General features: G+C 73.0%; 46 protein-coding genes (1 of these 46 running past the window's edge). 36 read left to right on the top strand and 10 right to left on the bottom strand.

What is annotated here, in order from left to right:
- Positions 1 to 91: 91 nt before the first annotated feature.
- On the bottom strand, positions 92 to 967 hold the full coding sequence (locus ASG23_RS14705) for a CHAD domain-containing protein (protein WP_056026417.1): 876 nt from the start codon (positions 965 to 967) through the stop codon (positions 92 to 94).
- Positions 968 to 1,081: 114 nt separating this feature from the next.
- On the opposite strand from ASG23_RS14705, the gene ASG23_RS14710 reads away from it, so the two are divergent.
- Complete coding sequence (locus tag ASG23_RS14710; protein WP_056026420.1) at positions 1,082 to 2,884, top strand: hypothetical protein; 1,803 nt, start codon at positions 1,082 to 1,084, stop codon at positions 2,882 to 2,884.
- Here ASG23_RS14710 and ASG23_RS14715 read toward each other — a convergent pair.
- Positions 2,871 to 3,086, bottom strand: a complete 216-nt coding sequence (locus tag ASG23_RS14715) for a hypothetical protein (RefSeq protein WP_157465687.1) — start codon at positions 3,084 to 3,086, stop codon at positions 2,871 to 2,873. The two genes, ASG23_RS14710 and ASG23_RS14715, sit on opposite strands and share 14 nt — an antisense overlap.
- Positions 3,087 to 3,143: 57 nt before the next feature.
- Between ASG23_RS14715 and ASG23_RS14720 the strand changes: the two genes are divergently transcribed.
- From ASG23_RS14720 to ASG23_RS14745, 6 genes are all read left to right on the top strand, one after another.
- Positions 3,144 to 3,581 carry a MarR family winged helix-turn-helix transcriptional regulator gene (locus ASG23_RS14720; RefSeq protein ID WP_056026426.1) on the top strand — a complete coding sequence of 146 codons (438 nt, stop codon included), beginning with the start codon at positions 3,144 to 3,146 and terminating at the stop codon, positions 3,579 to 3,581.
- Between the two features lie 75 nt (positions 3,582 to 3,656).
- Positions 3,657 to 4,433 (top strand): LLM class F420-dependent oxidoreductase, encoded by a 777-nt coding sequence (locus ASG23_RS14725; RefSeq protein WP_056026429.1) that lies wholly within the window; start codon positions 3,657 to 3,659, stop codon positions 4,431 to 4,433.
- 30 nt (positions 4,434 to 4,463) lie between these two features.
- A complete protein-coding gene (locus ASG23_RS14730) occupies positions 4,464 to 6,089 on the top strand; it encodes a metallophosphoesterase family protein (RefSeq protein ID WP_082516256.1) in 1,626 nt (541 codons plus the stop codon).
- Between the two features lie 82 nt (positions 6,090 to 6,171).
- Positions 6,172 to 7,746: a D-alanyl-D-alanine carboxypeptidase family protein gene (locus ASG23_RS14735; RefSeq protein WP_056026432.1), complete on the top strand. Its 1,575-nt coding sequence runs from the start codon at positions 6,172 to 6,174 to the stop codon at positions 7,744 to 7,746.
- Between the two features lie 24 nt (positions 7,747 to 7,770).
- Positions 7,771 to 8,448, top strand: a complete 678-nt coding sequence (locus ASG23_RS14740) for a metal-dependent transcriptional regulator (protein WP_056026435.1) — start codon at positions 7,771 to 7,773, stop codon at positions 8,446 to 8,448.
- 87 nt (positions 8,449 to 8,535) lie between these two features.
- Positions 8,536 to 9,768: an MFS transporter gene (locus ASG23_RS14745; RefSeq protein ID WP_056026438.1), complete on the top strand. Its 1,233-nt coding sequence runs from the start codon at positions 8,536 to 8,538 to the stop codon at positions 9,766 to 9,768.
- Here ASG23_RS14745 and ASG23_RS14750 read toward each other — a convergent pair.
- Positions 9,706 to 11,442: a helicase HerA-like domain-containing protein gene (locus tag ASG23_RS14750; RefSeq protein ID WP_056026441.1), complete on the bottom strand. Its 1,737-nt coding sequence runs from the start codon at positions 11,440 to 11,442 to the stop codon at positions 9,706 to 9,708. The genes ASG23_RS14745 and ASG23_RS14750 overlap by 63 nt on opposite strands.
- Before the next feature lie 78 nt (positions 11,443 to 11,520).
- Here ASG23_RS14750 and leuS point away from each other — a divergent pair, with 78 nt between their 5' ends.
- The 5 genes from leuS to holA all read left to right on the top strand — a co-directional run bounded on the left by leuS (position 11,521) and on the right by holA (position 19,478).
- A complete protein-coding gene (gene leuS / locus ASG23_RS14755; RefSeq protein ID WP_056026444.1) occupies positions 11,521 to 14,412 on the top strand; it encodes a leucine--tRNA ligase in 2,892 nt (963 codons plus the stop codon).
- Positions 14,413 to 14,417: 5 nt separating this feature from the next.
- Entirely contained in the window at positions 14,418 to 15,401 is a 984-nt protein-coding gene (locus tag ASG23_RS14760) for a DegV family protein (RefSeq protein ID WP_082516260.1), read from the top strand.
- Between the two features lie 555 nt (positions 15,402 to 15,956).
- A complete protein-coding gene (locus ASG23_RS14765; RefSeq protein ID WP_200941622.1) occupies positions 15,957 to 16,709 on the top strand; it encodes a ComEA family DNA-binding protein in 753 nt (250 codons plus the stop codon).
- A 68-nt stretch (positions 16,710 to 16,777) separates the two neighbouring features.
- Entirely contained in the window at positions 16,778 to 18,439 is a 1,662-nt protein-coding gene (locus ASG23_RS14770) for a ComEC/Rec2 family competence protein (protein WP_056026446.1), read from the top strand.
- A 19-nt stretch (positions 18,440 to 18,458) separates the two neighbouring features.
- Entirely contained in the window at positions 18,459 to 19,478 is a 1,020-nt protein-coding gene (gene holA, locus ASG23_RS14775) for a DNA polymerase III subunit delta (protein ID WP_056028354.1), read from the top strand.
- A gap of 9 nt (positions 19,479 to 19,487) precedes the next feature.
- On the opposite strand, the gene ASG23_RS14780 is transcribed toward holA, so the two are convergent.
- Positions 19,488 to 20,111 carry an EAL domain-containing protein gene (locus ASG23_RS14780; protein WP_235521136.1) on the bottom strand — a complete coding sequence of 208 codons (624 nt, stop codon included), beginning with the start codon at positions 20,109 to 20,111 and terminating at the stop codon, positions 19,488 to 19,490.
- Between the two features lie 89 nt (positions 20,112 to 20,200).
- Entirely contained in the window at positions 20,201 to 20,929 is a 729-nt protein-coding gene (locus ASG23_RS14785; protein WP_056026448.1) for an EAL and HDOD domain-containing protein, read from the bottom strand.
- A gap of 216 nt (positions 20,930 to 21,145) precedes the next feature.
- Here ASG23_RS14785 and ASG23_RS19970 point away from each other — a divergent pair, with 216 nt between their 5' ends.
- On the top strand, positions 21,146 to 21,289 hold the full coding sequence (locus tag ASG23_RS19970; RefSeq protein ID WP_157465689.1) for a hypothetical protein: 144 nt from the start codon (positions 21,146 to 21,148) through the stop codon (positions 21,287 to 21,289).
- Between the two features lie 88 nt (positions 21,290 to 21,377).
- Entirely contained in the window at positions 21,378 to 22,700 is a 1,323-nt protein-coding gene (locus ASG23_RS14790; protein ID WP_056026451.1) for a helix-turn-helix domain-containing protein, read from the top strand.
- Positions 22,701 to 22,885: 185 nt separating this feature from the next.
- Here ASG23_RS14790 and rpsT read toward each other — a convergent pair whose 3' ends face one another.
- Both rpsT and ASG23_RS14800 read right to left on the bottom strand, forming a co-directional pair.
- Complete coding sequence (gene rpsT / locus ASG23_RS14795; RefSeq protein WP_056026454.1) at positions 22,886 to 23,146, bottom strand: 30S ribosomal protein S20; 261 nt, start codon at positions 23,144 to 23,146, stop codon at positions 22,886 to 22,888.
- Positions 23,147 to 23,329: 183 nt separating this feature from the next.
- Positions 23,330 to 23,827 (bottom strand): type II toxin-antitoxin system PemK/MazF family toxin, encoded by a 498-nt coding sequence (locus ASG23_RS14800; RefSeq protein WP_082516333.1) that lies wholly within the window; start codon positions 23,825 to 23,827, stop codon positions 23,330 to 23,332.
- A gap of 122 nt (positions 23,828 to 23,949) precedes the next feature.
- On the opposite strand from ASG23_RS14800, the gene ASG23_RS14805 reads away from it, so the two are divergent.
- The 3 genes from ASG23_RS14805 to ASG23_RS14815 all read left to right on the top strand — a co-directional run bounded on the left by ASG23_RS14805 (position 23,950) and on the right by ASG23_RS14815 (position 27,416).
- Positions 23,950 to 25,551, top strand: coding sequence for a circularly permuted type 2 ATP-grasp protein (locus ASG23_RS14805; protein WP_056026457.1), 1,602 nt, complete (start codon positions 23,950 to 23,952; stop codon positions 25,549 to 25,551).
- On the top strand, positions 25,545 to 26,474 hold the full coding sequence (locus tag ASG23_RS14810) for an alpha-E domain-containing protein (protein ID WP_056026460.1): 930 nt from the start codon (positions 25,545 to 25,547) through the stop codon (positions 26,472 to 26,474). The genes ASG23_RS14805 and ASG23_RS14810 overlap by 7 nt, the downstream gene beginning before the upstream one ends.
- 102 nt (positions 26,475 to 26,576) lie before the next feature.
- Positions 26,577 to 27,416: a transglutaminase family protein gene (locus tag ASG23_RS14815; protein ID WP_056026465.1), complete on the top strand. Its 840-nt coding sequence runs from the start codon at positions 26,577 to 26,579 to the stop codon at positions 27,414 to 27,416.
- A gap of 3 nt (positions 27,417 to 27,419) precedes the next feature.
- Here ASG23_RS14815 and ASG23_RS14820 read toward each other — a convergent pair whose 3' ends face one another.
- On the bottom strand, positions 27,420 to 28,127 hold the full coding sequence (locus ASG23_RS14820; RefSeq protein ID WP_056026467.1) for a maleylpyruvate isomerase family mycothiol-dependent enzyme: 708 nt from the start codon (positions 28,125 to 28,127) through the stop codon (positions 27,420 to 27,422).
- A 112-nt stretch (positions 28,128 to 28,239) separates the two neighbouring features.
- Between ASG23_RS14820 and lepA the strand changes: the two genes are divergently transcribed.
- Together lepA and hemW are read left to right on the top strand one after the other, a co-directional pair.
- Positions 28,240 to 30,120, top strand: coding sequence for a translation elongation factor 4 (gene lepA, locus ASG23_RS14825; RefSeq protein ID WP_056026471.1), 1,881 nt, complete (start codon positions 28,240 to 28,242; stop codon positions 30,118 to 30,120).
- Positions 30,117 to 31,340: a radical SAM family heme chaperone HemW gene (hemW, locus tag ASG23_RS14830; protein ID WP_056026475.1), complete on the top strand. Its 1,224-nt coding sequence runs from the start codon at positions 30,117 to 30,119 to the stop codon at positions 31,338 to 31,340. The genes lepA and hemW overlap by 4 nt, the downstream gene beginning before the upstream one ends.
- A gap of 87 nt (positions 31,341 to 31,427) precedes the next feature.
- Here hemW and ASG23_RS14835 read toward each other — a convergent pair whose 3' ends face one another.
- Positions 31,428 to 31,808 carry a DUF4870 domain-containing protein gene (locus ASG23_RS14835; RefSeq protein WP_056026478.1) on the bottom strand — a complete coding sequence of 127 codons (381 nt, stop codon included), beginning with the start codon at positions 31,806 to 31,808 and terminating at the stop codon, positions 31,428 to 31,430.
- A 177-nt stretch (positions 31,809 to 31,985) separates the two neighbouring features.
- Between ASG23_RS14835 and ASG23_RS19975 the strand changes: the two genes are divergently transcribed.
- Positions 31,986 to 33,104 carry a hypothetical protein gene (locus ASG23_RS19975; protein ID WP_157465690.1) on the top strand — a complete coding sequence of 373 codons (1,119 nt, stop codon included), beginning with the start codon at positions 31,986 to 31,988 and terminating at the stop codon, positions 33,102 to 33,104.
- Between the two features lie 45 nt (positions 33,105 to 33,149).
- Here ASG23_RS19975 and ASG23_RS14845 read toward each other — a convergent pair whose 3' ends face one another.
- Positions 33,150 to 34,007, bottom strand: a complete 858-nt coding sequence (locus tag ASG23_RS14845; protein WP_056026483.1) for a DUF3097 domain-containing protein — start codon at positions 34,005 to 34,007, stop codon at positions 33,150 to 33,152.
- A gap of 178 nt (positions 34,008 to 34,185) precedes the next feature.
- On the opposite strand from ASG23_RS14845, the gene hrcA reads away from it, so the two are divergent.
- The 16 genes from hrcA to ASG23_RS14925 form a co-directional block, all read left to right on the top strand.
- Positions 34,186 to 35,208 carry a heat-inducible transcriptional repressor HrcA gene (hrcA, locus tag ASG23_RS14850; protein WP_056026485.1) on the top strand — a complete coding sequence of 341 codons (1,023 nt, stop codon included), beginning with the start codon at positions 34,186 to 34,188 and terminating at the stop codon, positions 35,206 to 35,208.
- Positions 35,209 to 35,308: 100 nt separating this feature from the next.
- Positions 35,309 to 36,436: a molecular chaperone DnaJ gene (gene dnaJ / locus ASG23_RS14855; protein ID WP_056026488.1), complete on the top strand. Its 1,128-nt coding sequence runs from the start codon at positions 35,309 to 35,311 to the stop codon at positions 36,434 to 36,436.
- Between the two features lie 31 nt (positions 36,437 to 36,467).
- Complete coding sequence (locus tag ASG23_RS14860; RefSeq protein ID WP_056026491.1) at positions 36,468 to 37,226, top strand: 16S rRNA (uracil(1498)-N(3))-methyltransferase; 759 nt, start codon at positions 36,468 to 36,470, stop codon at positions 37,224 to 37,226.
- A gap of 124 nt (positions 37,227 to 37,350) precedes the next feature.
- Complete coding sequence (locus ASG23_RS14865) at positions 37,351 to 38,349, top strand: PhoH family protein (protein WP_056026494.1); 999 nt, start codon at positions 37,351 to 37,353, stop codon at positions 38,347 to 38,349.
- 7 nt (positions 38,350 to 38,356) lie between these two features.
- On the top strand, positions 38,357 to 38,809 hold the full coding sequence (ybeY, locus tag ASG23_RS14870; RefSeq protein WP_056026497.1) for an rRNA maturation RNase YbeY: 453 nt from the start codon (positions 38,357 to 38,359) through the stop codon (positions 38,807 to 38,809).
- Positions 38,806 to 40,140: a hemolysin family protein gene (locus ASG23_RS14875; protein ID WP_056026500.1), complete on the top strand. Its 1,335-nt coding sequence runs from the start codon at positions 38,806 to 38,808 to the stop codon at positions 40,138 to 40,140. Before ybeY ends, ASG23_RS14875 begins: the two co-directional genes overlap by 4 nt.
- The gene (era, locus tag ASG23_RS14880) at positions 40,137 to 41,051 is read left to right on the top strand and encodes a GTPase Era (RefSeq protein WP_056026503.1); all 915 of its coding nucleotides are present in this window, start codon (positions 40,137 to 40,139) and stop codon (positions 41,049 to 41,051) included. Before ASG23_RS14875 ends, era begins: the two co-directional genes overlap by 4 nt.
- A 23-nt stretch (positions 41,052 to 41,074) precedes the next feature.
- Positions 41,075 to 42,643: an alpha/beta hydrolase family protein gene (locus tag ASG23_RS14885; protein ID WP_327019474.1), complete on the top strand. Its 1,569-nt coding sequence runs from the start codon at positions 41,075 to 41,077 to the stop codon at positions 42,641 to 42,643.
- A 113-nt stretch (positions 42,644 to 42,756) separates the two neighbouring features.
- A complete protein-coding gene (locus ASG23_RS14890; RefSeq protein WP_056026506.1) occupies positions 42,757 to 43,656 on the top strand; it encodes a PP2C family protein-serine/threonine phosphatase in 900 nt (299 codons plus the stop codon).
- A complete protein-coding gene (locus ASG23_RS14895) occupies positions 43,653 to 45,035 on the top strand; it encodes an FHA domain-containing protein (protein WP_056026510.1) in 1,383 nt (460 codons plus the stop codon). The genes ASG23_RS14890 and ASG23_RS14895 overlap by 4 nt, the downstream gene beginning before the upstream one ends.
- A complete protein-coding gene (locus tag ASG23_RS14900) occupies positions 45,032 to 46,600 on the top strand; it encodes a serine/threonine-protein kinase (RefSeq protein ID WP_056026513.1) in 1,569 nt (522 codons plus the stop codon). The genes ASG23_RS14895 and ASG23_RS14900 overlap by 4 nt, the downstream gene beginning before the upstream one ends.
- On the top strand, positions 46,597 to 52,689 hold the full coding sequence (locus tag ASG23_RS14905; protein ID WP_056028367.1) for a fibronectin type III domain-containing protein: 6,093 nt from the start codon (positions 46,597 to 46,599) through the stop codon (positions 52,687 to 52,689). The genes ASG23_RS14900 and ASG23_RS14905 overlap by 4 nt, the downstream gene beginning before the upstream one ends.
- A 52-nt stretch (positions 52,690 to 52,741) precedes the next feature.
- A complete protein-coding gene (locus tag ASG23_RS14910) occupies positions 52,742 to 53,698 on the top strand; it encodes an AAA family ATPase (RefSeq protein WP_056026515.1) in 957 nt (318 codons plus the stop codon).
- A 2-nt stretch (positions 53,699 to 53,700) separates the two neighbouring features.
- The gene (locus ASG23_RS14915) at positions 53,701 to 54,849 is read left to right on the top strand and encodes a DUF58 domain-containing protein (protein ID WP_056026518.1); all 1,149 of its coding nucleotides are present in this window, start codon (positions 53,701 to 53,703) and stop codon (positions 54,847 to 54,849) included.
- Positions 54,846 to 57,104: a transglutaminase-like domain-containing protein gene (locus tag ASG23_RS14920; RefSeq protein WP_056026521.1), complete on the top strand. Its 2,259-nt coding sequence runs from the start codon at positions 54,846 to 54,848 to the stop codon at positions 57,102 to 57,104. Before ASG23_RS14915 ends, ASG23_RS14920 begins: the two co-directional genes overlap by 4 nt.
- A protein-coding gene (locus ASG23_RS14925) for an RDD family protein (RefSeq protein WP_082516263.1) crosses the window boundary here: on the top strand, positions 57,101 to 57,671 show its 5' end (the start). The gene runs 587 nt beyond the window's last position; only the first 571 of its 1,158 coding nucleotides appear in the window; it begins with the start codon at positions 57,101 to 57,103; the stop codon falls past the right edge of the window. The genes ASG23_RS14920 and ASG23_RS14925 overlap by 4 nt, the downstream gene beginning before the upstream one ends.

Below are 57,671 nucleotides of genomic sequence, written 5' to 3' on the forward strand. Positions count from 1 at the left end.
GAACTAGACAGCTCCACTTCACAACCGGGGGCCTTCGTCTGTCAGACCGACTCACCGCCGAACGGCGGGACAACCTCCTTGGACATCACAACTAGCCCATCCAGCGGCGGTGCCCCTGCTCGGCCGCGCGTCGCAGTGGTCTCGCAGAGGCTTCCCGGGCTGCCTCCCCGGCCCTCTGCTCCAGGGCGTGCAGACGGCCGTACGTGAAGGTGCTCTCCCCGTCGAGGTCGGCCTGGTGGGCGAGCCGACGCAGCGTCTCCTGCCGGGTCACCGCGTCGTGCTGCGTCCCGAGCACCTCCTGCACGCGGTGCGCCCGCTTGGCGCTGCGGCGGGCGGGGCCGGGGACGGCAGCCGCGGCGACCTCGCTGGCGTACCGGGCGCGCCGTGCCGCCTTGCGCACCTCGTGCAGCGCCTCGTCGCGGTCGTCCTGCGTCGGCGCCTGCGCCGTGACGTCCAGCGCGCGGTCGAGTCGGTCCCACGCGCGTCGCGCACGTCGGGGCAGAACCTTCGTCGCCTTCCGGGACGCCCGGGGACCGCTGGGCAGGTCCTTGACCAGGGTCGCGACGAGGTCGTCGAACCGTGCCGACGCGAGCCAGGCGTCCACCCGGTCCTGGGCGAGCTGGCGGGCGGCGGTGCGGTCCTCGTCGATCCGCCGCTCGACCGGGCCGACGACGAGCGAGGGGTCCTCGTGCGCGAGCATGCGCCGGAGCGCGTGACCCTCGACGTAGGCGTCCCGGGCGGCCCCGAGCACGTGCCCGAGCTCGGCGAGCTCGGCGCGCACCGGAGCGGTGACCGCGCGGTCCAGCACGGGGCCGTACACGGACAGTGCTGCGCGCAGCCGTCGGGTGGCCACCCGGGCGTCGTGCACCGCGTCGTCGGCCCCGTCCCGCACGGCGGGGACGGCCGCGAGGAGGCGCTCGACGTGGGCCGTGACGTACGCCTGTACGACCTCGCCCGCGGATCCCATCTGTCGAGCCTGGCACGCCGCCCGACCTCCCGCGCGGCGCACCTGACCGTGTTCGCAACGCACAGCGACCGCGAGCAGGTGAGCGCCGCACTGCTCCGCCCGCGGGACCCTCGTATGCTGGCGGTCGTCCGCGACCTGGAGGTAGGAGCCGTGCCGAGAGGTCGACGACGCGCGCTGGTCGCAGCCCTGGTGCTCGCGCTCACGCTCGCGGGATGCACGGCCGACGACGGGCAGGTCGAGCCCACCGCGACGACGAGCACGCCTCTCCCGTCCCCGTCACCGACCCCCACACCCGTCTCCGCGCAGGTCGGCGCCCCTGCCGAGGTCGCGACGGTCCTGCCCGCGGCGACCGCGCAGGATGCTGCGCTCGAGGCGTCCCGTGCGGTCTTCGTGCGCGCCCCGGTGGTGGTCGTCGCGCCTGTCGACGATGTCGCCGCCCAGCTCACCGCCGCGTCGGCGGCCGTGGCGCTCGGAGCTCCGGTCCTGCTGACGGCCCCAGCGGCAGACGCTGCTCCCCTCCTCGCCGAGCTGGCCCGGCTCGACACCGAGGCCGTGCTCGCGGTCGGGGCGGCCACCCTGACGCCGCCGGGTTCGGTGACCGTCGTGCCTGTCCCCGCCGGTGCGGGCGCGGACGTCCTGCGGACGACGACCGGGGCACGGTTCGGGGCGCCGACCGAGGTGCCCACCGGCCAGGAGACCGCGACCGTGCGCGCGCTCGCGGGGCCGCGACCGCCCGTGCTCGTGGTCCCCGGCTCGCTGCCCACCCCGAGCCCTACTCCTGCTCCTACCCGCACTGCTCGGCCGTCTGCGGCTCAGTCACGGACGCCGACCGCGACGCCGGTGGCGGTGCTCCCGTCGACCCGCCCGCCGGCGGCGGTCACCGCCACCGTCGCGCTCACCGGGGTCGGGGTGGACCCGCTCGCCGCGCTCGCGACCCTGCGGGCCGCCGGGGTGCCCGTGCTGGACGCCCCGGGTGGCGACCCGCGCGCCACGACACCCGGGGTCCAGGCGATCGCGGCGGCCGCGCCGGAGCACACGATCGCGCTCGGAGCGGCGTTCGGGCCGGCGGACCAGCTCGCCCGCCGCGTGGCTGCCGCGTCGACCGGGGTGCTCCTGGGCGGTGGTGGGCAGCTCGTGTTCCCGCAGGTCCCGGGTGTTCCGGGCAAGAAGTACGTCGCGCTCTACGGCACCCCGGGCTCCGCGGCGCTCGGGGTGCTCGGGGAGCAGGACGTGCCCGCGACGCTCGCTCGCGCCGACGCGACCGCGGCTCCGTACCGGACCCTCACCGCGGACGTCGTCGTACCCGCGGTGGAGATCATCGCGACGATCGCGTCAGCCGGACCGGGCGACGACGGCAACTACTCCACCGAGCGTCCCGTCGAGGAGCTGCGACCCCTGGTGGAGGCCGCCGGTGCCGCGGGCATGGCGGTCGTCCTCGACCTGCAGCCCGGTCGCACCGACTTCCTCACGCAGGCGCAGCGGTACGCCGACCTCCTCGCGCTCCCGTACGTCGGGCTCGCCCTCGACCCGGAGTGGCGCCTGGCCCCCGACCAGGTGCACCTGCGGCAGATCGGTTCCGTCGGCATCGACGAGGTCAACGGCGTCGCGGCGTGGCTCGCGGACTTCACTGCCCAGCGCGCGCTGCCGCAGAAGATGCTGGTCCTGCACCAGTTCGCGGGCCGGATGATCCAGGACCGCCCCCGGCTCGACACGTCACACGACGAGCTGGCGATCGTGATCCACGTCGACGGCCAGGGCTCGCAGCCGGGCAAGGCGGGGACCTGGAACGGGCTGCGCACGGACGCGCCGCCCGTGCACTGGGGGTGGAAGAACTTCTACGACCAGGACGTCCCCATGCTGGACCCGACGCAGACGTACCAAGTGCAGCCGGTGCCGGACCTGGTCACCTACCAGTAGTACTGGCACCTGTTCCGCGTTCCACCAGGAACGTCCGGCCGGAGGCGTCGACCACCCGGTCGAACTGGTGCTGGAGGTCGGTGTCGCGGGCCACCTCGTCGTCGGTCAGCACCTTGCGCGGGCCGCGGATGTTGCCCACCTGCGCGGGTCCCAGGTAGGTCAGCCACCACTCGGTCATGTCACGTCGCCGCTTCTTCGGCACGAGTGCTCCTTCGTAGTTCGTGCCCTAACTATATGCCCACGACGTAAGATCGGACGCATGGACGATCCGCTCGCCGTCGAGGCCCAGGTCTGCCTGACCATGTCCGCCGCTGCGCGCAGCCTCGTCGCGTTCTACCGCCCGCTCCTCGAGCCGCTCGGGCTGACGCACCCGCAGTACCTCGCGATGCTCGCCCTGTGGCAGTACGGCCGGCTCTCGCTCAAGGACCTCGCCGCCCTGCTCCATCTGGAACCCGCCACGGCGTCGCCGCTGGTCAAGCGGCTGGAGGCGATGGGGCTCGTCCGGCGGGAGCGAGCCGCCGACGATGAGCGCGCGCTCGACATCGTCGTGACGGAGGCCGGCCGGGCCCTTCGCGCCTCAGCGGTCGGGATCCCCGCCGCCATGGTCGACGGCCTGGGGCTGACGCCCGAGCAGATCGAGCAGATCCGGGCCGCCGCGGAGCTGCTGATCGCGGCGACCGCACCATCCCCGGCCTGATCGGGACGCAGCCTCCGCGCTGACGAGGTCCCGATCGATCCGCGAGGCTGCTCCGGCGTCCGTAGGCTCGACTCCATGACGCATCCCATCCGCATCGGAGTCCAGCTCCAGCCCCAGCACGCCGACTACACCCAGATCCGCGACGCGGTGCGCCGCGCCGAGGACCTCGGGGTCGACATCATCTTCAACTGGGACCACTTCTTCCCGCTGACGGGCGACCCGGACGGCAAGCACTTCGAGTGCTGGACGATGCTCGGCGCGTGGGCGGAGCAGACCAGCCGCGTGCAGATCGGTGCGCTCGTAACCTGCAACTCGTACCGGAACCCCGAGCTGCTGGCGGACATGGCCCGCACGGTCGACCACATCAGCGGCGGTCGCCTGATCCTCGGCATCGGCGCGGGCTGGTTCGAGAAGGACTACGACCAGTTCGGCTACGAGTTCGGCACAGCGGGCTCGCGGATCGCGGACCTGGCGCAGGCGATGCCCCGGATCAAGGCCCGCTGGGCGGCGTCCAACCCGGTGCCGACCCGAGAGATCCCCGTGATGATCGGTGGCGGCGGCGAACGCAAGACGCTGCGGGTCGTCGCCGAGCACGCCGACCTGTGGCACTCGTTCGGTGACGTCGACACGCTGGTCCGCAAGAGCGCGATCCTCGACGAGCACGGCGCCGCAGTCGGTCGGGACACCGCCGCGCTGGTCGAGCGGTCCATCGGCGTCGGGCGGCCGCCGAGCGAGGTCGCCGACGCGCTCGTCGCCGCCGGCGTGACGCTCTTCACGGTGGGCACCGGCGGGCCGCACTACGACCTGTCGCTGGCGGCGCAGTGGGTGGCCTGGCGCGACGCGCAGGCCTGACCTGGCCGTTCGCGCATAGGCTCGGGGGCGATGAGCGACCCGAGCAGCCCCGAGGAGCGCGCCGAGCGCCGGTGGTGGCCGCGGGTCCTCCTGCTGGTCGCCGCCGCGCTCGTCGCGCTCACCTTCGGGATCACCACGGCGTCCGTCGAGAGCAGCCTCGGCCCGCACGAGGCGCGGTACGACGTCACCACCGACGACACCGTGACCATCGACCTCGGCCCGCTCGGCACGCTGCAGATCGACTCGCCGCTGCCGTTGACGCTCGGCGTGCGGGTGACGGTGCAGGAGATCCCGGCGTCGGTCACCGAGCTCGACCAGGCGCGCACCCTGGATGCCCTGAGCGGCGACCTGCAGAGCTACCTGCAGTTCTTCTCCGGTCCGGAGGCGACGATCCAGGACGTGGCGCGGGCGCTCGCCGTCGACGCGCTCACGCGGACCGCGCTGGCCCTCGCGGTGCTGGTCGGCGGGTGGTACCTGGTCCGGTTCCTGGTCGGTGCAGCACGCCGGGCGGAGCTGTACGACCGGGTGCGCCCGCACCTGCGGTCGGTCGTCGTGGGGGTCGTCGTCGTCGCGCTCGTCGGCACCGTCCTGACGTCGAGCCTCGGGCGGCGTGATCGACCGTCGGAGTCGCAGCAGGCCTCGTCCGTGTTCGACGGGACCCCGCTCGAAGGGGCTCGGGTGACGGGCAGGCTCGGCGGTGTCATCGACACCTACGGCGGGCAGGTCGTCGCGGAGCTGCGCAAGAGCGAGAAGTTCTACGCCGAGGCGAACGCGTCGCTGCAGGTCGCGTGGGACGAGCGCCAGGCGCTGCTGACCGCCGGCCCGGAGCCGTCGGGGACCGGCGGCCCGACGCCGAGCGCGACCACGCTCGTCGACGAGGCGAACCTGGTGACCGTCGTCGTCGTCTCCGACCTGCACTGCAACGTCGGCATGGCACCCCTGATCCGCACGGTCGTCGAGGGTTCCGACGCCGACCTCGTCCTCGACGCCGGCGACACGACGATCAACGGCACCTCGGTCGAGCAGTACTGCGTCACCACCTTCGCGCGCGCGGTGCCCGACGGCGTGGAGCTGGTGACGTCGCCGGGCAACCACGACTCCGCAGAGACGACGAGGAACTACGCGCGCGCAGGTGCGACCGTGCTGGACGGCTCCGTCGTCGAGGCGGGCGGCCTGCGGATCCTGGGCGACGGCGACCCGAACGAGACACGGGTCGGGGCCGGTGGCACCGCCCAGGCGGGCTCGGAGTCCGCGGCCGAGGAGGGGGAACGCCTTGCCGAGGTCGCGTGCGACGACGCCGACGGAGTCGATCTGCTCCTCATCCACACCCCCTCCATCGGCCAGCAGGCTCTGGACGACGGCTGCGTGCCCGCGCAGATCTCGGGGCACCTGCACCGCCGGTACGGGCCGGAACGGGTGGACCGCAGTGTGCGGTACATCAGCTCCAGCACGTCCGGTGCGACCCTCGGTCAGCCGACCGTCGGACCGCTGAACGGCGTCGCCGAGATGACCGTGCTCCGCTGGGACCCGAAGCGACGGCTCTTCGTCGACTACCAGCTGGTCCAGGTGCGTCCGGACGCGACCGCCACCGTCTCGCCCCGCCTGCAGTGGCCCGCCGCTCCCGCACCCGCAGCCGTCGGACCTTCACCCGTGTGATCTGGGCCGCGCTGACCTAGGGTGGAAGTGCGTTCCGATCTGCACCGTTTGTCAGGTCGGTCGTGTGAGGGGTGGTGGGTAGGTGGCCTGGGCTGCCGCGTCGGTGAACGGTCGACGGCGGGACGCGCTGATGCGTGCCGCCAGGCGTGCCGCGATGATCTGCGCGTGCGTCCTGCTCGGCTCCCTCATGCTCGCCCCGCCGGCGTCCGCTGCGCCCGGCGAGGGGGAGCTGCGCCCCGGTGAGTCGCTGCGGTCGGGTGAGGGGCTCGTCTCGCCGGACGGGACACAGACCCTGGTCGTCCAGCCCGACGGGGTGCTCGCGCTGTTCGGCGCCGAACCCGATCCTCGGTGGGTGTCCGGTGCTGCGGTGCCCGGTTCGACCCTGGTCGTCGCAGACAGTGGCGACGTCGCGCTGACCGCCCCCGACGGCACCGTCAGCTGGCGTCCCGACACGTCGGCGACCATCGGGTCGCGGCTCGTCCTCCAGGACGACGGCAACCTCGTGGTGCTCGACCCCCAGGGCTCGCAGGTCTGGGAGTCCGGCACCGCCGTCCGGCCGTCGATCCTCCCGTCGGGCGGCGTCCTGGAGCCCGGTGACACGCTGTCCTCGCCCGACGGACGCCAGACGCTCCTCGTGCTCGACGACGGCGACGTGGCCCTGCTCGGCCCGGACGCGGCGACGCGGTGGTCGACCGGCACCGACGTGCCGGGCGCGCGCCTCACGCTGCACGAGGACGGCAACCTCGTCGTCACCGACCCGGACGGAAACTGGGTGTGGCGCAGCCGGACGGCCGGCCACCCGGGCTCGTCGCTGGTGCTGCAGGATGACGGCGACCTCGTCCTGTACGACGCCGTCGGGGCAGAGGTATGGAGCACCGGGACCGTGGTCGGACCGTCCTCGCTGGTCAGCGGCACGCCGATCGCCGCCGGTCAGCAGCTCAGCTCGCCGGACGGGCACCTGCACCTGCGGCTGGGAGCCGACGGGCTCGCCCTCGCCTACGACGACACCGTCGTGTGGACCGCGGATGCGCCCGGCGCTGCGAGCCTCGCCCAGCAGGACGACGGCAACGTGGTGCTCACCGGTGCGGACGGTGCCGTGCTGTGGGCGAGCAACACGGCGGGCAACCCCGGGGCGTCGCTCCAGCTCGAGGAAGGCGCGCTGCTGCTGCGCGCGACGACCGGCCAGGAGCTCTGGCGGGTCGACGTGCCGGTCGACCTAGTGGCGCGCGACCAGGTCGCGACGGAGTGCGAGGACGTGACCGCACCGGTCCCGCAGGGCGACACGGTGGTGACCACGCTGGGGGTGCGTGTCCACCCGTGCCTCGCCGACGCGCTCGACGCGCTGATGACCGCGGCCGGAAACGACGGCATCGACCTGCGCGCCTGGGGCTGGCGCAGCTCCGAGCAGCAGATCGCGCTGCGCGCCGCCAACTGCAGCCCGTCCGCGAGCGACCCCACGGTCGTCTGGTGCCGCCCGCAGACCGCTCCGCCCGGCACGTCCCGTCACGAGCGCGGCCTCGCGCTCGACTTCACCGTCGCCGGATCGGTCCTCCGCGCGGGGTCACCCGCGTACGTGTGGCTCACCGAGCACGCGGCCGACTACGGCCTGGAGAACCTGCCGGGCGAGCCGTGGCACTGGAGCGTCGACGGCTGGTGAGGATGCTCGCCCTAGTCTGGACGTGTGAGCACGCCGACTACCCCTGAGCTGAGCGCCGTCACGCAGGACTATCTCAAGGTCGTGTGGTCGGCCCGTGAGTGGTCGGAGCAGCCGGTCACCACCAAGATGCTGGCCACCCGCCTCGGCGTGGGCGCGTCCACCGTGTCGGAGACCGTCCGACGGCTTGCCGACAGCGGTCTGGTCACGCACGAGCCCTACGGCGCCGTCGAGCTCACGGCCGACGGCGAGCGGCACGCGCTCGCGGTCGTGCGCCGTCACCGGTTGATCGAGACCTTCCTCGTGGAGATGCTCGGGTACGGGTGGGACGAGGTCCACGACGAGGCCGAGGTGCTCGAGCACGCGGTCTCCGACCTGTTCGTCGAGCGTCTGTCCGCCCGGCTCGGTCACCCGACCCGGGACCCGCACGGCGACCCGATCCCCGGTTCTGATGGCTCCCTCGACATCCCGGCGGCCAGCGTGCTGTGGGACGTGGCGCCGGGGGAGTGGGCCGTCGCGCGGATCTCCGACGCGGACCCGGGCCTGCTGCGCTACCTGGAGTCGGTCGACCTGGTGCTCGACGCACCGGTCACCGTGGTCGAGCGCCGGACCGTCGCCGGGGTGATCTCGGTGCGCGTCGCCGGTGCCACGGTCGACCTCGGCGAGGTGGCGGCGCGCGCCATCTGGCTGGTCCCCGTCGCCTGACACCCCGTACGCTGGGCGCCATCCACCGGAGCTGACGACGGCGCACTCCGCATCACGATCGAATCGATTCGTCCCGGAGGGCCCTCGTTGGTCACGCTGTCGCCCGCGCGCTCACGCGCCGCGCTGTTCGCCCTCGCCCTCGGCGGGTTCGGCATCGGCACCACCGAGTTCGCGACGATGGGGCTGCTGCCCGAGATCGCCCACGACCTCGACGTCTCGATCCCCGTCGCCGGGCACGCCATCACCGCCTATGCGCTCGGCGTCGTCGTCGGCGCCCCGACGCTCGCGGCCCTGGGCGCCCGCCTCGACCGGCGCCGACTCCTGCTGCTGCTGATGGTCGCGTTCACGGTGGGCAACGTGCTGTCCGCGTTCGCGCCGAGCATGGGCTGGCTCGTGCTCGCGCGGTTCCTCGCCGGACTTCCGCACGGGGCGTTCTTCGGGGTCGGCGCGGTCATGGGCACGGCCGTCGTGGGACCCGAGCGGCGCGGGCGTGCCGTGGCCGCGATGATGGCCGGCCTGACCGTCGCCTGCGCGGTCGGTGTCCCCCTGTCGACGATCGTGGGTCAGGCCGTCGGCTGGCGCTGGGCGTTCGTCGGCGTCGGTGTGCTCGGCCTGATCACCCTCGCGGCCCTGCACGCGTGGACCCCGTCGTTGCCGTCTCCTCCTGGCACCACCGTCCGCACCGAGCTCGCCGCCCTGCGCAACCGTCGCCTCTGGATCGCGTTCGGCGCCGGCGCGGTCGGTTTCGGCGGCATGTTCGCCGTCTACTCCTACGTCAAGCCGCTGCTCACCGACGTGACCGGCCTGGGCATCGGGCTGGTGCCGTTGGTGCTCGCGCTGTACGGGATCGGCATGACGATCGGGACGGTGGTCGGCGGCCGGCTCGCGGACAGGTCGGTGCTCGGCACGGTGATCGGCAGCATGGTCGCGACCATCGTCGTGCTCGTCGCGATCGCGCTGGTCGGGGCGTACCCGGTGCCCGCCGTGCTCGCGCTCGTGCTGCTCGGTGTCACGTCGCAGGTGCTGGGGCTCTCGCTCCAGACACGGCTCATGGACGTCTCGCCCGCCGCGCCGTCGCTCGGTGCGGCGCTGTGCCACTCCGCGCTCAACCTGGGCAACGCGGCGGGCGCGTTCGCCGGTGGGCTGGTCATCGCCGCCGGGTTCGGGTACCTCGCACCCGCCTGGGTAGGCGCCGGGCTGACCGCGATCGGGCTGGTCGTCGTGCTCGCCTTCGGACGCGATCCTGCCCCGGTCCTGTCACCGCCGACGGGTCCCGAAGATCGTGCGCGTGATCTCACGCCCGAGCTGAGTGCCCGCTGACCGCAGCAGGCTGTCCAGCGGGCTCGTCCGGCTGGTCGAGCGGCGTGGGGCGGACCGTCGCGCCTCCCGTGCTGCGTCGTCGGCCCTGTCCTGAGCCTCGTCGGCCTCCTGCTGCCTGCGCGCAGCCTCCTGCGACGCCGCAGCACGCACCGCGAGCAGCTCGTAGGCAGACTCCCGGTCCACCGCGACCGCGTACCGAGCGGACAGGGGTGATGCCGTCACGGCTGCGGCCATGTCAGCCGCGGGCATCGGCTCCATCGACGACTGCGGGGCCCGCAACCGGGTCCACGCGACGGGGGTCGGCGTTCCCCGCTCCGACTGGACCGTCACCACCGCCTCGCCGGTCCCCAGCGACTGGAGCAGCTGCTCGAGGTCGTACGGGGAGGTCGGGAATGTCCGGGAGGCCGCCCGCAGCGCCTTCGCGTCGTCCGGGGTGAATGCGCGCAACGCGTGCTGGACGCGGTTTCCCAGCTGGGCCAGCACGTCGCCGGGCACGTCCTTGGGGCTCTGCGTGACGAAGAAGACCCCGACCCCCTTGGACCGGATGAGCCGGACCGTCTGGGTCACCTGCGTGAGGAAGTCGCCCGACGCGCCTGTGAACAGCAGGTGCGCCTCGTCGAAGAAGAACACGAGCCGCGGCTTGTCGGGGTCGCCCACCTCGGGGAGCACCTGGAACAGCTCGGCAAGCAGCCACATGAGGAACGTCGAGAACAGCGCCGGCCGGTCCTGCACCGCGGGCAGCTCGAGCGCGCTGATCACCCCGCGGCCGTCGGACGTGGTCCGCACCAGCTCGGAGACGTCGAACGCCGGCTCGCCGAAGAACGCGTCGGCCCCCTGAGCCTGCAACGCCACGATCTCGCGCAGGATCACGCCCGCGGTCGCCGCCGACAGCCCACCGATGCCCTTGAGCAGCGGCTTGCCCTCGTCGCTGACCAGGTACGCGATCGTCGCCTGCAGGTCCTTGAGGTCCAGCAGCGCCAGGCCCTGCGTGTCCGCCCAGTGCATGATCAGGCCCAGGCTCGACTCCTGGGTGGCGTTCAGCCCGAGCACCTTGGCCAGGAGCAGCGGGCCGAAGTCCGTGACGGTCGTCCGCACCGGCGACCCTTCGCCGAGCCCGCCGAGGCTGAGGAACTCCACCGGCGACGCGGTCGCCACCCACTCCTGCCCGAGGCTCGCGGTCCGGGCCAGCAGCTTCTCGCTCGACGTACCCGGGACGGCCAGTCCGGACAGGTCGCCCTTGATGTCGGCGACGAAGACCGGCACGCCCGCGGCCGACAGGCCCTCGGTCAGCACCTGGAGCGTCTTGGTCTTGCCCGTCCCGGTCGCGCCCGCCACCAGACCGTGGCGGTTCATCATGGCCAACGGGATCCCGACCGGGGCGCCGGGGATCGCGACGTCGTCCTCGACCAGGGCGCCGACCGGGAGCATCGGCCCGGTGAACGTGTAGCCGGCGACGATCTGCGCGGCGTGCTCCGACAGTGCCGGGGCCGTGGAGGCAGGCGCGGCCGGCGTGGAGCTCTGCGCTGCTGCCGCCTCAGCTGCGGCGAGCGCTGCGGCGGCCGCCTCTGCCCTGGCCTCCGCCGCCTCGGCAGCCGCCTGCGCGGCCGCGGCGCGCAGGGCGGCAAGGTCTGCGGAGGACCCGGCGGGGGCCGACGGCGGCGAGCTGTCCGACATGTCCGGAGCATACGACCGGGCGTCCGGTCGCACCCGGCCGCGTACGGCGCCCCGACGCGCGGTCGGTAAACTCGCCGGGTGACCTCGCAGGACGCCCCCACCGCCCCCACTGCCACCGACGACGTCCCGTTCCGGTACACGCCCGAGCTCGCACGGCAGATCGAGCTGCGCTGGCAGGACACGTGGGCGGACCGCGGCACCTTCTTCGCAGCCAACCCCACGGGCGACCTCACCGACGGCGAGGGGCGGCACGCCGACCCCGCGCGGCCGGCGTTCTTCGTGATGGACATGTTCCCGTACCCCTCCGGCGCGGGCCTGCACGTGGGTCACCCCCTCGGGTACATCGCCACGGACGTCGTCGGCCGGTTCCGCCGCATGCAGGGCGACAACGTGCTGCACGCGCTCGGCTTCGACGCGTTCGGCCTGCCCGCCGAGCAGTTCGCGGTGCAGACGGGCCAGCACCCGCGCACCACCACCGAGGCGAACATCGAGATCATGCAGCGCCAGCTGCGTCGGCTGGGGCTGGCGCACGACCCGCGCCGCACGTTCGCGACGATCGATCCGGCCTACATCCGCTGGACGCAGTGGATCTTCCTGCAGATCTTCGACTCCTGGTACGACGAGACGGCGCCCCGTCCCGACGGCGGCGTGGGCCGGGCGCGCCCGATCGCGGAGCTGGTGGCCGAGTACGACTCCGGCGTTCGCGGCGACGAGTGGGCGAGCCTGGACCCGGTCGAGCGTCGGCGTGTCCTGGACACGCACCGGCTCGCGTACGTGTCCGAGACCCCCGTGAACTGGTGCCCGGGCCTGGGCACGGTGCTGGCCAACGAGGAGGTCACCGCCGACGGCCGCTCGGAGCGCGGCAACTTCCCGGTGTTCCAGCGCAGCCTGCGTCAGTGGAACATGCGCATCACGGCCTACGCCGACCGGCTGACCGACGACCTGGAGCACATCGACTGGCCCGAGAAGGTCAAGGCGATGCAGCGCAACTGGATCGGTCGTTCGTCGGGAGCGCGCGTCCGGTTCGCCGTGCAGGGCGGTGACCAGGTCGAGGTGTTCACCACGCGCCCCGACACCCTGTTCGGTGCCACGTTCGTCGTCGTCGCCCCCGAGCACCCCTTGCTCGACCAGGTGCCCACGGCGTGGCCGGACGGCACCAAGGACCTGTGGACCGGCGGGCACCGCACACCGGTCGACGCCGTCGCGTCGTACCGCGCTGAGACCGCAGCGAAGACCGCCGTCGAGCGACAGGCGGACGCCGGTCGCAAGACGGGCGTGTTCACCGGGCACCTGGCGGCCAACCCCGTCAACGGCGACCTGCTGCCGGTGTTCACCGCCGACTACGTGCTCATGGGCTACGGGACCGGCGCGATCATGGCCGTCCCCGGCGGGGACGCGCGCGACTTCGCGTTCGCCGAGGCCTTCGACCTGCCGGTGATCTACACGATCGACGCTCCGGAGGGCACCGAGCCCGGCGCGCGCACGGGCGACGGAGTCGCGATCAACTCGGCGAACGACGAGATCAGCCTGGACGGCCTGGGTGTGGCCGACGCCAAGGCAGCGATCACCGACTGGCTGTCGGCCAAGGGCGTCGGCGAGGGCGTCATCAACTACCGCCTGCGCGACTGGCTGTTCAGCCGCCAGCGCTACTGGGGCGAGCCGTTCCCGATCGTCTACGACGAGCACGACCTGCCCCTTGCCGTCCCGCAGTCCGCGCTGCCGGTGAACCTGCCCGAGGTACCGGACTACTCGCCGCGCACGTTCGCCGCCGACGACGCCCACTCCACCCCGGAGCCGCCCCTGGGCCGCAACGAGGACTGGGTGAACGTCACGCTCGACCTGGGGGACGGCCCGAAGCAGTACCGCCGGGACACCAACACCATGCCCAACTGGGCGGGCTCGTGCTGGTACTACCTGCGCTACCTGGACCCGACGAACGACACCCTGGTGGTGGATCCCGCGCTCGAGCAGTACTGGATGGGCCCCGGGCACGGCGAGCAGGAGCCGGGATCCGTGGGCGGTGTCGACCTGTACGTGGGCGGTGTCGAGCACGCCGTCCTGCACCTGCTGTACGCGCGCTTCTGGCACAAGGTCCTGTTCGACCTGGGCCACGTCTCCAGCGGCGAGCCGTTCCACAAGCTGTTCAACCAGGGCTACATCCAGGCGTACGCCTACACCGACGCCCGCGGCGTGCACGTGCCCGCCGACGAGGTCGTCGAGGACCCCACGTCCGAGACCGGCTTCCGCTGGGACGGCGAACCCGTCAACCGTGAGTACGGGAAGATGGGCAAGTCGCTGAAGAACATGGTGACGCCCGACGACATGTACGCCGAGTACGGCGCTGACACCCTCCGCGTCTACGAGATGTCGATGGGTCCGCTCGACCTGTCCCGCCCGTGGGAGACCCGGGCGGTCGTCGGGTCCCAGCGCTTCCTGCAGCGGCTCTGGCGCAACGTCGTCGACGAGGGCACCGGCGAGACTGTCGTGTCCGACGAGGCTCCGAGCACCGAGACGCTCAAGGTGCTGCACCGGGCGATCGCCGACACGACGGCGGACATGGCCGCGATGCGCGTGAACACCGCGATCTCGCGCCTGATCGTCCTGAACAACCACCTGACCACGTTGCCGACGGCGCCGCGCGCTGCCGTCGAGGCGCTCGTGCTGATGACCGCCCCGGTCGCACCGCACGTCGCCGAGGAGCTGTGGTCGCGGCTGGGCCACGAGAAATCGCTCGCGCACGAGCCGTTCCCGGTGGCGGACCCGGCGTACCTCGTCGAGGACACCGTGACCTGCATCTTCCAGGTGCAGGGCAAGGTCCGCGGCCGGGCCGAGGTGGCTCCCGCAATCTCCGAGGAGGACCTGCGCGCCCTCGCGCTGGCCGACCCCGGTGTGCTGCGCGCGCTCGACGACCGCGACGTCCGCACCGTGATCGTGCGGGCGCCGAAGCTCGTCAACGTCGTCCCGGCCTGACCCGCATGCCCTCACGGCGCCACGTCGACCAGCCGTCGGTCGCGATCGTCACCGACTCGACGGTGTCCCTCCCCGAGGGGGCCGCGGAGCGGTGGGGCATCGGCGTCGTCCCGCTGGATGTGGTGATCGACGGAGTGCGGCACGTCGAAGGCGTCGACCTGACGCCGGGCGACCTGCTCGCCGCACTGACCTCGGGCGCCAAGGTGTCGACGTCGCAGCCGCCGCCTGCTGCCTTCGCCGCGGCCTACGAGCGCGCTGCGGCGTCCGGTGCGGGGGAGATCGTCTCGATCCACCTGTCGGGTGACCTGTCGGGCACCGTCCGGGCGGCACGGCTCGCTGCCGAGGCATCGCCGGTCCCCGTCCACGTGGTCGACTCCCGGGCGGTCGCGATGGCGCTCGGGTTCGCGGTGCTGGACGCGGCACGCTTCTCGGTCGGTCCGCCGAGCGAGGCTGCCGTACCTGTGTCCGGACCGGTGTCCGGACCGGTGTCCGGACCGGTGGCCGTGGCGCGTGCGTGGTGGCACGCCCGTGGCCGCGTCGAGACCCGGCTGCCCTCCGGGGCCGAGGTCGCTGAGCGCGGCCGTGCGGTCGCCGGCTCGACCCGCGTCTGGTTCCTCGTCGACTCCCTCGACCACCTGCGCCGCGGTGGCCGGCTGAGCATCCCCGCGACCGCGATCGGCATCGTGCTCGGGCTGCGCCCGATCCTCACGCTCGACGACGGCGGGATCGAGCTCATCGAAAAGGTGCGCACGCGGCGCGCTGCTCGCGAGCGGCTGGTCGCCCTCGCGGTCGCCGAGATCGCGCAACGCCCCCACGCGCGCGCCGCCGTGCACCACCTCGGACAGCCCGAGCTCGCGGCGACGCTCGCGAGCGAGCTGGCGAGCGCGGTGGGGGACCGCCTCGACGAGACAGCCGTCTGCGAGTCCAGCGCGGTGCTCGCTGCGCACGCCGGTCCCGGGCTCCTCGCGATCGTGGTCGCCGACGCCTGACCGTCGCCGCGTTCCCGCGATCCGCCCACAGCCCGGCCCGACGGCGCCCTGCGCCCGACGGTCCACGTTCCGGCTCCTGGGGTCCTGCGCCGATCGTAGGTTCGCCGGGTGCTACGCCGTGATCGCGACCTCGTCCGGATCGCCCAGCACCGCCTGACCGCGCTCGTCGCCCCCCGCGCGCCCGGCGGTCCGCCGGGTCCTAAGCACGCGAGGACCGGGGTGCCCACCACTCCGCCGGGAGTCGGAGACTCGCCCGCTCCCGCTAGCGCCGGGGTGCCCACCACCCCGCCGGGAGTCGGCGACCCGACCGGTCCCGCACCCGTGTGGCCAGACGGTCCCTTCCTGGGCGGGCCCGATCCTGCGAACCACCCGGCAGTGGCTCACCGCAGCACCGACGCACCTGCGAGCCGGAGCGAGGCGCCGCAGGCTGAGACCGGCTGGATTCCGCGGCCGGCCCGCGTCCCGACGCCCCCTCGCGAGTTCGATTCCCCGTCCGCCCTTGTCGATGTCCCACCGGGCCTGGCACATGTCGAGACCTCGCAGTCGCTCGAGCCGATGACGCCCGAGCCGATGACGCCCGAGCCGATGACGCCCGAGCAGCACCGACCCCCTGTCGCGGCCCCACAGACCCTGACGACTGCGGCGCTCCAGATCGCCGCTGCCGGCTACGCCGCGGCCCACGGCGATCCGACCACCAGTGTGGCGGTGCCGCGCCGCCGGGTGCGATGGGCGGTCTCGTGGCGGCTCGCCGGGGCCGCGGGGGCTGTGGTTCTGCTGGTGGCCGGCGCGGTCGCGCTGCGTGCTGCGGCTGTCGCGCCCGGGCCTGCCGTGGTCCTGCCGACGCCGGCCCCGAGCAGCCCCGTCGCTCCCGCGTCCCCGACCGCGGTGGCAGGCGTCGTCGTCGACGTGGTCGGTGCCGTTGCCGCGCCCGGCGTCGTCCGGCTCGCGCAGGGATCGCGGGTGGTTGACGCCATCGCCGCGGCGGGTGGAACGACCGCGGACGCGCAGGTCAGCGCCCTCAACCTCGCGCGCATCCTTGTCGACGGCGAGCAGATCGCGGTGCCCAGGCCGGGGGAGCAAGCGGCGGGCGTCGATGCCGCGGTGTCCACCGGCGGGGACGACCTCGTGGACCTCAACACCGCCGACGCCGCGGCACTCGACGGGCTGCCCGGCATCGGTCCGGTGCTGGCCGACAGGATCGTGGCGCACCGGGAGGACGGACCCTTCACCACGGTCGACGAGCTCGCGGACGTCGCCGGGATCGGCCCGACGCTCCTCGAACGTCTGCGGGACCTGGTCCGGGTGTGAGCGGAATGCGAGCTCGTGCGCGACCTGGCCCGAATGAGGTGCCCACCCACGCACCCGCGGGAGCGGCAGTGCCACTGCGACCGTCCGAGCGACGTACTCCGGGCGAGACGACGCCCGCCGAGCCGGGGTCGGACGAGGACGCCGACCCGCCGATCACGGTCGACGTGCGACTGCTCCCGGCTGCCACGGTCGCGTGGCTCGCTGCGCTGCTCGTCGTGCGGGTGCCGTCGCGCGCCGCCCTGATCGTCGCTCTGGTGTGCGTGGTCTGTCTCGCCGTCGCCGTCGGGGTCCTCGCGGTAGGTCGTCGGTCGACGCGGCCCGACGGCGCAGTCGCGCAGGCGCTCGACGAGAGGCTCGGCGTGCGACGGTCGCCGTCGCGAGGCACGGTGAGCGCGGTCGGCCCGGTCGTCGTCCTCGCCCTCGCCGCGGCCGTGGCCGTGCTCGGTGCAGGCGCCGGCCAGACGGCTGCGCGCGACAAGGGTCTGCTCCCGGTGCTCGCTGCGGACGGTGCGGCGGGCCGGGTCGAGGGCGTCGTGGTCGGTGAGCCGACCGTGCTCCCGCCGGCGTGGCCGGGTGCGCCCGTGCGGGTCCGGACCTTGATCGCTGTCGACCGCGTTGCCGCTCGAGGCCGGGAGTCCGGCGCCACGGGTCGGGTGCTCGTGCTCGGCCCGTCCTCGTGGGCCGGCCTGCCGTCTGGTGCCCGGGTCGCCGTCGCCGGACGCCTGCGCGCGGGCGAGCTGGGCGGACGGACGGTCGCGGTCCTGCTGAGCGGTGGAGAGCCGGACGTGGTGTCAGCGCCGTCCGCGCCGGACGCGGCCGCAGAGCGGTTCCGGGACGGCGTGCGGGCGCTCGCGGCCACGCTCCCGGGCGACGCCGGAGCGCTGTTCGCGGGCGTCACCGTCGGTGACACGACCGCGATCCCCGACGAGCTCGGGGACGCCCTGCGAACCGCGGGACTGACCCACGTGACGGCGGTGTCGGGTGCGCACTTCTCGCTGGTCGCCGCCCTCGTGCTCGCTCTCACATCGGCCGTTCGCCTGCCCCGGCCCGCCAGGGCGGGCCTCACCGTCGCGGCGATGGCGGCGATGGTGCTCGTCGTGCACCCGTCGCCGAGCGTGCTGCGAGCCGCCGCGATGGGGCTCGTGGCCCTGCTCGGTGTGCTGCTCGGCCGCCCGCACCGTGCTCCCGCCGCGCTCGGGGCGACCGTCGTCCTGCTGCTCGTCGCGGACCCCTGGCTGGCCGGCGAGCTGGGCTTCGTGCTCTCGGTGCTCGCGACCGGCGCCCTGGTGCTCCTCGGCGGACCGCTCGCTGACCGCTGGGCCGGGGCGCTCGGGCGTCCGGTCGCGACCGCCATCGCCCTGCCGGTCGCCGCACAGCTGGTGTGCGCCCCGGTGATCCTGCTGCTCTCGCCCGCGGTGTCCCTCTACGCGGTCCCCGCGAACGTCCTGGCCGCCCCGGCCGTCACCCCCGCAACCGTGCTCGGCCTCGCAGCTGGTTGTGTCGCGCCGTGGTGGTCTGCCGGCGCCCAGGTGCTGGCGTTAGGCAGCGGCGCAGCCTGTTGGTGGATCGGTGCCGTCGGACGCGTGGCGGCCGCCGCGCCCGGCGCGCAGGTGGCGTGGCTTCCGGGGTGGATCGGGGCGACCGTGCTCGCGACCGCGGGACTGTGTGCGCTCAGGCTGCTCGTTGTCGTCGGCCGTGCGCGGGAGCCGCAGTCGGCTGGGCGTCAGTGACGTCTGGCAGGCTGTGCCCGTGCCTCCCGCGACCCGCCGTCCTGCCGCCCGCGCCAGCAAGGGCCCGGTCGGCGTCTCGTGGGAGGCGGTCGAGCTCGCGCCCGTCCTCCTGGTCAGCGGCGCCGAGGACCTGCTCGCAGACCGCGCTGTCGACCGGGTCGTCTCCCTCGCCCGCGCCGCGGACGCCGGCGTCGAGGTCACCCGGCTCGATGCCGCCGACTACTCGTCGGGCACTCTCGGCGTGGTCAGCAGCCCGTCCCTCTTCGCTGAGGACAAGGTCGTGGTGGTCGACGGGCTCGAGCGCGCCGGCGAGGAGCTGCTGGCTGATGTCACGGCGTACCTCGCGGCGCCTCCGACCGAGGTCGTGCTCGTCCTGCGGCACGCCGGCGGTCCACGGGGCAAGAAGCTGCTCGACGCGCTGCGGTCGGCGGGCGTGCCGACTGTGGCGTGCGACGTCGTGAAGTCCGACGGCGACAAGAGCGCCTTCGTCACCGCGGAGCTCCGACGGGCCGGGCGCCGCGCCGATGCGCAGGCCGTGCGCGCCCTGGTGGACGCCGTGGGCAGCGACCTGCGCGAGCTCGCCGCCTCCTGCGCGCAGATCGTCGCGGACACCACCGGGCTGATCGGGCCGGAGGTCGTCGAGCGCTACTACGGGGGGCGGATCGAGGCGACGGGCTTCCGTGTCGCCGACGCCGCCGTCGCCGGGCAGTCGGGGCAGGCCGTGGCACTGCTGCGGCATGCGCTCGCGACCGGCGTGGACCCGGTGCCCGTCGTCGCTGCCCTCGCCGCCAAGCTCCGGGTGCTGGCCAAGGTGGCGGCGGTGCGCGGCCGCGGGGCCGGGGCGGTCCGGGACCTGGGGCTCGCTCCGTGGCAGACGGACCGCGCCATGGCGGACCTGCGCCGGTGGACGCCCGAAGGGCTGGCAAGCGCTATCTCCGCAGTCGCGCAGGCAGACGCGGAGGTCAAGGGGGAGGGCCGTGATCCCCAGTTCGCGGTGGAGCGGGCAGTGCTGCGGGTCGCCGCCGCCGTCAAGGCCTGAGGATCGTGCCTACGCGCGCAGGGTGATCGCGGGACCGAGCACGTCCCCCTGCAGGAGGTCGAACCCCCAGCCGATGCACTCCTCGACCAGCAGGGAGTCGGAGACCCGCTCCGCGATCAGCCGGGCGCCGTGCTCGCGCGCAAGCTGCACGAGGGAGGAGCCCTGCCGGCGGACGTCTCGGCAGTCGATCTTCACGAAGTCGGCGTAGGGCATCATCGCGACCTGGTCCGGCTCCGCAGCGAAGTCGTCGATCGCGATGAGGTATCCGCGCAGCCGCAGTCGCTCCAGGCCGGCGATGACCGCGTCGTCCGCCGTGACGGACTCGACGATCTCGAGCACCAGACGTCCTGCGTGAGCGGGGAGCGGGCGGTCGTCGACCAGGAACGAGCGGGTGATGTTCACGAACGCAAAGGTCGTGGCCACGGGGGGACCGTCTCCGAAGAGGACCTCTAGCACCGACGCCGTGGCGACGTCCTGGCGGTCGGAGCGCCACCGGTCGACCTGCGCGGGAAGGCCGTCACGGGACCGGTAGAGGAACTCGTTGCCGAACAGGCGGCCGTCCGTCGTCCAGATGGGCTGGGACGCGATGGGGAGCCGCGAAGGGAGAGCGGGGGAGGCGACGGACGCGATCACGCTTGATGAGAGCGTCGCGGCGTGGCTTCATGACGCGGGTTCACCCGATCGGAGCAGCCGACTGTGACGGAGCACATCAGCGGATGGGGCTAGAGGCGGACGCGGCGAGCGCTTGCCCGGTCGAGCACGCCGGCGCGCTCGAGCAGGTTGCCCTGGAACAGCGTGAACCCGAGCTCCCGCGCGTGCTGGAGGGTGTCCGGCGACTCCACGTACTCGGCGACCAGCAGGGCGCCGTACGACCGGGCGAGGTGGACCACGGGCGACCCTTCGACGTCCAGGTCTCGCACGTCGATCTTCACGAAGTCCGCGTGAGGCAGGAGGCGACGCTGGTTCGGGCTGCTCACGAAGGCCGGCACTGCGACGCGGAACCCTTCCTCACGCAACCGGCGGATGCCTGAGAGCACTGCCGAGTCGACCGTGACGGCGTCGTTCACCTCGATCACGAGGCGGTCAGGGCGGCGTGGGATGGGCAGATCGCCCACGAGGTACGCGCGCGGGCACCGGACGAAGAGCAGCCTGCCGTTGGCGACGTTCTCGAGGTCGGCGCGGCCGAACGTGGCGCCGAGCACGTGAGCGGTCGCCCGCTCGTGCTGGTGGGAGCTCCACGACATCGCGCTCGCAGTGAGCTGGTCGGGGGACCGGAACGACAGCTGGTAGGCGAACGGGCGCCCATGCTCCGAGAAGATGCCCTGTCGCGCGACGAGCACCGGCTCGTGAGAGATCCGCTGCGCCCACTCCTGCCGAAGGGCAAGAGGGATGGCGTCCTCCACAGCGGCCGCGAGGTGCGCGAGCCGCCCGTCGGCGTCGTCGGGTGTCATGGGATCTATGACACCACATGTTCGCCGCTGTGAACCGCTCCGGGGCGGGTGGAATTCTGGCGTGTCGTCGAGGCCCCGTTGCGAGAGCTGCGTCGAACCGGGATCTTTCACCCATTCAGGGCCGGACCGGTGAGTAACGGGAGACACGGTGCGAGTCACAGGCCATCATGGGCACCACCCGCACGCCCGCACGACACAGAAGATGGAGCACTGCCCATGCCCAGAACGCTCAAGTCCGCCCTCGTCGCCCTCTCCGTGCTCGGGTTCCTGACCCTCGCGCCGAGCTCAGCCCTCGCCGACGGCGCGAGTGACACGGTGTTCTCCGGCGGAGCCAGCGGCTGCTGCCGCCTCATCAACTGACCTCCCGCGAAGCACAGCAGAGGCCGACAACACGCGGTCTCTGCGGGGGTGGTGCATCCGGGGGACGTCACACATACAATGACTGTTCATGACCACGATTGCTGACCGGGTGCGCGACGCTCGGCTCGCCGCAGGGTTGTCGCAGACCTCCCTCGCGGGCTCCGCGTTCTCGCCCAGCTACATCTCTCTGATCGAGGCGGGTCATCGTGAACCGACCGACTCCGCGCTCGCCGTGCTGGCTACACGCCTCGGCACGACCCTCGAGTACCTGAAGCACGGCGAAGACGGACCCAACGAGGCACGCACACGCCTCGAGATCGACTACGCCAAGCTCGACATGACGCAGGGCGACGCCGTCGGTGCGAGACGCAGGCTCGAGGCGCTGGACCTCGAGATCGTCTCGCCGTCGGTCCGCCTCGAGGCGCTGACCACGCTGGCGAACGCGTTCGAGGTCCTGGGTGACCTCGAGGCGTCGGTCGCGATCCTCGAGCCGCTGCTGGCGGACTCGCGGGCTCGCACGCACCACGTCGAGTCGGCCAAGCTGGCCAACGCGCTGGTGGCGTCCTACCTCGAGGCCGGCGACCTGCACCGCAGCGTCGAGGTCGGTGAGCGCACGCTCGACGAGCTCGAGGCGGCCGACCTCACCGGGACGGACGAGCACCTGCGTCTGGCGTCCACAGTGCTGTGGGCGTACGTCGAGCGTGGTGACCTCCTGTACGCGACCCATCGGGCCGCCGAGCTCGTGCGGCTCGCGGAGTCGCTGGGCAGTCCTCGAGGTCGGGGGAGCGTCTACTGGAACGCGGCGCTCGTCGCGGAGCAGCGACGCGACTACGAGCTCGCGCAGCGGTACACGGAACGGGCGCTCGGGCTCCTGTCCGAGGGCGAGGCTGACCGTGACCTGCCTCGTCTGCGGCTCAACTACGCGTGGCTGCTGCTGCGGTCCGACCCGGTGGACCCGCGGGGTGCGCTGGAGCAGATCGAGCGTGCGGCGCCCGGTCTCGCCGTCCTCGGCTCGGAGCTCGACCTGGCACGCGTCGACGTCGAGAGCTCTCGGGCGCACCTCCTGCTCGGTGACATCGACGCCGCAGAGCGGTTCGCCACGGCCGCGCTCGAGCGGCTGGGGGACCCGCCGCGTCTCGAGACTGCTTTCGCCCAGCTCTCCCGCGGCGACGCGCTGCACGCGCGTGGCGATGTCGTGGGTGCGGCGCGGGCCTACGAGTCGGCGGCGGACCTGCTCGGCATGATGTCGGCATCCCGGCACTCGGCGTCGGCGTGGCGCGACCTGGGAGACCGGTACGCCATGCACGGCGACAGCGCCGCAGCGGCGCAGGCGTACGACCGCGCGTTGCGCGAGGCAGGCTTCCGTCCCACGATCCCGCTCAGCTCCTGGGAGACCTGGTCGCTGATCTGATCGAGGTCGGAGAACAGCGAAGGCGTCACCCCGCAGGGGGGGTGACGCCTTCACTGTGTCTCACGCTCGACGAGGGCGACACACAGCGGAAGGCGCCACCCTCGGGTGACGCCTTCGCTGCTGCTCGTGCCGCTGATCGCGGCGACTGGCGGTCACGGCAGTGCCGTGACCCGCTCAGCGGATGATCAGAGTGCGCCGACCGACTTCGCCAGCGCCGACTTCTTGTTGGCGGCCTGGTTCTCGTGGATGACGCCCTTCGAGACGGCCTTGTCGAGCTTGCGCGACGCCTCGACGAGAGCCGTCGAGGCGGCGTCCTTGTCGCCACCGGCAACAGCCTCGCGGACGCGACGGATGTGCGTCTTGAGCTCGGACTTCACCGCCTTGTTGCGCAGGCGCGCCTTCTCGTTGGTGGTGATGCGCTTGATCTGGGACTTGATGTTGGCCACGTGTGGACTCTCTTGTGCGTTCGCCGAAGCGATCTGACAGGTCTAGAGGGCGCGCACAGCTCCGGGACATGGGCGTGGGGATACCCGCGGAGAGGAACTGGGCTTGTGCCCGCCGACCCGGGCGGACACGCGAATCACCATGTTAGCAGGCAGGGCGCCGATGGCCGAACCCCGTGATCCGTCTCACCAGCCGTGCGTGGCACGCAGCGCCGCGGCCACCTGGTCGAACAGCGCGCGCTCGACGATCGCGCCCTCGCGGCGGACGGCGGAGGGATGCAGCCGGAGCACGCGGTCCAGCCGCACCTCGCTGGGCCGCCGCCGGGAGTCCCACGCCCCGGAGCCGATGTCCATCCACACCCGACCTCGACGGGCCTCCAGAGCGGCATCGCGCGAGTGGTCCTTGCTGGTGAGCATCAGGCCGAGCAGGTCGTCGGCGTCGCGCCCGATGACCAGGACGGGCCGGTCCTTCCCCTGGCGCGGGTCGTCCTCGAACGGGACCCACGCCCAGACGATCTCGCCGGGGTCCGCGTCGCCGTCGAGCACCGGGGCGTACTGGAGCCGGACGGTGCCGAGGTGATCGGGCAGGGGCGCCGGCGCCGGACCCGGTCCGCGGGACGCGCCCGTCAGGCGGGCGACACCGTCGCGGACTGCTCGTCGAACGCGGGTCCAGCGCGAGCTCATCGTCACGGGGCCGACCGTACCGGGCGGGCGGGGTTCCAGGTGGGGCGCGTGGTCGGACAGGCCGACCCGCCGTGGTGCTCCACGTAACGCGGCGTTATCACCGGGCGGATACTGTCCGGATCATGGCCGACCTGTTCGACGACTATCCGACCGGACCGGCGTGGGACGAGATGATCGATCCCGACGGTGGTGGCTCCCGCACGGCGTACAAAGGGTTGCACCGCGCGCTCGCGCAGCTCAGCGCCGGAGAGCTGCGCGCGCGGGCCGAGACGCTCGCCCGCTCCTATCTCGCGCAAGGCGTGACGTTCGACTTCGCCGGCGAGGAGCGCCCGTTCCCTCTCGACGTCGTGCCTCGCGTGCTCGCGGGCGACGAGTGGGAGCACGTGGCACCCGGCGTGGCGCAGCGCGTCCGGGCGCTCGAGGCGTTCCTGGCTGACGTCTACGGCCCGCAGCGCGCGATCGCCGACGGGGTGATCCCACGCAGCGTCGTCGTCTCGTCGACCAACTTCTTGCGCGCCGCCCGCGGGATCGAGCCGCCGAACGGCGTCCGTGTGCACGTCTCGGGCATCGACCTGGTCCGGGACAGCCTGGGGGGCTGGCGTGTGCTCGAGGACAACGTGCGGGTGCCCAGCGGGGTCAGCTACGTGCTGTCCAACCGCCGGGCGATGGCCCAGACGTTCCCGGAGCTGTTCGCCGCGCTCCGGATCCGCCCGGTCGCCGACTACCCGCGGCGGCTCCTCGCCGCGCTGACCGCCGCGGCTCCGTCGGGCGTCGACGAGCCGACGGTGGTCGTGCTGACCCCCGGAGTGTTCAACAGCGCCTACTACGAGCACTCCCTGCTGGCCCGGATGATGGGGGTCGAGCTGGTCGAGGGGCGCGACCTGTTCTGCTCCGGCGGGCGGGTCTGGATGCGCACGACGGAGGGCCGGCGCCGGGTCGACGTCATCTACCGGCGGGTGGACGACGACTTCCTCGATCCCGTCGTGTTCCGCAACGACTCGTACCTGGGCAGCCCCGGGCTCATGACGTGCGCGCGCAACGGCACCGTCACGATCGCGAACGCGGTGGGCAACGGGGTGGCCGACGACAAGCTCGTCTACACCTACGTGCCCGACCTCATCCGGTACTACCTGAGCGAGCAGCCGATCCTGCGCAACGTCGACACGTGGCGCCTCGAGGAGCCGGACGCGCTCGAGGAGGTGCTGGACCGGCTGGACGAGCTCGTCGTCAAGCCCGTCGACGGCTCGGGCGGCAAGGGCCTGGTCGTCGGGCCCAAGGCGTCGCCGGCCGAGCTGGCGAAGCTCAAGGTGCGGCTCCGGGACGACCCGCGCGGGTGGATCGCGCAGCCCGTCGTGCAGCTGTCGACCGTGCCGACGCTCGTCGAGGACGGCCTACGGCCCCGGCACACCGACCTGCGACCGTTCGCGGTGAACGACGGCGAGTCCGTGTTCGTGCTCCCCGGCGGGCTCACCCGCGTGGCGCTCCCCGAGGGCGAGCTCGTCGTCAACTCGTCGCAGGGCGGCGGCTCCAAGGACACCTGGGTGCTCGGCGGGGCGGTGCCGCGCCGTGCCGTGCGGCACCAGTCGGACCTCCCGCAGGCCGTCGGGCAGGACTCGGCAGTCCCCATCGACTCCAACCCCAATGACGTGCGTGCCCAGGTGATGCAACAGCAGCAGGGCCGCACCCGCACCACCACAACTTCACACGGAGGTGACGCGTGCTGAGCCGGATCGCAGAGTCGTTGTTCTGGATCGGTCGCTACGTCGAGCGCGCGGACGACACGGCCCGTCTGCTCGACGTGCACGTGCAGATCCTGCTGGAGGACCCCTGGGCCGAGGAGGACCTGGCCTGCCGGTCGCTGCTGTCCGTGATGGACCGCGCGGCGCCACCCGTGCACGTCGAGGTCGGGCGTGAGTTCGTGCTCGACATGCTCGCGTACGACCGGTTCGCCCCGTCGTCCATCGCGGGATCGCTGGTCTCGGCGCGGGAGAACGCCCGCCGTGCACGCGAGATCATCTCGACCGAGCTGTGGGAGTGCCTCAACGCGACGTGGAACCAGCTGCCGTCGCACATGAGGCCCGCGCGTCCGCACGACTACTTCACGTGGGTGCGGGAACGCGCGGCCATCGTCGCGGGGATCATGGACTCGGCCACGTCGCGCGACGACACCTGGAACTTCATGGTCCTGGGCCGGTCGATCGAGCGTGCGGACATGACCGCGCGGCTGCTGACCACGCGAGCGCTCGCCGGCTCGGCGGGACCGAGCTGGACCACGCTGCTGCGGTCCTGCGGTGCCCACGAGGCCTTCCTGCGGATGTACCGGGGGGCCGCGTCCGACGAGCGGGCGGCCGGCTTCCTGCTGACCGACCGGCTGTTCCCACGGTCCATCGTCTTCGCGCTCAACCAGGCCGAGGCGTGCCTGGCGAACCTCGAGGGCGCGTCCGACCGTGCGGCCGTGGACGACGCACGGCGGCACATCGGCTACGTGCGCACCAACCTCGAGTACCGCCCGCTCATCGAGGTCCTCGACTCGCTGCCCAAGGAGATGGAGCGGGTGCAGCGCGCGTGCTCCGCGGCCTCGGACGCGATCCGCGGACGGTACTTCCCGAGCGCGTCGTCGACGAACTGGGTGGGAGAAGCACTGTGAGTGAGCCGGAGGGCGGGGTCGCCCGCAGGGTCGCGAACGAGGAGGCGCTGTGAGTGAGCCGGAGGGCGGGGTCGCCCGCAGGGTCGCGAACGAGGAGGAACTGTGAGCAGGCTTCGGGTCGTGCACACGTCGACGTTCCGGTACGGGAGCGCCGTGCTGGCGTCGTACAACGAGGCGCGGATGACGCCGCTGTCCCAGCAGGGGCAGACGGTGCTGGAGACGCGGATCGACGTGCAGCCGCACACCGGCTGGCACGAGTACCGCGACTACTGGGGGTCCGCCGTCTCGGCGTTCGAGGTGCTGACGCCACACGAGTCGATGGTGATCACCGCCGAGCACCTGGTCGAGGTCGCCGAGCGGGCGCCGCTGCGCACCCCGGCGAGCTGGGACACCCTACGTGGTGCGGAGCTGCGCGACCGGCTGGCGGAGTTCCTCTCGGACACGCCGACGACCGCGCCCCCCGAGGACGTGGTGGAGCTCGCGAAGCAGGTGGCGGGGGACCTCGAGCCCGCGGACGCTGCGCTCGCCGTCGCCACCGCGCTGCGCGACGAGATGGAGTACATCCCGGGCGTCACCACCGTGCACACCCCGGCCTCCGAGGCGTGGACCGCGCGGGCGGGTGTGTGCCAGGACATCGCGCACCTCGTGGCAGGGGCGCTGCGTGCCATCGGGATCCCGGCGCGGTACGTCTCCGGCTACCTGCACCCCGACTCCGATGCGCCCGTCGGGACGACCGTGCTCGGTGACTCGCACGCGTGGGTCGAGTGGTGGGTGGGCGAGTGGTGCGCGTACGACGTGACCAACCGCGTCGTCGCCGGCGACCACCACGTCGTCCTCGCCCGAGGGCGGTCGTACGACGACGTCCCGCCGCTGCGCGGGATCTACGCCGGTGCCGGCACGCAGGCTGCGGAGGTCCAGGTGCAGATCACGCGCGAGGCCTGAGGGTCAGGGCGTCAGCCGCCGTCCGAGCGCGTCGTCGAGCGCGGCGACCTCGCCCTCGACGGTGAGGCGCTCGTCGGCGCGCGTGGTACGCCCCCAGAGCAGCAGGGCGAGCGCTTCGGAGGGGCCCGACACCGTCGCGGACGGACGGGTCGACCCGCCGAGCAGCCAGGAGCGCCCGGTGTCGTCCGCGACCAGCCCGACCGGCGCGGGCAGCGGCTCCATGCGCCCCATCCGCTCCTGACGCGGCTGCATGAAGGTGACCACCTCGTCGACGGTGTCGGCCCAGATCCTCGGTTCGACGCTCAGGTCCAGCCCGCCCGCCACGCGCAGGTCCCACAGGTGCACCAGCGTCTCGTGGGTCTGTCGGCGGTGCCAGAACGAGGCCGGGCCGTTCTCGGCGAGCGTCCACGCCACCGCGTCAGGCCCGAGCTCCGTGAGGGTGTCCCGCAGCTCTGCGGCGCAGCCGGCGTAGAGCTCCTCGAGCACGAACGGACCGCGGCCCAGCGGCGTCTCCTGCCGGCGGCGCGCCTGCGCGGCCGCCCAGTGGTGGACGCGGGCCAGGTGCACGACGAGGTCCTTGACGCGCCAGCGGCCGCACCACGGCACGGGCGTGGTCGGGTCCACCAGCGGGATCGTGGCGAGGAAGTCGTGCTGCAGACCGCTGAGCACCGTGAGCAGGTCGGTCGGCGCATCGGCTCGGCCCGTCGTCATGGGACCATGGTGCGATAGACCACCGACAGCCGACCAGGCCGTCACCGGTCACCGTACGTCGGGAAGGCGCCAGCACCTGCGCCGCCCGACTCCGACGCCAGGAGCAGTCCGCTTGTCCCCGATCCCGAGTGCAGCCGCCTCGTCGCGCATCCACCCCGCGGCCACGGCGCCCGAGCTGCTGCGCAACTTCTGCATCATCGCGCACATCGACCACGGCAAGTCCACGCTGGCCGACCGCATGCTCCAGCTCACCGGTGTCGTCGACTCGCGGGCGATGCGCGCGCAGTACCTCGACCGGATGGACATCGAGCGCGAGCGCGGGATCACGATCAAGTCGCAGGCCGTGCGCATGCCGTGGGGCGTGGAGGACAAGGCGTTCGCGCTGAACATGATCGACACCCCGGGGCACGTCGACTTCACGTACGAGGTGTCCCGCTCGTTGGCCGCCTGCGAGGGTGCCGTGCTGCTGGTGGACGCCGCGCAGGGCATCGAGGCGCAGACGCTGGCCAACCTGTACCTGGCGCTCGAGAACGACCTGACGATCATCCCGGTGCTCAACAAGATCGACCTGCCGGCCGCGCAGCCCGAGAAGTACGCGGAGGAGCTGGCCAAGCTCATCGGCGGGGAGCCCGAGGACTGCCTGCGGGTGTCCGGCAAGACCGGCGCGGGCGTCGTGGAGCTGCTGGACAGGATCGTCGAGCTGGTCCCGCCGCCCACCGGAGACGCGAACGCCCCGGCGCGCGCGATGATCTTCGACTCCGTCTACGACACGTACCGCGGAGTCGTCACCTACGTCCGCGTCATCGACGGCAACCTGAACCCGCGCGAGAAGATCGTCATGATGTCGACGCGCGCGACCCACGAGCTGCTCGAGATCGGCGTCATCTCCCCGGAGCCCGTGCCGACCAAGGGGCTGGGCGTCGGCGAGGTGGGCTACCTCATCACGGGCGTGAAGGACGTGCGCCAGTCGAAGGTCGGCGACACGGTCACCAACGCGAGCAAGCCCGCCGCCGCGGCCCTGGGCGGGTACTCCGACCCCAAGCCGATGGTCTTCTCGGGCCTCTACCCGATCGACGGCACCGACTACCCGATCCTGCGCGACGCCCTCGACAAGCTGAAGCTCAACGACGCGGCGCTGAACTACGAGCCGGAGACGTCGGTCGCGCTCGGCTTCGGGTTCCGCGTGGGCTTCCTCGGTCTCCTGCACCTGGAGATCGTGCGCGAGCGCCTCGAGCGCGAGTTCGACCTCGACCTCATCTCGACCGCCCCGAACGTCGTCTACGAGGTCACGCTCGAGGACAAGACGGTGGTCACGGTGACCAACCCGAGCGAGTTCCCCGCCGGCAAGATCGGCGACGTGAACGAGCCGATGGTCAAGGCGACCATCCTGTCCCCGAGCGAGTTCATCGGCGCGATCATGGAGCTCTGCCAGACCAAGCGCGGCGAGCTGCAGGGCATGGACTACCTGTCCGAGGACCGCGTCGAGCTGCGGTACGTGCTGCCGATGGCGGAGATCGTGTTCGACTTCTTCGACCAGCTGAAGTCCAAGACGCGCGGGTACGCCAGCCTCGACTACGAGCGCATCGGCGACCAGGTGGCCGACCTGGTGAAGGTCGACATCCTGCTCCAGGGCGAGACGGTCGACGCGTTCAGCGCCATCGTGCACAAGGACAAGGCCTACGCGTACGGCGTCATGATGACCGCCAAGCTCAAGGACCTCATTCCGCGCCAGCAGTTCGAGGTGCCCATCCAGGCGGCCATCGGCGCCCGGATCATCGCGCGCGAGACCATCCGTGCCATCCGCAAGGACGTCCTGGCCAAGTGCTACGGCGGCGACATCACCCGCAAGCGCAAGCTCCTGGAGAAGCAGAAGGAGGGCAAGAAGCGCATGAAGACGATCGGTCGGGTCGACGTGCCGCAGGAGGCCTTCATCGCCGCGCTGTCCAGCGAGCCCGCGGGATCGGCCGGCGGCAAGGACGCGAAGAAGAAGTGAGTCCCGCCCTCCCTGAGGGTGACCAGGCGCCGGACGACGGCCGCCTGCCGGCCTCCGTCGTCGCGGGGGCCGACGCGCGTGCGTTCGGCGTCTACCTGCACGTGCCGTTCTGCACGGTCCGCTGTGGGTACTGCGACTTCAACACCTACACGGCCACCGAGCTGGGCGGCGGCGCGAGCCAGCACGCCTACGCCGACACTGCGCTGCGCGAGATCGAGCTGGCCGCGTCGGTCGTGGCTGACCTCCCGCGCCGTCCGGTGAGCACGGTCTTCGTCGGAGGCGGAACGCCCACGGTCCTCGCGGTGCCGGACCTCGCGCGGATGCTCGGCGGCGTCCGCGACGCGTGGGGGCTCGTCGATGACGTCGAGGTCACCACCGAGGCGAACCCCGACTCGGTCACGCCGGAGTCGCTCGCCGCTCTCGCCGACGCCGGATTCACGCGTGTCTCGTTCGGGATGCAGTCCGCGGTGCCGCACGTCCTGGCGACGCTCGACCGCACCCACGACCCCCGACGCATCCCGGACGTCGTGCGATGGGCTCGCGAGGCCGGCCTCGCGGTGTCCCTCGATCTCATCTACGGCACCCCGGGGGAGTCCCTCGACGACTGGCGCGCCAGCGTCGAGTCCGCCCTCGCGACGGGTGTCGACCACGTGTCCGCGTACGCGCTCGTGGTCGAGGCGGGCACACGGATGGCCGTCCAGGTGCGCCGGGGCGAGCTCGAGCTGCCCGACGGTGACGACCAGGCCGCGAAGTACGAGCTGGCCGACGACCTGTTCGAGGCCGCCGGGCTCGGGTGGTACGAGGTGAGCAACTGGGCGCGCACTCCCGCCGACGCGTGCCGGCACAACCTCAGCTACTGGCGGGGCGACGACTGGTGGGGGATCGGTCCGGGTGCGCACAGCCACGTCGGCGGCGTGCGCTGGTGGAACGTCAAGCACCCCCGCGCGTACGCCGACCGGCTGGACCGGGGACTGAGCCCCGCCGCCGGCCGGGAGACCGTCACGGGCGACGGGGCCGTGCTCGAGCGCCTCATGCTCGGCGTCCGGTTGGCTGCAGGGATGCCGCTCGACGACCTGCCGGCGGACTCCCGTCGGTCGGTGGCCGGCCTCGTCGCGGACGGGCTCGTCGACGGGCACGCGGCCACGGGCGGGCGGCGGATCGTCCTGACTCGTCGCGGTCGGCTGCTCGCCGACGCGGTCGTGCGGACGTTGGTCAGCTGACCGCTCCCCGGGTGGGTATGACCCGGCACAGCGAGCCGCAACCTGCTCGTCGCGACACAGGCCGCGTCATGGCCCGCCGGGGTGCGGTCAGCGCACGAGCTCGAGGCTGAACGGGTAGCGGTAGGGGCCGCCGCGCTGGACGGCGACGGCTGCCAGGACGCTCAGGACGAGGCTGATGATGCTCACGGCGATGAAGCCGAGCCGGCCGACGAAGCCGATGACGGGGATCGAGCGGACGATCGCGCAGGCGACGAGCCCGATCAGGACGGTCAGCTGGAAGTTCAGTGCGACCCGCGCCTCCTCGGCGGCCCCGCTCGCCTTCTCGCGGTTCACCAGCCAGATGACGAGTGCCGGCACCCAGCCGACGTAGAAGTACGCGAGGATCCCACCTAGGTGCGCAAGCATGCCCAGGGTCCGGGTCTGGTCCGCGCTGCTCGGCGGCGGGCTCTGCGGGTGCTCGTACGACATCGTGGCTGCTCCTCGTCCGGGCCGTCGACGTGACGGCAGGCGCAGCCTACCGACGGAGGAGGGGTCGCGTCGGCCATGGCGACGCACCTGTGATCCTGCCGTTCCTTGACACACGACCGCCGCCCCAGGTTCGCTGCTCCGTGGGCGATGACCGCCCTGCGACCAGGGAGGCCACGCATGAGCGAGAACCCCGGCGGTACGCCGCCGCCGCGCGACGACGACCCCGCGAAGCCGGTCACGCCGGGCGAAGCGCCCGACAGCGGTCCGACGGAGCCGCCGACCGCGCCGGACCCGGCCGAGCCGCCCTCGCCGGACGCACCACCCGTCCCGCCGGCTCCCACGGCGCCGCCCGCTCCTCCGCCGCCGCCTCCATATGGCCAGCCGCCCGCGGGGCCGCCGCCGACCCCCTCGTACGGGCAGCCGCCGGCCGGATCCCCCTACGGGCAGCCACCCGCCGGCTCATCGCCCTACGGCCAGCCCGCTCCGGGCGGCTACCCGCCGCCCGCTCCCGGCTACGGTCAGGCCCCTCCCGGCTACGGCCAGGCCCCTCCCGGCTACGGCCAGGCCCCTGGCGCCTACCCGCCGCCGGTCGGCGGCTACGGCCCGCCGGTGCAGGCGTCCCCGATCGGTGAGGCGTACTCCTACGGCTGGAAGAAGTTCACGCAGCACGGGGGCCTGTTCATCGGTGCCGCGCTCGTGTGGTTCGTCGCCGCTGCCATCGTCCTGCTCATCGTCGGGCTGGTCTTCGGCGGTTTCGGAGCACTCCTCGACCCCGACGGCGACGGGATGCGGTCGATCTTCAGCATCGCGCTCTCGTTCGGAGCCATCATCCTCTCTGCGGCGACCTTCCTGATCGGCTACCTGATCCAGGCGGCATTCATCCGCGCCGCGCTCGACGTGACCGAAGGCCGACAGCTCTCCTTCGGGGACTTCTTCACGTTCAGGGACCCGGGTCCGATCCTGCTCACCGCCCTGCTGCTCTCGGGGATCAACCTCGTCCTGAACATCGTCCCGGTGTTCGGCGGTCTGCTCTCCGTCGTGGCCGGCTTCCTGCTGCTGTTCACCTTCTGGTTCGTCATCGACAAGCACCTGAGCCCGGTCGACGCCATCAAGGCCAGCTACCAGCTCGTCACGGCGAACCTGTCGACGACGCTCCTGTTCTACCTGCTGACGGCGGTCGTCCTCGTCGCGGGTGCCCTCCTGTGCGGCATCGGGCTGCTCGTCGCGGTCCCCGTCGCGCTCCTCGCGACGGCGTTCCTGTTCAAGCGGCTGCTGGGCGACCCGATCGCGGCCTGATCCCGGGGTGGGGTGCCCGGTCGCGTCCTCGGCGGCCGGGCACCGTCACGCGGTGACGAAGTCGATGAGCTCCTCGACGCGGCCGAGCAGGCTCGGCTCGAGGTCGGCGTAGCTGCGCACCGAGCGCAGGATGCGCTGCCAGGCGCGGGCGACGTCCGCCTGCTCGTCGGCGGGCCAGCCGAGCTCGCGCAGGATCCCGCGCTTCCACTCGGTGCCACGCTCGATGACGGGCCACGCGTCGAGCCCGATCCGCTCGGGCCGGACGGCCTGCCACACGTCCACGTACGGGTGACCGAGCACCAGAACCGATCCGGCCGGTGTCCCGCGGACGGCCTCGGCGGCGATCCGGCTCTCCTTGGACCCGGTGACGAGGTGGTCCACGAGCACGCCGACGCGTCGCCCGGGGCCGGGTGCGAAGTCGCGGAGGGCGTCCTGCAGGTTGTCGACGCCGTCCAGCAGCTCGACGATGACGCCCTCGAGCCGCAGGTCGTCGCCCCAGACCTTCTCCACCAGCTCGGCGTCGTGCTTGCCCTCGACCCAGATCCGGCTGCCGCGGGCCACCCGTGCGCGGGCGTCGTGCACCGCGACCGATCCCGACGCGGTGCGGGTGGGCCGGGCGGGCGCCGGGGTGCGCCCGGGCGCGGTCAGAGCCACGGGTTCGCCGTCGAGCCAGAAACCACGGCCCAGCGGGAAGGTGCGGGTCCGGCCGCGCCGGTCCTCGAGCACCACCACGTGCTGGCCCCCGGACTTCTCGACGCGGACGACGGCGCCGACCCACCCGGTGGTGACCTCCTCGACGACGAGGCCGGTCTCGGCGGGCTGCGGGCGGCTGGTGCGGGTGGGTCGGTGGTGCGTCGAGGCGGAGCCTCCGAGCACGTCCGAGCCGTAGCGGTCGTCGTTCACCCGGGCAGCCTAGGGGCGCGGTCCACGGCAGGGCTCGAGGCGCGCGGCCGTCGCCCGCGTCGGCCGCGGCGCGCGGCGTAGCATTGGCACTCGTGCGCGGCGAGTGCCACCCCGCGACACAGGCAGACACGGGCCGGCCGCGGCCTGCCGGGCCGGCGAGGACGACGAGGGAGGCGACATGAGCGAGGACAGACGGCTGGACGTGCTGCGCGCGATCGTCGAGGACTACGTCGCCACCAAGGAACCGGTCGGGTCGCGCGCACTCGTCGAGCGGCACTCGCTCGGCGTCTCGCCCGCGACCATCCGCAACGACATGGCGGCGCTCGAGGAAGGCGGCTACATCGCGCAGCCGCACACGTCCGCGGGTCGCGTCCCGACGGACAAGGGCTACCGGCTGTTCGTCGACCAGCTCTCGACCGTCAAGCCGCTGTCCAGCCCGGAGCGTCGCGCCATCGGCACGTTCCTGGAGACCGCGCAGGACCTCGACGACGTCGTGGACCGCGCGGTCCGGCTCATCGCCCAGCTGACGCACCAGGTCGCGGTCGTGCAGTACCCCTCGCTGCGGCGCTCGGCGCTGCGGCACGTGGAGCTCGTGCCGGTCGGCATGCGGCACCTGCTCGTCGTGCTCATCACGGACACCGGGCGCGTCGAGCAGCGGACCCTCGAGCTCGGCGCCGACCTCGACGAGTCCGTCGTCGCTCGGCTGCGCACCCGGCTCAACGTCAGTGCCGCCGGTCGTCGCCTCTCCGAGCTGCCCTTGGCGCTCGGTGAGCTGGCCGAGGGCTTCGCCCCGGCGGACAAGACCCTGGTCAACGCGGTGGTCGCCGTCGTCGAGGAGACGCTCGCGCAGGAGAGCGAGGAGCGCGTCGTGCTCGCCGGCACGGCCAATCTCGCGCGGGTGGGCAGCTCGGACGTGCGGTCCATCGGCCCCGTCCTGGAGGCGCTCGAGGAGCAGGTCGTTCTCCTGCGCCTGTTCTCGGAGATGGCCGAGGACTCCGCGGCCGTGGCGGTCCGCATCGGCCGGGAGACCCAGCACGACGGGCTCATCGAGACGAGCTTCGTGACCACCGGCTACGGCGACGAGGGTGGCGGGTCGGTCGCGCGCATCGGCTCGATCGGCCCGCTGCGCATGGACTACCCCGGCACCATGTCCGCGGTCCGCGCGGTTGCCCGGTACCTGACCCGGATCCTGGCGCAATGACAGGTGCACCGGTCGTCGCGGCCCCTCCCAGAAACACCACCAGAAGCACCACCACCGCAATCACCACCTTGATCAACGCTGGAAGCGAGCCGAACCTCACGTGACCGACTACTACGAGATCCTCGGCGTGCCGCGCGACGCGAGCCCCGAGCAGATCAAGAAGGCGTACCGCAAGCTCGCGCGCGAGCACCACCCCGACGTGGCGGGGACGGACGCCGGTTCGGAGGACACGTTCAAGGACGTCTCCCGCGCCTACGACGTGCTGGGCAACCCCGAGAAGCGCCGCGCGTACGACCTGGGCGGCGACCCGTCGTCCCCGGGCGGCGGCATGGGCGGCGGGTTCGGTTTCCAGGACATCTTCGAGACGTTCTTCGGTGCCGCGACCGGCGCCGCCGCGCAGCGTGGCCCCATCCCGCGCGCGCGTCGTGGGCAGGACGCCCTCGTACGGCTCGACCTCGACCTCGCGGACGTGACGTTCGGCGTGCACAAGGACGTCCCGGTGGACACCGCGGTCGTCTGCCCGACCTGCAGCGGCTCGTGCTGCCGACCGGGCACGTCGCCGCGTACCTGCGAGGTGTGTGGCGGTCGCGGCTCCGTCCAGCGTGTCGCCCGGTCGTTCCTCGGCCAGGTCATGACGACGCAGCCGTGCGCGGCGTGCCACGGGTTCGGCACGGTCATCCCCGAGCCGTGCACCGAGTGCTCCGGCGAGGGCCGGGTGCGCTCGCGGCGCACCCTGAGCGTGGACGTGCCCGCCGGCGTCGACACGGGGACCCGGATCAAGCTCACCGGCCAGGGCGAGGTCGGCCCCGCCGGCGGCCCCGCGGGCGACGTCTACCTCGAGGTCCGCGAGCGCAAGCACGACACGTTCGTGCGCCGCGGTGACGACCTGCACGCCACGCTCGAGGTGCCCATGACGGCGGCGGCCCTCGGCACGGTGCTCATGCTCGACACGCTCGACGGCCCGCGCGAGGTCGACCTGCGGCCCGGCACTCAGCCGTCCCAGATCGTGTCGATCAAGGGGCTCGGCGTCGGCCACCTGCACGCCGCCGGCCGAGGCGACCTGCACGTCCACGTCGAGGTGCACGTCCCGACCGCGATGGACGACCAGCAGGCGGAGCTGCTGCGCCGGCTGGCCGCGCTGCGCGGCGAGGAGCGTCCGGAGGCGCGGCTGGCCGCGTCCAGCTCGGGCGTGTTCGCCAAGCTGCGCGACAAGCTCTCGGGTCGCTGAGCGTGACCGTGCCGACGGTGCCGACAGGGACATGAGCGCGCCCGTCTTCCTCGCCGAGCCCGGCACGCTCGACGGCGTCACCGAGGGTGCCACCTACCTCCTCGACGGCACCGAGGGCCGGCACGCGGGCGTGGTGCAGCGCCGCGGCCCCGGCGAGCGGGTCGATGTCGTCGACGGTGCCGGCGTGCGCCTGCTCGGGGTGGTCGGTGCGGTGTCGGTCGACGGTGTCCTCGTGCACGTGCAGGGACGGGTCGTGGAGCCGGCCCCCGCGGTCGCGCTGGTGCTCGTGCAGGCGCTGGCCAAGGGTGACCGGGACGAGATGGCGATCGAGGCCGCCACCGAGGTGGGCGTCGACGCGGTGGTGCCGTGGCAAGCGGAGCGGTCGATCGTGGTGTGGCGCGGCGAGCGTGCGGCCAAGAGCCGCGCACGCTGGCTGGGGACCGTGCGGGCGGCGGCCAAGCAGTCGCGCCGGGCACGGGTGCCGGCGGTCGAGGTCGCGCTGGACGCCCGAGGGCTGGTCGAGCGGGTCCGCGCCGTCGTGGCCGCGGGGGGCGCCGCGCTCGTGCTGCACGAGGACGCGAGCGAACCGCTCGCGTCGGCAGGCCTGCCCGAGGTGGGCGAGTGCCTGGTCGTCGTCGGTCCCGAGGGCGGGATCGGCGAGGGTGAGCTGGGCCGGCTCGTGGAGGCAGGGGCGCGTGCCGTGCGCCTCGGCCCGCACGTGCTGCGCACGTCGACCGCGGGGCCGGTCGCGCTCGCGATGCTGGCCGAGCGACTGGGCCGCTGGGCCTGATCCGCCGGTCCCCGGAAAGCCGTGGGGAATGCGGTGGGAGCCGCCTCGTAGACTGAGGACGTCTTTCCGTACCGGCACCTCGAACGCACACCGACCTAAGGAGCGCACGGCGCACGCCGAGCACATGGTTGAGTCCACTTCCACAGCGCGTAGCTCCGGTGCGCCCGCGCGCGTCGAGCACCGGATCAGCGTCCCCTCCGAGGTCTCGATGGTCGAGCTGCTCGGCCTGCGGGACGAGGTCCTGAGGACCATCGAGTCCGGGTTCACGGGCGTCGACATCCACGTCCGCGGCAACGAGGTGACCCTGGCCGGCCCGGTCGGGGACGTGGCGCTCGTGTCACGGCTCGTCGACGAGCTGGTCGAGATGGCGGCCGGCGGGACTCCGCTCACCGCCGAGGTGGTGACCCGCTCGGTCGCCATGCTGACCGCGGCGTCGAGCGCCCGGCCGGCGGACGTCCTGTCGTTCAACATCCTCACCGGCCGTGGTCGGACTATCCGCGCGAAGACGTCGGGGCAGAAGGACTACGTCGACGCGATCGAACGGCACACCGTGACGTTCGGCATCGGACCCGCCGGCACCGGCAAGACGTACCTCGCGATGGCCAAGGCCGTGCAGGCGCTCCAGGACCGCAAGGTGCACCGGATCGTGCTCACGCGGCCGGCGGTCGAGGCGGGGGAGCGGCTCGGGTTCCTGCCCGGCAGCCTCTCGGACAAGATCGACCCGTACCTGCGCCCGCTCTACGACGCGCTGCACGACATGGTCGACGCCGAGTCCATCCCGCGGCTCATGGAGGCGGGGACCATCGAGGTCGCACCGCTGGCGTACATGCGCGGCCGGACCCTGAACGACGCGTTCATCATCCTCGACGAGGCCCAGAACACGTCCGTCGAGCAGATGAAGATGTTCCTCACGCGGCTCGGCTTCGGTTCGAAGGTCGTCGTCACGGGGGACATCACGCAGGTGGACCTGCCGTCGTCGCAGACCTCGGGGCTGCGCGTGGTCGAGCAGATCCTGCAGGGCGTCGATGACGTCGCATTCTGCCGCCTGACGTCGTCGGACGTCGTCCGGCACCGACTGGTCAGCGAGATCATCGACGCGTACGCGCGCTGGGACAGGAGCTGAGGCGGCCGTGAGCGTCGAGGTGAACAACGAGTCCGGGTACGACGTCGACGAGGCGGAGTTCGCCGCGCTCGCGCGCTACGTGCTGGACGAGATGCACGTGCACCCGCAGACGGACCTGTCGATCCTGCTCGTCGGGACCGACGTGATGACGGACCTGCACGTCAAGTGGATGGACGAGCCGGGGCCCACCGACGTCCTGTCCTTCCCGATGGACGAGCTGCGCCCGGGACGCGAGGGCGACCTGACGCCCGCCGGCCTGCTCGGCGACGTCGTGCTCTGCCCTGAGGTCGCCGCGCAGCAGGCCCGCACCGCGGGTCACTCGACCGCCGAGGAGCTGCTGCTCCTGACTACCCACGGGATCCTGCACCTGCTCGGGTACGACCACGCCGAGCCGGAGGAGGAGAAGGAGATGTTCGCCCTCCAGCGCCGGCTGCTGCTGACGTTCCTGGCGTCCCGATGACGGACGTCCCCGTCGCGCTGCTCGTCCTGGTCGCAGCGCTCGGCATCCTCGCGGCCGCCGCGCTGTCCGCCGGCGAGGTGGCGGTCGTCCGGATCCCGCGGGCGGCGGTCGCCGAGCTGCTCGCCGAGGGGCACCCCGCCGCAGCCCGCGTCCGGGCCCTGACCGAGCACGACGCGCGGGTGGCGTCGGCGGCGGCGTTCGTGCGGCTGCTGGCCGAGATGACCGCGACGGTGTGCATCACGCTCGTGGTCGCGTCGGCGGACCTGCCCTGGTGGGCCGTGCTGCTCGTCGCGGTGACCGCCTGCGGGCTCGTGGCGTTCGTGCTGGTGCGGGCGAGCCCGCGCACGCTCGGCCGCAGGCACCCCGTCGCGGTGGTGACGCGGCTCTCCCGCGTGCTCGTGGCCGTGACCGCGGTCGCCGGTCGGCTGGGCGCCGCCGGGCGACCCGGGGCGGGGACTGCGGCCGAGGACGAGGACGAGCTGCGCGACATGGTGCAGCGGGTCAGCGAGTCGGAGGTCATCGAGGTCGAGGAGCGGGAGATGTTCCGGTCCGTCCTCGAGCTGGGCGACACGCTCACCCGCGAGGTCATGGTGCCGCGCACGGACATGGTGACCACGCACGAGGACACGACGCTGCGCAAGGCGCTCGCTCTGCTGCTGCGCTCCGGGTTCTCCCGGGTCCCGCTCGTCGGCGACTCCGTGGACGACCTGCGCGGCGTGCTCTACCTCAAGGACGTCGTCGGCCGGCTGCCCATCGCGCCGACCGGCCGGTCGGACCGCCGGGAGCAGGAGGCGATGCTTGACGCGCCGGCGTCGTCGCTCGCGCGGCCGGCGGTGTTCGTGCCGGAGTCGAAGCCGGTCGACGAGCTGCTGCGCGAGCTGCAGAGCGGCTCGTCGCACATGGCCATGGTGGTCGACGAGTACGGCGGCATCGCCGGCCTCGTGACCATCGAGGACGCCCTCGAGGAGATCGTCGGCGAGCTGACCGACGAGCACGACCCGACCGCACCGGTGGTGGAGGAGCTGGATCCGGGGGTCTTCCGGGTTCCCGCGCGACTCGGCCGGGACGAGCTGGGCGAGCTGTTCCACCTCGAGGTGGACGACGAGGACGTCGACACCGCGGGCGGCCTGCTGGCCAAGGCTCTCGGCAAGGTCCCGCTCCCGGGCTCCGCGGGCGACATCCACGGGCTGCACCTCGTCGCCGACCGGGTCGAGGGCCGGCGCCGCCGGCTCGCCACGGTGCTGGTCAGCGTGGTCGACAGCTCGGAACGACCGACGGACACCCCCACCCCGGGCCGCGCCCCGACCGACACCCACGGAGCCACCCGATGACCTTCCACTCCGGATTCGCCTGCTTCGTCGGGCGACCCAACGCCGGTAAGTCGACGCTGACCAACGCGCTCGTCGGCCAGAAGGTCGCCATCACCTCCGGGCGTCCGCAGACCACCCGGCACACCGTCCGCGGGATCGTGCATCGGCCCGACGCGCAGCTGATCCTCGTCGACACCCCCGGCCTGCACCGTCCCCGGACGCTGCTCGGGGAGCGCCTGAACGCGCTGGTCAAGGACACGCTCACCGAGGTCGACGTGGTCGGGTTCTGCCTGCCCGCGGACCAGCGGGTAGGGCCGGGGGACCGGTTCATCGCCGAGCAGATGACCGAGCTGGCGCGTGACGGCCGCGGGACGCCGGTGGTCGCCGTCGTCACCAAGGCGGACCTGGTGGGCAAGGGCAAGCTCGCGGAGCACCTCATGGCGGTGCAGGCGCTGGGCGAGTGGGCGGACATCGTGCCGGTCTCGGCCACCTCCGGGTACAACGTGGACGTGCTGGAGAACGTGCTGATCGGGCACCTGCCGGAGGGCACCGCCCTGTACGCCGACGGTGAGCTCACCGACGAGCCCGAGGCGGTCATGGTCGCGGAGCTGGTCCGCGAGGCCGCGCTCGAGGGTGTGCGCGACGAGCTGCCGCACTCGCTGGCCGTCGTCGTCGACGAGATCGTGGCCCGTGACGAGCCGGCCGCGAACGGCGTGCCCATGCTGGACGTGCGGGTGCACCTCTTCGTCGAGCGGGACAGCCAGAAGGCCATCATCATCGGCAAGGGCGGCGCGCGGCTGCGCGACGTGGGGAGCCAGGCGAGACGCGAGATCGAGGCGCTCCTCGGCGCGCGCGTGTACCTGGACCTGCACGTCAAGGTGGCCAAGGACTGGCAGCGCGACCCCAAGCAGCTCGGAAAGCTGGGCTTCTGACCATGCTGAGATCGGGTGGACGCGTGGTGTCACGCGCGGGCGCGGACGTGGACCGGCGCGTGGGCCGGTCCTACCGGGTTGCCGCGAGCACCGCGCTCGGGGTGCTGATCCTGGCGGTCCTCGGCGCCGTCACGGGACCGCAGTGGGACCCGGTCCCGCTGCTTGACCCGCTCGTCGTGGAGACGTCGTCGACCGCCATCGGCTCCGCCGCACCCGTGCCGGAGTACGACGTGCGCACGTCCGTCGTCTCGGTCCAGCTCGACGGTGCGACCGTCGACGCCCAGATCAGCGAACCCGTCGGGCTCGACGGCCCCAAGCCGGGAATCGTGTTCGTGCACGGCGCCGGCACCGGGCGCTACGACACGGCCTTCCTCGACCAGGCGCACGCGCTGGCGGCCTCCGGGATCGTGGCGATGGTGCCGAACAAGCGGCTCGACACGTACACCACCCGGCACCGCGACTACGTGGCGATGGCGGCGGACTACGAGGCCTCGGTCGAGGTGCTGCAGTCCTACCCCGGGGTGGACCCCGAGGCCGTCGGCATCTACGCCGAGAGCGAGGGCGGCTGGATCGCGCCGATCATGGGCGCCCGGGACCCGTCGATCGCGTTCGTCGTCCTGGTGTCCTCCCCGGTGGTGCCGCCGCGCGAGCAGGCTGCGTTCGCCGTCGACTCCTACCTGCGCAACACCGGCGTGCCGCACGGGGTGTTCCGGGCGATCCCTCGCGCCGTCGGCATGTCGCTCCCCGGCGGAGGGTTCGAGTACGCCGACTTCGACGTCACCCCGTACCAACGAGAGATGCGGCAGCCGGTCTTCGTCGTGTACGGCACGGGCGACGCCTCCATGCCCGTCATCCAGGGCGCCGAGCAGGTTGTCGATGACACCGCCGTCGCCGGGAACGATGACGTCACCGTCCGGTACTACGAAGGCGCCAACCACGGCATCCGCGTCGACGGGGACGTCGACGCCGCGTTCCTGCGCGACCTGTCCGGCTGGGTGCTCGGTCTGCCCGCCACCGGCGACGCTGCGCCCCGGATCGCCGGGGCGCAGCCGGTGCAGACGTACGTCGCGGAACCTGTCCCGCAGCCCCGGTGGTTCGGCGACGGCAACGTCGTCCTGACCCTCGCCATCGTCTCGGTGGCACTGATCCTGCTCGGGCCGTTGGCTGTCCTGTTCGCGCGCGGCGTCGAGGAGGCCACGGACCGGGTGCGGCGACGTCGGGGAGCTGTCGTGACCGTCGCCGGACCCCGGTTCGCGCGCGGGGTGCTGCCACGACTGGTCGCCCTCGGCGCCGGTGCGATCCTCACGGTGCTCGCACTCGTCTGGTACATCGTCGCGGTCGCGCGCCTCGCGCTCGACTACCAGCGCAACGACCTCGTCGTGCAGGGCGGCTGGGTCCTCGTCCGGGTGCTGGGCATCGCGGTCGTCGTCGTCGGGGTCCTGCTCCTGCGCCGCTGCCGTCGGATCCGTCTCTCCGGTGGCGTCCCGGCGCCCGGATTCGTGCGGACGTCCGTCCTGTGGGCGGGCGTCATAGGCTCCGTCGTGCTGCTGGTGATCCTGGCGTACTGGGGTGTCTTCCAGCTCGGGATCTGACGACGGATGACCACGCAGTGGTTCGCGTTGTGTACCAGGCGCTCACGTACGGCACGATGTGCGCCGATGATCTGAACGGTCCATCAGGACCGTTCTGAGGACGAGGGGGCCGCGTGCGCACGTCATGGGGCTCGGCGACCGATCGTGGCCTCGTCCGTGAGGTCAACGAGGACGCCCTTCTTGCCTACCCACCCGTCTTCCTGGTGGCGGACGGCATGGGCGGCCATGACGCGGGTGACCTCGCGAGCCGCATCGCCGTCGAGGAGTTCGCGCAGCTCGCGGGGCAGGCCGCAGCGACCGCCGACGACGTGCACGCCTGCTTCGACCGGACCGCCGCCCGGATCCGTGCCGAGTTCACCGGAGGGCGCCAGGGCGGCACGACCGTCGCCGGGGTCGCGGTGACCGAGCACGACGGCGGCTCCTACTGGCTCGTCTTCAACGTCGGGGACTCGCGCGTGTACCTGTGGTCCGGGGACGTCCTCGAGCAGGTGAGCGTGGACCACTCGGTGGTCCAGGAGCTGCTGGACCTGGGGGAGATCGACCTGACCGAGGCCGCGACCCACCCGGAGCGGCACGTCCTGACGCGCGCCCTGGGGACCGGAGACCCCCCGGAGCCTGACTACTGGCTGCTGCCCGCGGGCCTGACCGACAGGCTCCTGATCTGCACGGACGGACTCACCCGCGAGGTCGGCGACGACGAGCTGGCACGTGTGCTGGCGGAGACGGCCGACCCGCAGGACGCCGCCGCGCACCTGGTTCGCCTCGCGCTCGAGCACGGCGCCCGGGACAACGTGAGCGCGGTCGTCGTCGACGTCGCCACCTCCGCCGGCGCGCACGACGACGTCCACATCACCGTCCCCCGCACCGGGGCGGAGCTGGGTCCCTACGCCTGGGACGAGATGCTCAACGGCGTCACGGTCCCGCGCCGCAACCGGCCGGCCACCACGCCGCGCGTCGCACCGGGATCGGCCGCGCCCGACCCGAACCCATCGAACGAGGAGCTCCCGTCATGAGCGTGCCCGAGTACTCCGCAGGCGAGTGGACGGCCGTGGTGCGTCCCGGGTTCGTGGCGCTGCTCGGCGCCGGCGCAGCCGAGTCCACCGTCCGCGCGCTCTGGCAGGACAGCGGCGAGGGTGTGTTCGCGGCGCTGGCTCTGCTCGCGCGGGACGGGTTCGGGGGGCTGCCGCCGTTCGCCGTCGTCTCCGTCGACGGCCGGCGGGTGCACGCCGCGCTGCGCGGTGACGTCGAGGTCGTCGTCGACGTGGACGGGCGGCAGGACGTGTGGCGTTCGGGCGAGGTGAGCACCTGGACCGAGCGGGTGATCGACGGCGTGGCTGACGTCGTGGTGCAGGCGGACGGTGCACCGGCCGACGCGGCGAGCCTCCCGCTCTCCGACGGGGTTGCCGCCGCGTCCCGGGTCCGGCTCGCGCTGACCGCACGCGACGTGCCCGAGGTGGCGCCGACGACCGTGCCCGCGACCACCCCGGTCGGTGCGGGGCCCGTCGGTGCGGACGAGGTTGTTGCCGAGCCGGTGGCGTCGCCTGCCGTCGAGCCCGCGGCGGACGAGCTGGTCGCGCCCGCGGTCGTGGAGGGGGAGCAGCCGAGCACGCCGCAGCAGGAACAGCACACCGAGGTCGTCGACGTCGTTCCGTGGGACACGTCGACGGAGGAGGTTCCGGCGGCGCCCGCGGCCGGGATCGTCGACCTCGTCACGTGGGACGAGCCGACCGAGGTCGAGCTCGTGCCGCTCGCCGAGGAGACGGACTTCGACGCGGACAACGGCACCGACAACGGCACCGACATCGACACGGACGGCGACTCGGACACGGGGTCGGGCGTCGTCGCAGCGGCTGAGTCGATCCTGACCTCGCAGCTCCGGCCGAGCGGCACCGACGCCGCGGTCGCCCCGCTGCCGGTCGGCGGTGCGTCGCTGGACGACCACGACGGCCTGACCATCCTGTCCACCGACCTCGCCGAGCTCCGTGACCAGCTGCCGTCGTGGGCGTCGGACGAGCTCCCCGGACCGTTCCGGACCCCCGCTGTCGCCGCCCCGCCCGCGCGCCTCGTGCTGTCGACCGGGCTGGTCGTCCCCCTCGACCGAGCCGTGCTGCTGGGGCGCGCGCCGCAGGTCGCCCGGGTGACCAACCGCGAGCTGCCGCGCCTGATCACGGTGCCGAGCCCGCAGCAGGACATCTCTCGCACGCACGCCGAGGTGCGCGTCGAGGGCGAGCACGTCGTCGTCACGGACCTGGACTCCACCAACGGCATCCACGTGTCCCGCTCCGGTGAGGGTGCCCGACGGCTGCACCCGGGGGAGCCCAGCGTCGTCGGTGCCGACGAGATCGTCGACCTCGGCGACGGCGTGACGTTCTCCGTGGAGCGGGGTTCGTGACCGCACGCCGCGAAGCGTCGACGCCGCCGCGCCTGCCGGGCTACGAGTACCTCCGGGTCCTCGGGCTCGGCGGCTTCGCGGACGTCTTCCTGTACCAGCAGGAGCTCCCGCGGCGTGAGGTAGCGGTCAAGGTGCTGCTGGCGGGCAGCCTCGACGACGAGGTGCGCAGCCGGTTCCAGCAGGAGGCCAACCTCATGGCCCAGCTGTCGCACCACCCGTCGATCGTCACCATCTACCACGCGGCGATCGCGGCCGACGGGCGCCCGTTCCTGGTCATGGAGTACTGCTCGCGTCCGGGTCTGGCGGAGCGGTACCGGCAGGAGCGCATCTCGGTCGCGGAGGCGCTGCGGATCGGGATCCGGCTGGCGTCGGCCGTGGAGACCGCGCACCGCGCCGGCATCCTGCACCGGGACATCAAGCCCGCGAACGTGCTGACCACCGACTTCGGGTGGCCGGCGCTCACCGACTTCGGCATCGCGGCGACCACGGGCCACGGAGCGGGCGCGACGGTCGGCATGTCGATCCCGTGGTCGCCGCCGGAACTGCTGGGCGAGCACCCGACGGGCGACGAGCGCTCGGACGTCTACTCGCTCGCGGCGACGATCTACTCGCTGCTGGCCGGGCGGACCCCGTTCGAGGTGCCCGGCGGGCAGAACACCGCTCAGCAGCTGGTCGCGCGCATCGAACGGGCACCGCTGCCGTCGGTGGGACGCAACGACGTGCCTGCGGGTCTCCAGGAGCTGCTCGAGCGCGCCATGGCGAAGCACCCGACCCGCCGGTTCGCCTCGGCGGCGGCGGTCGCGCGCGCGCTCCAGCAGATCGAGGCCGACCTCCGGCTGCCGATCACCCCGCTCGACCTCATGGACGCACCGGACGCCGACCCGGGCCTGGAGGCGCCGAGCACGTCGCCGGACGAGGACCGTGACGACGCCACCCGGCTGCGCTCGATCGTCACCGTCGTCCCGTTGGCACCCGTCACGCCGGTGCTCGATCCGCCGACGCCGGCGGGTGCCGACGAGCCGACCCGCCTGCGCGGGGTGACCACCGTCGCACCCGAGCCCACGAGCGCTCCTCCCGGGCCCGTGTTCGTGGCGCCCGCGGAGGTCGTGGACGCCGAGCCCGAGCCCGTCCAACGCAGTCGGTCACGTGTGGCGGCAGGCGTCGTGTCCGGGCTGGTGGTGCTCGCCGCGGTCGTGGCGATCGGTGCGGTGGCGCTGCGGGGGGACGAACCCGGCGACGGTCCGACGGCGACGCCGGACTTCACCCAGGACGCCGCGCCCACCGGCATCGTCGAGGCCGTCCCGTCGCCGTCCGGGCTGCAGGGGACCCGACAGCCGGACGGGTCGGTGCTGTTCACGTGGGACAACCCCGAGCCGCAGGCGGGTGACCGCTACGTGTGGGGTGTCCTGCAGGCCACGGGCGACCCCGAGCTCGCCCTGATCGACACCCTGACGGTGACCGTCCCCGCCGACCAGGCGACGACCGCACAGGTCTGCATCGAGGTCGCGATCGTGCGCGCGGACCGCCGCGTCTCGGCCGAGCCGGCGCAGGGGTGCGCGTCATGAGGTGGAGGTCGGTCCGCTCGCGGGCGTCCACGGCGGCGGCCGTCGTCACCGTCCCTGTGCTCGTCCTCGTGCTGGCGCTGCTCGACCAAGGCTTCCCGCTCGCCCGTCTGGACCTCAACGACGGTGGAGTCTGGCTGACGGCCACGAGCAAGCTGCAGCTGGGCCGCTGGAACGCGCAGGTCGAGGAGCTCAACGGCGGGCTCTCGGCGGCGGGGAGCAGGTTCGACGTCCTGCAGGACGAGAGTGACGTGCTGCTGGTCGAGCAGGGCTCGATCGCGGTGGTCGACCCGGCGTCGGTCACGCTGACCACCCAGGTCGCCGTGCCTGGCGCGGACGTGACGATGGCCGCCGGCGTCGTGGCGGTGGTCGACCCCGGCGGGAACCTGTGGGTCCGGCCGATCTCCGCCCTGGACACGCTGCGGATCGCGACGGACACCCCCGACGTCGAGCTCGGGAAGGGCGGTGCCGCCGTGGTCGCACGCAGCGGCGCCGTGCTGGCGGTGGCCCCCGAGGGCGGTGCGGTGACCCGCGTCGACCTCGTCGACGGTGCGGCGCGCAGCACGCCGCTGGGGACGCTCGGCGCCGGCCCGGTCGACCGGCTGACCGCCGTCGGCGACACCGCCGTCGTGCTGTCCGACCGGACCGTGCGGACCCTGGACGGCGAGGTGGCGCTTGAGGGCGACGACCTGGCCCTGCAGCAGCCGGGACCGGAGGCATCGCGCGTGCTCGTGGCCAGCCGCACCGCGCTGCTGGAGGTCCCGCTCGACGGCGGGTCCGCGGTGGAGCACCCGACCGACGGCTCGGGCGTGCCCGCCGAACCGGTACAGGTCGGTCGGTGCGCCCACGGCGCGTGGGCCTCGCCCGTCGGCTCGTACGTGCAGCTGTGCGACGGCGAGGACGCCGAGGTCCGCAACCTCGAGGAGATGTCCACCGCGGACGTGCTCGCCTTCCGGGTGAACCGGCAGGTCGTGGTGCTGAACGACACGCTGCGGGGCCGCCTCTGGATGCCGCTGCAGGACACCGACCTGCGGGTGCCGGACTGGACGCAGATCGAGCCGGAGGAGCAGCCCGACGAGGCCCAGGAGGAGACCGAGGCGTCGGACACGACCCAGGACCTGGTGACCGAGTGCTCCGCGGAGTCGGCCCCACCGACCGCCGCCGACGACGAGTTCGGCGTGCGACCCGGCCGGACCACGATCCTTCCGGTGATCGACAACGACTCGTCCTCCGACTGCGGGATCCTCGTCATCTCCGAGTTCGACCCGCTGCCCGCCGAGTTCGGCCGGATCGAGGCGATCTACGGCGGACGTTCCCTGCAGGTGGCCGTCGCCGAGGGAGCCACCGGCACCGCGGAGCTGACGTACACGATCACCGACGGCCGCGGCACGAACGCGCCGTCCACGGCGCGGGTGGTGCTCACCGCCCGGGACGGGTCGCTCGACTCGCCACCGGTCCAGCTGCGGACCGGCTCGCTCGAGGTCGAGCAGGGCGGACAGGCCGACCACCAGACCCTCGCGGACTTCCTGGACCCCGACGGCGACGACCTGGTGCTCGTGGGCGCCACGACGGACCCGACCGCAGGATCCGTCCGGTTCCGGCAGGACGGGTCGGTGACGTTCCGGGCGGACGGCGCCCAGCTGGGCCGCACGAGCGTGACCCTCCTCGTGTCGGACGGGACGTCCACCACCGAGGGTCTCCTCGACGTCGACGTGCGCCCCGCGGGCTCGCTGGCGCCGCAGATCGACCCGGTGCACGCCGTGACCTACGTCGACCAGCCCGTGACGCTCCACCCGCTCGACGCCGTGCGCAGCTCGTCGGCCGAGCCGCCCCGGCTCGCGGGTGTCGAGGAGGTCGTCGGCGCCACGATCACGACCGACCTCCAGGGTGGCACCTTCACGTTCAGCGCGGCGCGCGCCGGCAGCTACTACGTACCGTTCCTCGTCTCGGCGCCGCCGCAGCAGGCGACCGGTCTGGCGCGGATCGACGTGCGCGTCTGGCCCGAGACGGACCAGCCGCCGATCGCGGTCCGGGACCAGGCGTTCCTCCCGGCGGACGGTGAGGTGACGCTCGACCCCCTGGCCAACGACACCGACCCCGCGGGCAAGGTGCTGGTCCTGCAGTCGGTCGACGCGCCCGAGGGGTTGCGGGTCGCCATCCTGGAGCACCACCTGGTGCAGATCTCCTCGGAACGGACGCTGACCGCTCCCGTGGCACTGCGGTACACCGTATCCAACGGGCAGGACAGCACGGTCGGCGAGATCGTCGTGCACCCGGTGCCCCCGTCCGCCACGTCCCAGCCCCCGGTGGTGCCCAACGTCGAGGTGGACGTCCGGACCGGCGGGGTGGTCACGATCCCGGTGCTCGACGGCGCGTACGACCCCGACGGCGACCGGCTGACGCTGCGGACCCAGCTCGCCGAGCCCCTGGCGAGCGGGCAAGGGCTGCTGTTCGTCTCGGGCGACGTGCTGCGCTACCAGGCCCCCGACGAGCCCCTCACGGCGCGGGCGACGTTCGAGGTGGAGGACGCCACCGGCAACCTGACCGCCGCCACGGTGACCGTCCGCGTGCACGCGTCCGATGCGAGCGCGAAGGCTCCGCCACGACCCGAGGACCTCGTCGCACGGGTGTTCCAGGGCGACACGGTCCGCATCAAGATCCCGCTCGTCGGGATCGACCCGGACGGCGACGGCGTGACGCTCCTCGGCATCGCGTCGTCGGCGCTCCGCGGACGTGTGACGGCGACGGGCGCGGACTGGCTCGAGTACCAGGCGTTCCCCGACGAGGTCGGCACCGACGAGTTCACCTATGCCGTCGAGGACTGGGTCGGGCAGCGTGCGGTGGCCACCATCCGCGTCGGCATCAGCCCGCGGCCCACGGACTCGGCGACGGTCGTCGCACGCGACGACGAGGTCACCGTCAAACCGGGTCAGCGGGTGGAGGTCCGGGTGCTGGCGAACGACGTCGACTCCAGCGGCGGCGAGCTCAACCTGGAGCCCGACCTGCAGATGGCCGACGGCATCGACGCCGAGGTCGACGACCGGCGGATCGTCGTGCAGGCACCCGACGAGGCGACCGTGCTCCAGATCGCGTACACCGCGTCCAACAAGCGTGGCGGGCGGGACACCGGGGTGCTCACCGTGACCGTGTCCGCGGACGCCCCGGTGCTGCCCCCCATCGCGCGCGACATCGTGGTGCCCGCGACCGACACCCTGGACCGCACCGAGGTCTCGGTCGACGTGCTCGCGGTCGCGCAGAACCCGAGCGGCCCGCTGAGCGACCTCGAGGTCTCGGTACCGGGGTCGCAGTCCGACGTCGTGCGGGTCAGCGAGAACGGTGAGGTCGTCGTGACCCTCGTCGACCACGCCCAGACGGTGCCCTACCTGCTCACCAACCGGACCGGGACGAGTCCTGTCGCGTCCTACGCGTTCATCACCGTGCCGGCGCTCGGGTTCTTCCGGCCCGTGCCCCGCCCGAAGGCGCCCGAGCTGCGCGTGGCGTCCGGGGAGAGCCTCATCATCCCGCTCGGCGAGCAGGTCCAGGTGGCACCCGGGCGCACGGCGCGGATCGCCGACCCGCTGGGCGTGTCTGCCACCCGGTCCGACGGCACGAGCCCGATCGTGAACGACGAGACGCTCCAGTTCACGTCGGCGCCCGGGTACGCCGGACCGGCGTCGATCACCGTCCCCGTGACGGACGCGTCCTCCCCGGGGGACCCCTCGGCGCGGACGTCCGTCATCACGCTCCAGATCACGGTGTACGCCGTCGACGACTACCCGCCGACCTTCGAGCCGTCGGTCATCGACGTCGCACCCGGTGAGCCGGCACTCGCGGTCGACCTCCGGTCCTTCACGACGGGACCGGAAGGGGAGAACCCGACGGACGGTCGGTACGCGTACACCCTGGTCTCGGCGATCCCCGCCGGGTTCTCGGGTGGCATCACCGACGGCGTGCTGAGCATCGCCGCCGACGCGACCACCTCCAAGGGCCGCACCGAGTCCCTGGCCGTCCGGGTGGGCTACGGACGCACGGGCTCGTTCGAGACGGCCGTCGACGTGCGGGTGATCGCCAGCACCCGGCCGACGATCCGGCTGGTCGACCGCACGATCCCGGACGGGGCGGAGGGCCGCCAGAGCACCGTCAACGTGCTCGAGGGTGCGTTCAACCCGTTCGCGCCCGAGCCGATGACCGTCGTCGGCGCCACGGTGGAGACACCGGGTGCGGGCACGGCCGGGGCCACGGCGAGCACGGTGAGCGTGCGGCCCGCCGACGGGTTCATCGGGCAGATGGTCACGCGGTTCCGGGTCCGGGACGTCACCGGCGACCCGGACCGCGAGGTCGAGGGTCGGGTCACCGTCATCGTGCGCGGCAAGCCCGCCACGCCGACAGCCCCGCGGATCGGGGAGGTGCGGGACCGGACGGTCGTGCTGTCCTGGGACGCGCCGGACAACCGTGGCGCGCCGATCACCGGGTACCGCGTCGTGACGAGCCCGGGCAACATCGTGCGGCAGTGCGCGAGCACGACCTGCACCGTCGACGGTCTCACCAACGACGTCGAGTACACGTTCACGGTCGCGGCGCAGAACGAGGTCGACTGGTCGGAACCGAGCGCGCCGTCCGCACCCGCGCGACCCGACGCGGTCCCGGAGGCGCCGGCCGCCCCTCTGCTCGACTTCGGCGACGGCTCGATCAAGGCGAGCTGGTCGGCGCCCGTCTCGGGTGGATCACCGATCACCAGCTACACGCTCGAGATATCTCCCGCGCCGCCGGCCGGGCCGGCCTCGGTGACGTCCACCACGACGAGCTACACGTTCGCCGGTCTGCGGAACGGCACGGCGTACTCCGTCCGGGTGCGGGCGCACAACAAGGCACCGGAGCCGAGCGGCTGGTCGCCGTCGTCGATCCCGATGGTCCCGGCGCGCGTGCCCGACGCACCGACGGTGACAGCGACGCCGACCGACTCCACGCTCGGTCGGCTCATCGCGATCACGTGGACCGCCCCGGTCGACAACGGCGACGCGGTGGCGCAGTACGAGGTCGTCGTCGACGGACCCGGCGGTGGCACGTACGCCGTCGCGGCAGGCACGCAGCAGCTGACCTTCGACCAGGCGCAGACCAAGTACCCGTACAAGGTCTCGGTGCGGGCCAAGAACAAGGCTGGCTGGGGAGAGGTCGGCACCACGACGGCGTCGACGTTCGGGCTCCCGAGCGCACCGACGACGGTGACCGCCACGGCGATCGCCGGGGCCGGTCGGATCGAGGTGCGCTGGTCCGGCGCCGACGACAACGGCACCCCGATCCAGTCCTACGTCGTCCGGCTCCCCGACGGCGGCGAGCTCGACGTGGGGAACCGGTCCTCCTGGACGTTCGAGAACCTCACCGGCGGGGCGAGCTACACCTACCAGGTGCGCGCGGTGAACGGTGCGGGATCGAGCGGCTTGAGCGTCCCGGCGACGGCGACGGCGACCACCCCGCCGGGCCGGCCCACCGTCTCGGTCGCGGTGACCGGCAACGGCGACGGGGGCCGACCCACCCAGATCACCATCGGACATGGCGACGTCGACGACGGTGGTGGCGGCGCGGTGACGTACACGTGGGTCCTGACCGGCGACCGCGACAGTGCGTCGGGGACGTTCACCGGGACCACCGCCGCCGTCGACGTCTCCTCCTGGCGCCTCCCGTTCAAGGGGACCCGGGTGACGGCGACAGTGACCGCCAGCACCGCTCTCGGGTCCACCACCGGTGAGGGCTTCACCGACGTGTCATGGGGCCAGGCGCCGAGCATCGTCCGCGGCCTGACGATCACTCCCGACGACGCGACCAGGCCCACGAGCGTGTCCGCAGTCTGGTCGCCGCCCGAGACCGACGGAGGCCTCGGCGTGGACGGCTACCGCGTCTGCTGGGCGGTCAACGGCGGTGGCGCCCAGGGCTGCAGCACCATCGGTGCGACCACGGCCGACAAGGACCTCGACGAGCTCGGCCTGCCGACGCCCCAGCCTGGCAACACCGTGACCGTCTCAGTGACCCCCAGCAACGACCGTGGCGATGGGCCGACAGCCTCCGCGACCTACACGGTGGCGGTCGCCCCATGACCTCCCTGTACCCGAGGGGCACCGAGCCCCGACACCGAAGGAGAAGTACTCGATGACCCCCGAGCAGAGCATCTGGTTCGCCGAGACGTTCGACGCACTCGTGTCCAACGTCGGTCTGGCGCTGCTCGGCAAGGAGCACACGGTCCGCCTCGCGCTCACGGCCATGGTCGCCGAGGGTCACCTGCTGCTCGAGGACGCGCCCGGCACCGGCAAGACGTCGCTGGCCAAGGCGCTCGCCGCGACGGTGCAGGGCAGCCACCACCGGATCCAGTTCACGCCGGACCTGCTGCCGTCCGACGTCACCGGCGTGACGATCTACGACCAGAGCACGCACCGGTTCGAGTTCCACCCGGGCCCGATCTTCGCGTCGGTCGTCCTCGCGGACGAGATCAACCGTGCGTCGCCGAAGACGCAGGCGGCGCTCCTCGAGGTCATGGAGGAGGGGCACATCACCGTCGACGGCGTCACGCACCCGGTGGGTCGGCCGTTCATGGTGATCGCGACGCAGAACCCCATCGAGCAGGCAGGCACGTACCGCCTGCCGGAGGCCCAGCTGGACCGGTTCCTCATCAAGACCTCGCTGGGGTACCCGGACCGTTCGTCGACGATCGAGATCCTGGCGGGGGCGAAGGACCGCACGACGAACCTGACCCCGCGGATCACCACGCAGGCGGTCGGCACCATGGCGGACCTCGCGCAGACCGTGCACATCGACGAGGTCGTGCTCGACTACGTCGCCCGGCTCATCGAGGCGACGCGTGACGACTCGCAGACCTCCATCGGGGCGAGCGTGCGCGGTGGTCTGGCGCTCGTGCGGACCGCCAAGGTGTGGGCAGCCGCGTCCGGGCGCGAGTACGTGATCCCCGACGACGTGAAGGACCTCGCCCAGCCTGTGCTGGCGCACCGCCTGCTGCTCGACACGGAGGCGGAGTTCGCCGGTGTGACGGCGGGGGAGATCCTGGGCCGGATCCTCGAGACGACGGCACCGCCGGCTGTGCGGGTGGGCTGACCGTGGGTCTTCGGATCTCACCGATCGGGTGGGGGGTCGTCGCCGTGGCGGCCCTCGGCCTCGTGCTGGGCCGGTGGTTCGGGTGGCTGGAGCTCGCGGCGATCGGTTCCGCACTGACGGCGGTGCTCGTCGTGTCGCTGCTGATGACCGCCGGCCGGGCGCGCTACGCGGTCACGCTCGACATGGCCGACCGCCGGGTGAAGGTGGGGGAGCGCGCCCTCGGCCGCCTCGAGGTGCGCAACGTCGCGCGCCGCCGGTCGCTGCCGTCCCGGATCGAGCTGCCTGTCGGCGCGGTCGTCGCCGAGCTCGCTGTCCCGGCGCTCGCTCCCGGCGCCGCGCACGACGACCTGTTCGCCATCCCGACCACCCGCCGTGCGGTGATCGTGGTCGGCCCGGTGCGCTCTGTCCGCGGCGACCCGTTCGGGCTCGTGCGCCGCAGCGTGCGGTGGACCCGGCCGGTCGAGGTGTTCGTCCACCCGCTCCTCGTGTCCCTCGCGGGCGCGAGCTCCGGCCTGCTGCGCGACCTGGAGGGTCAGGCGACGCGTGACCTGTCGGACTCCGACCTGTCGTTCCACGCCCTGCGCGACTACGTCGCGGGCGACGACCGGCGGTACATCCACTGGCGCACGACGGCGCGCCGCGGAAGCCTCATGGTCAAGCAGTTCGAGGACACGCGGCGCACGACGACGGCGCTCGCCCTGGCCACGGACCCGGGGGACTACGCCGACGACGACGAGCTGGAGCTCGCCGTGTCGGTGGTCGCCTCCGTCGGGGTCCAGACGCTCCGCGAGGAGCGGGATCTGGTCGTGCTTGCCGGGCCCGGCAAGCTTCGGGTGGAGACGCCCCCGCTGCTGCTCGACGACTGCTCCGCGATCGCGTGGTCCAGCACCGGTGCGGGAGTGGCCCTGCTGGGACGTCGCGTCGTGCGCGAGGCGGCGGAGGCCTCCGTGGCGATGCTCGTGACGGGCTCGGTGCCCAGCGACGCGGACCTGCGGCTCGGCGCCCGGCACGTGACGGCAGGGACGCGCACGGTGGTCGTGCGGTGCGAACGTGGCGCGGACGTCTCGGTGCGCACCAAGGGCTCCCTGAGCCTCGCGACGATCGGCCACCTGGACGACCTGCCGCGCCTGCTCAGGCGGGTGACCGCGTGACCCAGCGGCCCGCCGCTCGCGCAGCCGTCGACGTGGCGTGCCTGGTCGGCGCCCTCGCCTTCGCGCTCGCCCCCCTGCTCGAGGTGTACGGCGGTCTGACGGCGCTCCCCGCCCTGGCCGGCGGTCTGCTGCTCGGCACGACGGTTGCGGTGGTCGGAGCTGCGCGGCGCTGGTCGGCGATCACCGTCGTCGCCGCCGTCATCGTGGTGTACGTGCTCGCCGGTGGGGCGCTGGCCGCACCGGGAACCACGGTCGCCGGCGTGGTCCCGACCCCGGCGACCGTCGTGGACCTGGCACGCGGCGCGGCGTCCACCTGGAAGCAGGTGCTCACGCTCCAGCCGCCGGTCGGGTCGGACGGCACGCTGCTCGTCGCGGCCTACCTGCTGGCGCTCGTCGGGTCGTGCCTCGCCGTGTCGGTCGCCCTGCGGGCGCGCACGGGTGCCACGGCGGCGTCTGCGGTGCTCGTGCCCGTGGCGGTGATGATCGCGACGATCGTGCTGGGCACCCGCCGCCCGATCGTCGACCCCGTCCTCACCGGCGTGGTGCTGGTCGTCGTCCTGCTGCCGTGGGCGTCGTGGCGTGCGGGGCTGCTACGCGCGAGGCGTGTCGTCGCGACGGGCGCGCTCGTCGCGGTGGCGGTCGGGGCGGCCGTCGTCGGCGCACCCGTCGTGGTCGGCGCCACCGACCGGTTCGTCGTGCGTGACGAGATGGTTCCTCCCTTCGACCCGCGGGACTACCCGAGCCCCCTGTCCGCCTTCCGGGAGTTCGTGAAGGAGGACGTCCCGCTGTTCACGGTCACCGGCCTGCCCGAGGGGGCGCGGGTCCGGCTGGCGACCATGGACCGGTACGACGGCGTCGTCTGGAACGTAGCGGGAGACGGGTCCGCGCAGGCGTCCGGGGAGTTCCGCCGGGTCGGCTCCGAGATCGACACGACGGTGCGGGGGGACCAGGCGCACGTCGAGTTCACCCTGGACCAGCTCGACGGCGTCTGGCTCCCGACGGTCGGTCAGGCCACGGCCTTCGACGTCGACGACGCCGACGCGGCGAGCGACCTGCGCTACAACGACGCGACGGGCGCGGCCGTGCTCACCGGGGGCGTCCGCGAGGGACTGGAGTACGGGATCGACGTCGTCGTGCCGCGCGTGCCACCGGTGACCGAGGTGGGCAGCGCGCCTGCGTCCGACGTCGCGCAGCCACCGCTCGCCAATGTGCCGGAGGTCGCCGCGGTGACCGCCGCGGACGTGGCACGCGACGCGGGCAGCCCGGTGCAGATCGGCGCCGCCCTGGAGTCGTGGCTCGCCGAGGAGGGCTACTTCAGCCACGGCGTCGAGGTCTCGGGCACGGAGTCGCTGTCCGGCCACGGCGCCGACCGGATCACGTCGCTGCTCGGTGGCGACCTCATGGTGGGCGACGGCGAGCAGTACGCCGCGGCGATGGCGCTGATGGCGCGCGAGATGGGTCTGCCCGCGCGGGTCGTGCTGGGGTTCGTCCCGGAGCCGGGCGCGGAGGACGGGCCCGTCGAGGTCACCGGCAAGGACGTCCAGGCGTGGGTCGAGGTCGCGTTCCAGGGCTACGGCTGGGTGCCGTTCGACCCGACGCCGCCGCCGGAGCAGACCCCGCAGGAGGAGGACCAGGAGAAGCCCTCCGAGCCGAACCCGCAGGTCGTGCAGCCCCCGCCGCCGCCCCCGGGAGCTGTCACACCGCCCGACGAGGACACCGAGCAGCCCCAGACCGACGACCCGGACGAGCAGGAGGACGGCAGCGCGCTGTTCTGGCGGATCGCCCGGGTGGCAGGGCTCGTCTCGATCCCCCTGCTGCTGCTCGCGTCGCCGCTGCTCGTCATCGTCGCGCTCAAGGCACGACGCCGGCGTCGTCGTCGCCGCAGCCCCGACCCGGTGGCCCGCGTGGCGGGCGGCTGGGACGAGGTGCTGGACACCGCTCGCGACCTGCGCCGGCCGGCGGGTGCCCTGGCGACGCGCAACGAGTCGGCGCTCGCGCTCGCGGCCTCCTTCGCCGACAGTCCCGGTGGTGCGCTCGTCGCCACGCGCGTCGGTGCGCTCGCGCGCTCGGCGGACCACGCCGTGTTCAGCGCCGGTGAGCCGAGCGGGGCGCACGCCACCGCATACTGGGCAGACGTCCAGCAGACGGTCGAGGCGATGACCCGCAGCGTCGGCTGGCGCCGGCGGGTGCGGGCCCGGGTGTCCGTCGCCTCGCTGAAGAACCATCGCAACCGCCGCCCGAAGGGCACGTCATGACACGACATCGACCACCGGTGCACCATCCGTACCCGGTCGGGGATGACTCGTCGCCCGCCACGATGGCCCGTCGCCTGTCCGCCGGTCTGCTCGACCTGGTGCTGGTGCTGGTGCTCGGCGGCGGGGTTCTCGTCCTCGGCCTGGCCCGGGCCAGCGGTGCTCTGGTGCTGCTGGGCTCGGCGTCCGTCCTGGTGGTGTCGGTGGCCCAGTGGGTGGCGCACGGCCGGTCGGGCTGGACGGTCGGGCGCCGTACGGTCGGGATCCGCACGCTCGACGTCGAGACGCGTGAGCCGGTCGGCATGCTCCGCGTGCTGCTGCGCACGGCGGTGATCGCCGCGGGAGCCCTCGCGTTCGGTGTCGGGCTCGTCGTCGTCCTCGCGTCGCCGGTCTTCGACCGGACGGGACGGCGGCGCGGCTGGCAGGACCGGGCAGCGCGGGACGAGGTGCTGGACGTCCGTGCGGTGCGGGAGCAGGTGGTCGTGCCGCCGCGCGTGCGTCGTGCCGAGCCCGTGCAGCCGAGGGCGGGACGCCAACCGGTCAGCGTCCCCGGCTGGGCCGCCGCTGGGC

This window comes from Cellulomonas sp. Leaf395 (genome assembly GCF_001424125.1).
In the GTDB taxonomy this organism is placed as follows: Bacteria; Actinomycetota; Actinomycetes; order Actinomycetales; family Cellulomonadaceae; genus Cellulomonas.

Coding starts and splice junctions, on each gene's coding strand:
- ASG23_RS14800 (WP_082516333.1), bottom strand. CDS start 23,827: ATGAGCTCGCGCTGGACCCGCGTTCGACGAGCAGTCCGCGACGGTGTC.
- ASG23_RS14895 (WP_056026510.1), top strand. CDS start 43,653: ATGAGCGTGCCCGAGTACTCCGCAGGCGAGTGGACGGCCGTGGTGCGT.
- ASG23_RS14785 (WP_056026448.1), bottom strand. CDS start 20,929: ATGACACCCGACGACGCCGACGGGCGGCTCGCGCACCTCGCGGCCGCT.
- ASG23_RS14790 (WP_056026451.1), top strand. CDS start 21,378: ATGACCACGATTGCTGACCGGGTGCGCGACGCTCGGCTCGCCGCAGGG.
- ASG23_RS14710 (WP_056026420.1), top strand. CDS start 1,082: ATGCTGGCGGTCGTCCGCGACCTGGAGGTAGGAGCCGTGCCGAGAGGT.
- ASG23_RS14820 (WP_056026467.1), bottom strand. CDS start 28,127: ATGACGACGGGCCGAGCCGATGCGCCGACCGACCTGCTCACGGTGCTC.
- ASG23_RS14760 (WP_082516260.1), top strand. CDS start 14,418: ATGCCCTCACGGCGCCACGTCGACCAGCCGTCGGTCGCGATCGTCACC.
- ASG23_RS14910 (WP_056026515.1), top strand. CDS start 52,742: ATGACCCCCGAGCAGAGCATCTGGTTCGCCGAGACGTTCGACGCACTC.
- ASG23_RS14835 (WP_056026478.1), bottom strand. CDS start 31,808: ATGTCGTACGAGCACCCGCAGAGCCCGCCGCCGAGCAGCGCGGACCAG.
- ASG23_RS19975 (WP_157465690.1), top strand. CDS start 31,986: ATGAGCGAGAACCCCGGCGGTACGCCGCCGCCGCGCGACGACGACCCC.
- ASG23_RS14905 (WP_056028367.1), top strand. CDS start 46,597: ATGAGGTGGAGGTCGGTCCGCTCGCGGGCGTCCACGGCGGCGGCCGTC.
- ASG23_RS14705 (WP_056026417.1), bottom strand. CDS start 967: ATGGGATCCGCGGGCGAGGTCGTACAGGCGTACGTCACGGCCCACGTC.
- ASG23_RS14730 (WP_082516256.1), top strand. CDS start 4,464: ATGAGCGACCCGAGCAGCCCCGAGGAGCGCGCCGAGCGCCGGTGGTGG.
- ASG23_RS14765 (WP_200941622.1), top strand. CDS start 15,957: ATGACGCCCGAGCCGATGACGCCCGAGCCGATGACGCCCGAGCAGCAC.
- hrcA (WP_056026485.1), top strand. CDS start 34,186: ATGAGCGAGGACAGACGGCTGGACGTGCTGCGCGCGATCGTCGAGGAC.
- ASG23_RS14805 (WP_056026457.1), top strand. CDS start 23,950: ATGGCCGACCTGTTCGACGACTATCCGACCGGACCGGCGTGGGACGAG.
- ASG23_RS14720 (WP_056026426.1), top strand. CDS start 3,144: ATGGACGATCCGCTCGCCGTCGAGGCCCAGGTCTGCCTGACCATGTCC.
- ASG23_RS14750 (WP_056026441.1), bottom strand. CDS start 11,442: ATGTCGGACAGCTCGCCGCCGTCGGCCCCCGCCGGGTCCTCCGCAGAC.
- ASG23_RS14725 (WP_056026429.1), top strand. CDS start 3,657: ATGACGCATCCCATCCGCATCGGAGTCCAGCTCCAGCCCCAGCACGCC.
- era (WP_056026503.1), top strand. CDS start 40,137: ATGACCTTCCACTCCGGATTCGCCTGCTTCGTCGGGCGACCCAACGCC.
- ASG23_RS14865 (WP_056026494.1), top strand. CDS start 37,351: ATGGTTGAGTCCACTTCCACAGCGCGTAGCTCCGGTGCGCCCGCGCGC.
- ASG23_RS14860 (WP_056026491.1), top strand. CDS start 36,468: ATGAGCGCGCCCGTCTTCCTCGCCGAGCCCGGCACGCTCGACGGCGTC.
- ASG23_RS19970 (WP_157465689.1), top strand. CDS start 21,146: ATGCCCAGAACGCTCAAGTCCGCCCTCGTCGCCCTCTCCGTGCTCGGG.
- ASG23_RS14875 (WP_056026500.1), top strand. CDS start 38,806: ATGACGGACGTCCCCGTCGCGCTGCTCGTCCTGGTCGCAGCGCTCGGC.